The following is a 53,484-nucleotide window of genomic DNA, read 5'->3' on the forward strand; positions in this document are numbered from 1 at the left end:
ATTTTATTAAATCTTAATTAATGGATTGATTCCGATATTCGACCGGAGTCAATCCTTTCTTATTCAATGAAATTCGCTCGTAATTAAACCAAGAAACATAGTCTTGGACGATTTCACGTAATTGGTTGATCGATGAAATCTTTAACCGTTTTAAGCATTCGCGTTTCATTAGGTTAAAAAAGCTTTCTATTGGTGCATTATCTAGGCAATTTCCCTTCCGAGACATACTTTGAGTAAGATTAGCTTTAGCCAACTCATTTCGATAATACTGTAATTGATAATGCCAACCTTGATCGGAATGTATAATTGGCTGACTACCTGCTGGTAGTCGGGAGCTTAATTCTTGCAGTGTTTGTTCAATCAAAATTCGATTAGGACTAGCGGAAACCTGCGTTGCTAAGACTTCATTGCTGGCTTCATCAATAACTGCTGAAATATAGCCAAACTGATTATTGTCCAATTTTAGCTGCGTTATGTCGGTGTGCAGGACTCGGTAAACCTGTCGTTCATTGAACTTTTGCTTAAGAATATTAGGTGCTACACGCCCGAGCTGACCTCGATAAGAAGAATAATGGCTTCTTTTGCTATAAACACAAACCTTTAATCCTATCTGTTTCATCAGTTTACGTACTGTCTCTGGACTAATTGTATAGTTTAATTTCTTTAACTTGTAATAGATTCGACGATAACCGTATGTTTCCCGACTTTGGCGAAAAAGCTGTTTGATGACTTGTTTAATATGGCCGTATTTATCTGTTGCTTGGATTGCCTTTAACCGTTCATAGTATGTCGACCTTGGCATCTTAAAATAAGCCAGTAACTCCTTTAATGGATAGTCTGCCCTAAGCACTTGAATTACTGCTGCTTGTTCTTTTCTTCTTGCTGTCTTAGGGCATGCAATTTTTTTAAGATATCAATCTCCATTTTTTGATATGCAACCTTTGCTTTTAACTTTTCTATTTCCTGTTGATATTGTTTATCTTTAGTTACCCGTTCTTTATTACTCGTCGTATGTCTTTTCATAGCTTTTACAGTCCGGCCTTTTACCTTCGGTTGAAGGCCGGCAATCCCTTCTTTTTGGTATTTACCATACCATAAACTAACGAGTGATTTATTTAAACCAAAATGAGCAGCTACTTTTTCTACGCTTAAGTCATGAGTTTGGCAATAATTCAGGACTTGTAACTTAAATTTAACTGAATACCGTTTCTTGGTATGCTTAATCACTAAAGACTCAAAGCCGTGTTCTCTAACCAAATTAATCCAGTGCTGTGCGACTGTTTTATCCGCCATACCATATTTTTTGCATAGTTTATCTTGGCTTATTCCACCTTGTAAATATTCTTGAACAATTTTAATTTTGAATTGTGTTGAATACTTCGTCATATAAAAAACCACCCTAAAATTGTTAGATTTGTCTAACAATTTTAGGGCAGTTCAGTTTGGTATAAAAGCCGAGCTAGAGGCCTATTTATGTATTGCGTTGTTCGTATTTTAGCTGGGTAATAGTAATTATTTATGTCATAGTCCCATTTATTTTCATTTTCTAACTTGACCATTACCAGTAATTTCGTACTTAATAGTCGTTAATTGACTCAATCCCATTGGTCCACGGGCATGGAGTTTTTGGGTGCTGATACCAATTTCAGCACCGAAGCCAAACATTCCACCATCGGTAAAACGAGTAGAAGCATTAACGTAAACGCAAGCTGAGTCGATCTGTTCTTGGAATTTCTGACCCCTTTCTAGATTATCAGTAACGATCGTTTCAGAGTGGTGGGTACTGTGATCATTAATATGGGTAATTGCTTCGTCAAGACTATCGACAACTTTAACTGCCATGATGAGATCGTTGTATTCCGTGTCCCAGTCCTTTTTTGTAGCGGGGCTAATTTCTGGCATGATTTGACATGTAGTTTCGTCACCACGGAGATGGACACCGTGTTTAATTAATGCCTTTGCAATTACGGGAAGAAAGGTTGGTGCTACTTGACGGTGGATGAGGAGCTTTTCTGCTGCGTTGCAGACAGATGGTCGTTGGACTTTGGCATTCACGGTAATGGCAGTTGCCATATCAAGGTTGGCATCACGATCAACATAAACGTGGCAGTTACCAGCACCGGTTTCGATTACAGGAACAGTAGCAGTCTTAACAACCCGTTGAATTAAGCCACGCCCACCACGAGGGATCAAAACGTCAATATACCCGGTTAAATTCATCATTTCTTGGGCACTTTCATGGCTTGGATCAGAAACCATTTGAACAGCGTCTGCAGGAAGGTCAATTTGGATAAGGGCTTCACGAAGGATCTTAGTAATTGCTAAGTTTGTTTGAAGGGCCTCTTTACCACCACGGAGGATTACGGCATTTCCGCTCTTAAAGGTCAGTCCGGTGGCATCAGCAGTAACATTTGGCCGGGCTTCGAAAATAATTCCGATAACGCCGAGAGGCACTCGTCGTTGGATAATTTGCAGGCCATCAGCATTGAACCAGCCCCGATCAATCTCAGCGGTTGGGTCTGAAAGCTGGGCGATTGAACGAAGACCATTTGCCATATCGGTGATTCGCTGTTCATTTAACATTAAACGGTCAAGAAACTTTTTTGGCATTTCATTAGCGCTGGCTAAGTCTTGCTTGTTTGCTGTAAGGATTACCTGTTGGTTAGCAACTAATGCATCAGCCATAGAAAGCAATCCCTTATTTTTAGTTACGGTATCAAAGGATGCTAATTTGCGGGCGGCTGCTTTAGCTTGTTTACCAATTTGAGTAAGGTTTGTCATAAGTGTTCCTCCTTCATTGCTGTTGGTGATTCTAGGCAACATAGTCAAAACGTGCTCGGTGTGACCGCAATCTCCGCCTAACTATCCCGTCCTTAATTGAAAGCCAATCATCATCCGGGATTACTTAGTGCTCGATTGCTAGTTCGTCATGGCTCGCACTCTATTTTCCGAACCTTGTTCCTATTCTGTGGCCATCGAGGATTTGGAAAATAATTTTGGGATCTTGACCGTTACAAAGGATCATGTTTTGATTAGCTTCCATGATAGTAACAGCGGCGCGGAGTTTGGTGACCATTCCGCCGGTACCGAATTGGGTGCGAGTACCACTAGCGGCTTTTTCAAGTTTGGGTGTTATTTCTTTAACGTGACGGATAGGTTGGGCATCGGAAAATTTGTGAGGATCCCGGTCGTAAAAAGCATCGATATCGGAAAGAACGATTAAAAGGTCTGCCTTAATCTTAGTGGCAACCTGTGCAGAAAGTTCGTCATTATCACTAAATGTCGTGTGATGATCCAGCTCATCAACGGAAACGGGGTCGTTTTCATTAATGATCGGGACAACCGAATCACCAAGTAAGGTTTCAATTGTATTGAGGGTGTGTTGACGACTGACGGGGTATTCCAGTACATCGCGAGTCAATAGGATTTGAGCAACCTTAGTTTGGTAGTCCAAGAAACGTTGGGAATAGATCCGCATGAGTTCAGTCTGGCCAATTGAAGCGAGTGCCTGCTGTTGAGCAATTTCTGCTGGACGTTTTGTCAGGCCAAGACTAGCAAGACCGACACCAATCGCACCGGAAGATACCAGAACCATTTCGTATCCCTGGTGGTTCAACGTTGCGAGGGTATAGGCAAGGCGATCAATTGTCTGCAGGTTAACCTGGCCATTAGGGTAGATAAGACTACTTGTCCCGATTTTAACAACGATTCGCTGATGTTGACTTCCCATATTAACCATCCTTTCTAGACAAAAAGCATGCCTAAGTCGAGGCACCAGTTACGGCGTTACCATCCTCGTTCAAAGACATGCTTTACTCTTTTACAAAATATTATTTACGTGTTGATTAAATAATGATTAGGATTCGGAACTTTGTTGGTGGCTTACAGCCGATGACCACCATTCTCTGGACTGTCCTACTTAGATCATTGGTTGAAGTTTACTTTTTTCACCATTAAAAGTCAACTGTTTTCTTGATCAAACTTTTCCAATTCTTCTGCGGCACTCGTCCATTCTAATTCGACATCCTCAGATTGAGTAGTGAATTTATCTAGTTTTTTTTGTAAATCAGAGAGTTTACCGATATCCGTAGCAATTTCTGGTTGACTCATCTGTTCTTTGATCGCCTCTTGTTTTTCCTCCAAGACGGTCATTTCCTCTTCTAATTTATCAACCCGTCGTTGGAGTTTTCGCCGAGCACGCTGCGTTTCCTTGCTTTGCTGGTAGGATTGTTGTGCACTCGATTTTTTAGGTTTGGTTGTTGTGGTTTGGGATTCGTCCTGATTAGCGTTAGTAGCTTTTTCTTTATTCACGGCTTCAAGGTAATTATCATAGTTTCCTTCATAATGTTTGATCCCGAGAGCATTCATATCGAGGACATCAGTGGCAACTTGATTAATGAAGTACCGGTCGTGGGAAATGAAAAGGACCGTTCCATTAAATTCATTGATCGCGTTCTCCAAGACCTCCCGACTATCAATATCCAGGTGATTTGTTGGTTCATCAAGAATCAAAAAGTTAATCGGCTTGAAGGAAAGCTTGGTTAATTCAAGTCGGGCCTTTTCACCACCAGAAAGATCATGAACTAACTTGTAAACATCGTCACCAACAAAGAGAAAACTTCCCAGGAGGGAACGAATATCTTTTTCTGCAATGTTCGGGTGATCATCCCAAACTTCGTTTAAGACTGACTTTTCAGGATGAAGTTGTTGCTGTTCCTGATCATAGTAACCAATCTGAAGGTTAGCGCCCAACTTGATAGTGCCACTAACTAACGGGATCCGGTCGAGAATTGATTTCAACAAGGTCGACTTTCCAATTCCATTCGGACCAATGATACCAATTCGTTGAGGCTTACGGACCGTGAATGATAATGGACCAGCAAGCTTTTGATCATTATAACCAACGACAGCTTTTTCAACATCAAGGACTTCGTTTCCACTATCTTTTTCACTATAAAAACGGAAGTGGATGGATTTATCGTCAGTTTCAGGTCGTTCTAGCCTTTCCATTTTTTCTAATTGTTTTCGCCGTGCCTGCGCTCGTTTAGTAGTAGAAGCACGGACAATATTCCGGTTAACAAAGTCCTCAAGCTTACTGATCTTCTTTTGCTGTTGTTCGTAATGTTTCCATTCAGCAGTTAACCATTCTTGCTTATGTTCCATAAACTGAGTGTAATTTCCGGTATAGTGACGAAGCGTATGATTATCGAGATCGTAAATATCGGACACCACCCGATCAAGAAAATACCGGTCATGGGAAACGACAAGAAGAGCACCTTGGTAACTTTTAAGGTAATCTTCGAGCCAAGCAAGAACGTTCATATCCAGGTGGTTTGTCGGTTCATCAAGGATTAAAAGATCAGGAGATTGAAGAAGAATCTTGGCCAAAGCCAGCTTAGTTTTTTGACCACCAGAAAGGGAGTTAATGGCGGTTTGGTAGTCATCTTCTTCGAAACCAAAGCCCTTGAGAATTCCTCGCATTCGGGATTCATATTCGTAGCCACCACGCTTTTTAAAGTCAGCCTGAAGCTGTGAGTACTTTTCCGTTGTTAGTTGAAATTTTCTTGTTGAAGGATCAAGTGAGGCCAACTGATCTTCTAACTGGTGAATTTGTTTTTCCATTTTGTGAAGAGGGGCAAAAACTAGATCGAGTTCTGCCCAAATTGTATTTTGACTATCTAGACCTTGATCCTGGGCTAAGTAACCAATGGTAAGATCCTTACTTTTGGCAATTGTTCCTTCGTCCGGACTAGTTATTCCTGCGATCATTTTTAAAAGTGTTGTTTTCCCGGCTCCATTTCGACCAACAAGGGCAGTTCGACCGTGTTCTTGAATTTGTAAGTTGACGTCATGAAAAAGGACATCGGCGCCAAATCGACGCATGACATTATTGGCTTGCAAAAGAATCATTTTGTTTACCTCGTTCTTAAAAGTTATACTCTTCTATTATACGCTGGTTAATCTTGATTTCACCCGAGACGGAGCATAAATAACATTTAGTATCGCTCAAACAAAAAAGTTTTAAAAAGAATTTTGTTTGAGCGTTCACAATTAGAGAGTTTATTGCTAGAATAATAGGGGAATTGAATTTCACAAGCTAACAAAATTGAGCAAAGATCGTAAGCTCACTACTGTTAAATAAAATTAAAATTACAGGAGGAATAGTATAAAATGGCGACTAAGAAAATTCCTAAGGCAACGGCAAAACGATTGCCAATTTATTACCGTTACCTTAGTGTGTTATTGAGTGCGAATAAGCGACGTGTTTCATCGACTGAACTTTCCGAAGCAGTTCAAGTTGACTCTGCTACAATTCGTCGTGATTTTTCATATTTTGGTGAACTAGGGAAGCGGGGTTACGGTTATGATGTTGAAAGTCTGCTGAATTTCTTTAAAGGGATCTTGAATCAGGATACCCTAACGAATGTTGCTCTGGTTGGTGTTGGTTCATTAGGAAGCGCGCTCCTTAATTATAATTTCCACCAAGATACTAACTTACGGATTAGTGCGGCATTTGATACCAAGCCAGAATTAGCTAACACCGTTAAGAGTGGGATTCCAATCTACCCAGCAAGCGAGATGCAAAAGCAAATTAAGGAACAACAAATTGACGCTGTAATTCTTACCGTTCCTAGTTCTACTTCCCAAAAGGTTGCGGATCAATTAGTTGGTGTTGGAGTTAAGGGAATTTTGAACTTTACCCCTGTTCGCCTTTCTGTACCAAAAAATGTTCAGGTTCAAAATATCGATTTAACAAATGAACTCCAAACCCTGATTTACTTTATTAAGAACTACGCTGAAAATAATCAGGATAAAGAGAAAGAGTAATTAAGAAGTCTGTTGACGCGTTTATCAAATAGTAGTCAACGGACTTTTTTGTTTATCTATTTTGCTGCCAAACATATTTGTTGCAATCGGTCACAAAAATGTTATAGTAGAAAGTGTAATTAGCACTTGGAATGCGAGAGTGCTAATTTTAAACTATGAGATTTATCAATTTGGAGGGATTAACGTGTTAAAACCATTAGGAGATCGTGTTCTTCTTAAAGCAGAAACAGAAGAAGAAAAGACTGTCGGTGGCATTGTTCTTGCTTCAAACGTTAAGGAAAAGCCAACAACCGGTAAGGTAATTGCTGTAGGTGCTGGTCGGACTTTAGATAATGGTGAGAAGCTTGCACCAGCTGTTAAGGAAGGCGATCGTGTCCTCTTTGATAAGTATGCTGGAAATGAAGTTGAATATGACGGTGAAAAGTACCTCGTTGTTCATGAAAAGGATCTTGTAGCTATCGTTGAATAGTTAACGGTTCTTTGGTAATGACAGTATTGATATTAAATTTGAGGTGAATAAAATATGGCAAAAGAAATTAAGTTTTCCGAAGATGCACGGAGCGCAATGCTCAGTGGTGTTGATAAGTTAGCTGATACAGTTAAGACCACTATGGGACCGAAGGGACGTAACGTTGTTCTTGAACAAAGCTATGGTAACCCAACTATTACTAACGATGGTGTTACAATCGCTAAGAGCATCGAATTGGAAAACCCATTTGAAAACATGGGTGCTAAGTTAGTTTCAGAAGTTGCTTCTAAGACTAATGATATTGCTGGTGACGGTACTACTACTGCTACTGTTTTAACCCAAGCAATTGTTAACGCTGGAATGAAGAACGTTACTTCTGGTGCTAATCCAGTTGGTATTCGTCGCGGGATTGATAAGGCTACTGAAGCTGCCGTTGAAGCATTGAAGAAGATGTCCCATGAAGTTAAGACTAAGGATGACATTGCACAAATTGCTTCAATTTCAGCTGCTAATCCAGAAGTTGGTAAGTTGATTGCTGACGCAATGGAAAAGGTTGGTAACGATGGGGTTATTACCATCGAAGACTCTCGTGGTGTTGACACCAGTGTTGATGTTGTTGAAGGGATGAGCTTTGATCGGGGTTACATGTCACAATACATGGTAACTGATAACGACAAGATGGAAGCTGATCTTGATAACCCATATATTTTGATTACTGATAAGAAGATTAGTAATATCCAAGACATTTTGCCATTACTTCAATCAGTTGTTCAAGAAGGTCGGGCACTCTTAATCATCGCTGATGACATTACTGGTGAAGCATTGCCAACTCTTGTTTTGAACAAGATTCGTGGTACCTTTAACGTTGTTGCCGTTAAGGCTCCAGGCTTTGGTGATCGTCGTAAGGCTCAATTACAAGATATCGCTGTATTAACCGGTGGTACTGTAATTTCCGATGACTTAGGAATGAGTCTGAAGGATGCTACTGTTGACCAACTTGGTCAAGCTAATAAAGTAACAGTTACTAAGGATAACACTACCATTGTTGATGGTAAGGGCTCCAAGGAAGCTATTGCTGAACGGGTTGATCAAATCAAGCAGGCTATCAACAAGGCAACTTCTGACTTTGATAAGGAAAAACTTCAAGAACGTCTTGCAAAGCTTTCTGGTGGGGTTGCAGTTGTTAAGGTTGGTGCCGCAACTGAAACTGAATTGAAGGAAAAGAAGTACCGGATTGAAGATGCCTTAAACGCTACCCGTGCTGCCGTTCAAGAAGGATTCGTTCCTGGTGGTGGTACTGCCCTTGTAAACGTTCTACCAGCATTGGATGAAATTAAGGCAACTGGTGATGAAGCTACTGGTGTTAACATTGTTAAGAATGCTTTGGAAGCACCTGTTCGTCAAATTGCTGAAAACGCCGGTGTTGAAGGCTCAGTTATTGTTAACCAATTGAAGAGTGAAAAGCCGGGAATTGGTTACAACGCTGCTGATGGTAAGTTTGAAGACATGGTTAAGGCCGGAATTGTTGACCCAACTAAGGTTACCCGTTCTGCCCTTCAAAACGCTGCATCAGTATCAGCATTGTTGTTGACCACTGAAGCAGTCGTAGCCGATAAACCAGATACAAAGGATCAAACCCCAGCTCCTCAACCAGGAGCCGGAATGGGCGGTATGATGTAATTTAATTCCTCTAATATAATATAGCTAATAATGGTAGCACTTAATAATGCAATATGGGCATTGTTGAGTGCTACTTTTTAATTGCTGGAAGCCGACAAAAAGCTGTGATCTTTTCGTATTCAAAAATATTATGACAGAATCATCTTGTTAGGGGATTATCAAAACAAAATAACTTAGAAAACCTTTGGGAGAATTTATCGTTTCGGTAAGCAAAGTGCTAAAGTTAATGTTAAGATTAATTATCTATTTAAAAATATAATTAAACGAAAAATAGAGGGAGAAAGAATGGAGAAGTTAAAACAACATAAAATTACCCTATTTTCCGGTGTGATGTTAGCACTGAACTCACTGATTGGGTCAGGATGGTTGTTCGGAGCTGGAACTGCGGCTAAAGTTGCTGGACCTGCTGCGATTATTTCGTGGATTATTGGAGCAGTCATTATTATCAGTATTGCTCTTACATACGTTGAATTAGGGGCGATGTTTCCCGAAAGTGGGGGAATGAGTAGGTATGCCCAATATAGTCATGGTCCATTATTAGGATTCATAGCGGCATGGGCAAACTGGATCTCTTTAATTACCCTTGTACCAATGGAAGCGGTGGCCTCCGTTCAATACATGAGTTCATGGCCGTGGGCATGGGCAAATTGGACTCATCATTTTATTAGCGGGGGTAACGTTACATCGCTAGGGATGCTCGTTGTCTTTTTATTTATGGTAATTTTCACCCTAATTAATTTTTGGTCAGTGAAATTAATGACTCGGTTTACGAACTTAATTTCGGTCTTTAAGATCCTACTGCCAACATTAACAGTAATAATGCTAATTATTAGTGGCTTTCATGCGACAAACTTCGGGCATAATGTCCAGACATTTATGCCATATGGTAGTCGGTCAATTTTCGAGGCAGCCGCTGTTTCAGGAATTATTATGTCTTATGATGCTTTTCAAACTATCATTAATATGGGAGGCGAAATGGTTAACCCCCACAAAAATATTGTGCGCGGAGTTTTAATTTCAATGCTAATTACGGCAGCAATTTATATTATGCTCCAGGTTGCTTTTATTGGAGCAATTTCTCCTGCTTCATTAGCAAAGAACGGTTGGCATGGGGTTAATTTTGCATCCCCATTTGCTGATATTGCAATTTTACTGAACCTGAATTGGTTAGCAATCTTACTGTACATGGATGCCTTTGTTTCACCATTTGGAACTGGGGTGGCATTTGTTGCAACGGCTTCTCGAGCATTAGCTGCAATGACTCACACGGGGCATTTGCCGAAATGGCTTGGTCGGATTGAACGTCGCTATATGATTCCTCGATTTGCGATGGTTGCTGATTTAATTTTAGCAACGATTTTAGTCAATGTATTTCGAAACTGGAGCTTGTTAGCTACGGTGATTACGGGCTCAACGTTAATTGCCTATTTGACCGGTCCGGTAACGGTAATTTCTTTACGGAAGATGGCACCTAGCCTAGAGCGACCATTCGCCCCTCGCTATATGAGGTGGTTGGCACCGTTTGCCTTTGTCGTTACTGGGTTAGCTATCTACTGGACAATGTGGCCGACAACCGTTCAGGTGATTTTAGTAATTGTTTTGGGGTTACCAATTTACCTTTATTACGAATGGCGTTACCAGAAGACTAATTGGCACCAGCAATTAAAAAATTCTGCTTGGTTAATTTGCTACATGATTTTTATTTCCGTAATTTCTTATATAGGGAGTAAGGGCTTTGGTGGTCAAAACTTGGTTCCATATCCCTTTGACTTTGTTATAATTATTGTTGTTTCATTGCTCTTTTATTGCTGGGCAATCCACAGCCGAATGTCTCAAGTTGACCCAGTAGCTGAAAAAGTTAATAATCGACTTAAAGAAAAGTAAGTGGTGAAATAATGACAGCTTTTTTTGCAATTGAAAACAAACTGGAATAATTGTATTATTGTTCAGTTATCCAAAATCGCTTAAATGATTATATTCCATAAATATTGGGAGGATAGTATGTGGCGTTATATTAAACGGGTTTTAATCGGAAAACCTCTAAAAACTTTGGATGAGGGTCAGACCCACCTAACTAAATTTAAGGCACTTGCGATGCTATCGTCGGATGCAATTTCGTCAGTTGCTTATGGTCCAGAGCAGATTACGACTGTCTTAGTAACCTTATCTGCACTGGCAATGTGGTACTCAATCCCTATTGCAGCGATTGTATTGCTGTTACTGCTAGCAATTACTCTTTCCTACCAACAAATTATTCATGCCTACCCAAGTGGTGGAGGTGCTTATGTTGTGGCTACCCGAAACTGGGGAAGTAATGGTGGTTTGTTTGCTGGGGGATCACTTCTGGTTGACTACATGTTAACTGTAGCAGTTTCGACAACGTCTGGTGTGGAGGCCATCACCTCTGCAATTCCAGCGCTTTACCGGTTCTCCGTCCCCATTGCAATTATTATTGTTTTATTAATTATGTTTATGAACTTGCGGGGAATGAGTGAGAGTGCTAATTTCCTGACGGTTCCAGTTTACTTCTTCGTGATCATGATTACTGTAATGATCCTTTGGGGTGCCTATAATATTGCTACTGGACAGGTTCACTACCAAGCACCAGCTGATTACGGGACCCCAGTTACGGGGATGACATTTGTACTGTTTGTTCGGGCGTTCTCAGCTGGTTCATCTTCATTGACTGGTGTTGAAGCGGTAAGTAATGCTGTGCCAAACTTCAATAAACCAAAGGAAAAGAATGCTTCTGTTACCCTAGCAATCATGAGTACAATTTTGGCAATCTTCTTCATTGCTATTATCTTCTACGGCTTCTACTTTGGAATTGTGCCCGACAAACGGACTACGGTTCTTTCACAAATTGGTCTTGCCGTATTTGGCGGTCATGGGGTTGGCTTTTACCTTCTTCAATTGTCAACGGCTATGATTCTTGCTGTTGCCGCTAATACCGGATTCTCGGCTTTCCCAATCTTAGCTTTTAACATGGCTAAGGATAAGTATATGCCCCATGCATTTATGGATCGTGGGGATCGCCTAGGTTACTCCAACGGAATTATTGCTTTGGCTGTGGGCGCGATCATTTTGATTCTTATCTTCCATGGTCAAACAAATATGTTGATTCCACTTTATGCTGTGGGTGTCTTTGTTCCATTTACTCTTTCTCAATCAGGGATGATTATTCACTGGTTCCGTGAACGAGAGGGCTTCTGGCCAGGGAAGGCATTCATCAATTTTATTGGTGCATTAATTTCTCTTGCGCTGGTAATTGCATTGTTCTGGCAACACTTTGGTAATGTTTGGCCATACTTAATTATCATGCCATTGTTACTTTACATGTTCCATGCAATTCATCGACACTACATTAAAGTAGCTAAGCAATTACGGGTTGCTGAAAAGACAAAGGTACAGTTACATGACTATGATGGAGCAACCGTGATTGTCTTAGTTGGTAATGTTACCCGAGTTACTCGGGGGGCAATTAATTATGCTCGTTCAATCGGTGACTACGTGATTGCTATGCATGTTTCCTTTGATGAAAATCCAGGGAAGGAGCATAAGACAGCTAATGAATTTAAGGCTGAATTCCCCGATGTTCGTTTTGTTGATATTCACTCGTCATACCGGTCAATTGCTAAACCAACATTACGGTTTGTGGATGTGATTGCTAAACGAGCGGCTGCCCGGAACTACTCAACCACTGTTTTAGTCCCTCAATTTATTCCTAAGCACCCATGGCAACTGGCTCTTCATAATCAGACTAGTGTCCGGCTACGGACTGTTCTTAATTCTCGTCAGAATATTGTTGTTGCTAGTTATAATTACCACCTGCATGAATAAAGAAAAGTGGAAATAGTTTTACATCTAGTTATTTCATGTTAGATGTTTGAAATAACCCGGGAAATAACCTTAAAATAGGAGGACAATGTGAAAAAGGGAAACATTGTTTTTGGGCTACTATTTGCCATTAGCTTATTTTTGATTGGTGGTTTTAGTTTAGATCAGTTTGGCTTTCATTCTGATTTAATTGGAATAGTTGGAACACTACTTTTAATTATGGCTTATCTTGGCCTGAATTGGACAAAGTTAAAAAGTGGTGATCACCGAACAAGAGTGACCACCACATGGGTTGTTGCTTTACTGATTATTGTTATTATATTAAACATAATCGAAGTTACTTTAGCTTAATTAGTTGAGTAAGGAATCTCGTGATCGCGCGAGGTTCCTTTTTTGATCGTCAATTGACCATTGAAACGATTGGTTAATTCTTTTATGAAGCTATCGAGTTTTGCTTCATCAACATATATATTAGTTTGGACGGTAGCACTAAATTGCTCACCGGCCAAACTAATTCCCTGCTCGTCTAAGTAGTGGAGGAGGGAATCATGTTGAGAGTAATTGACAGTAATTTCAAGGACAGCCTGCTTAATTCGTTGAACTAATCCTGCCTTGTGGATGGCATTGGTTGCAGAATTGCTGTAAGCCCGAATTAATCCTCCAGCACCAAGTTTAATTCCACCAAAGTAACGGGTCACCACAGCAACAACATTATGGATCTTTGCCAATTTTAGTGATTCTAAAATGGGAACGCCGGCAGTGCCGCTGGGTTCACCATTATCACTCTCTCGCTGGACTTGATCACGATCACCAATCATGTATGCATAACAATTATGAGTGGCTTTTCGATTTTCAGTATTAACTTGTTCAATAAATTGCTGAGCTTCATTTTCTGTGGAGACACGAGCAATTGAACAAATAAAACGTGATTTTTTAATTACCATCTCGTTGCTAGTATTTTTAGAGATAGTAAGAAATGGTTCTGACATTTTATTACTCCTTTAGTGCATTTTTACTTTTCTTCCGTATTGATTAAGTAGGGGGGTGAAAAATGAAAATTAGTGAACTTTACGGACGACGGGTATTATTTCCACAGAGCGATAATTTTTCGATTAGTAATCCGCAAATTCAAGTTTTACCGACAATGAAGATCACTGAAACAAGCGTTACTTGTTTAAGGTGCGGTTCGGTAATGAGTAAGAGGTTTGTAGCCCTTCCTAATCACCACTATTATTGTCCTCAATGCGTTACGTTGGGGCGAGTATCGACTCTTGATAAATTTTACCATGTTCAAGAGCCAAATCAATTTGAAACGCCAGAGCGAGTTTTAACCTGGGAGGGGAAACTATCGGAATTACAAGCAGCAACATCAGCTGTAATCAAAGAACGAATGAATCAGCATTGTCGTCAGTTGCTTTGGGCTGTAACTGGGGCCGGAAAAACAGAAATGATCTTTGCTGGGATTGAAGCTGCATTAAAGCGGGGTGAACGAGTGGCCATTGCTTCGCCACGGGTTGATGTCTGTTTAGAATTGTATCCACGCTTGCAGGCAGCTTTTGCCAATTTTCCGATTGCCTTACTTCACGGAAGGGAACCTCAACGATACCAGTATCGTCAATTGACAATCTGCACAACTCATCAGCTTCTTCGCTTTTATCGGGCTTTTGATAATTTGATTGTCGATGAGGTTGATTCTTTTCCGTATGCGGCTAACCAGGCCCTCTTATATGCAACCGAACAGGCGATTAAAGAGGAGGGGGGATTGTTATTTATGACCGCAACTCCGGGAAAAAAGCTGATTCAACAAATTCATAATAAAAAGCTCATGGTAAGCTATCTTCCGCTTCGTTATCATGGTAATTTACTTCCTCAAATAAAATTGTATTTGGCATTCAATTGGCGTAAAGGACTTGTTAAAAAGCACTTGCCTACTAGTTTACTTCGTGAAATAAGAAATACGTTGAATAATCATTATCGTTGTTTATTATTTGTCCCCCATATTGCGGATCTTCACCCGGTATTTCTAAGTTTGCAGCACACTTTGCCTGATAAAAAATTCACAACGGTTCATGCGGCTGATCCACACCGCTTAGAGAAAGTTCAAGCAATGCGAGACGGAAAATACAATTTTTTGATTACTACTTCGATCTTAGAACGCGGGGTGACATTTCCGGAAATTGATGTATTTGTCTTAGGGGCTGATGATCAGATTTTTTCATCATCTGCGTTAGTACAGATTGCAGGACGCGTTGGTCGTTCGGTAAGCCGACCGACTGGTAAAGTGATGTTTTGGGTTAATTCTTATAGTCGGTGTGTTCGCGAAGCTCAACGACAAATTATGTATATGAACGGGAAAGGGCGAAAATTATTACATGATTAATTGCTTGCTTTGTAATTGTCAATTAACCCAAAAACTGACAATTAGTAATATCATTTTTCCTGGACCACTTAAGCAACCGATTATTTGTTCGGGATGTTTTCAAAAGTTTATTCGGTATTCTTCAGAGGGTAGTTGCCGCGGTTGTGGACGTAAAGAAATGAATGAATTGTGTGACGACTGCCAAAAATGGCGACGACATTATGGGTGGTACTTGGAGCATTACCCACTTTTTTACTATAACCAGGCGATGAAAGATTTTATGCAAAAGTACAAGTTTCAGGGACAGTACCATTTAAGAGGTATTTTTTATGAAACGATCAAAGAGGCCATTGCTCGCATCAAGTATGATATTTTAATTCCGATTCCGGTTACTAAAAATACACTGCTCACCCGTGGCTATAACCAGGTAACTGGGATGTTAGGGGATATTCCGTATACTGAATTAATAATTCATCAAAATCATCAAAAGGTTGCTCAGTCGAAAAAAGATCGTCAGTCGCGTTTACAAACCAAACAACCATTTTTGCTTAAGCAAGGGGTGAGTCTCCAAGGTAAAACAATTCTTTTAGTTGATGATATTTATACAACGGGACGGACATTATACCATGCAGCAACTCTTTGTTATGAACATGGTAGCAAGCGCGTCCAAAGCTTGTCTCTCGCTCGTTAAGAAAATCTAAATTTTCTCCTGATTTGTTTGTTAAATAGTATTAACTACACTATAATATAATTAAGGATATGAGAAGAGTGGTCCTTCTGATACCAGATCAAGCAATTGCTTGAACTGAAAGGAGAAATTACTATGTTAAAGTTCAATATTCGTGGTGAAAACATTGAAGTAACTGACTCAATTCGTGACTATGTAGTAAAGCGGATTAACAAGTTACAAAAGTTCTTCGATGATAATGTAGAAGCAACTGCCCATGTGAACTTAAAAGTTTATCCTAACCGTACTTACAAGGTAGAAGTTACTATTCCATTACCATACCTTACATTACGGGCTGAAGAAACTTCTAACGACATGTACGGTAGTGTTGACCTTGTTACCGATAAGCTTGAACGACAAATCCGGAAGTACAAGACCAAGGTTAACCGTAAGTCACGTGAAAAAGGCTTTAAGAACTTAGAATTTGTTCCAACCGATGATGATACTGAGAGCCAAAATGACTTAAAGATTGTACGAACAAAGCAAATCTCACTCAAACCAATGGATCCTGAAGAAGCGGTTCTTCAAATGGACATGCTTGGACATGACTTTTTCGTTTTCCAAGACGCTGAAACTGATGGAACTAGCATTGTTTACCGTCGTAAAGATGGTCGCTACGGTTTGATCGAAGCTGAATAAATAGAAATCAAAGAGGCAGGAATTAATCCAGCCTCTTTCTTAATTTTAAAACTATTTTCATTTGAGCCGTAACGAATTCGCACTCCAGTCCGAAACGTGGTAAACTATTAAGGTTAGAATACAAATTAAAATTGGCTTGAGTAGTTGCAATTTCTCAAGTCAAAATAAAAAACGTTAATTAGGAAGGACGCTTTTATGGCTAACATTCTAAAAAAATGGATTGAAAGCGATCGTCGTGAATTAAGGCGGATTAATAAGATCGCAAATAAAGTTGAAAAATATGCTAAGCCAATGGCATCGCTGTCAGATGATGAGCTAAAAGCGAAGACCGATGAATTTCGTGCACGTTATAAGAAGGGCGAAGATCTTGACCACATGTTACCAGAAGCATTTGCGGTTGCGCGTGAAGGAGCAAAACGTGTCTTGGGCCTTTACCCGTTCCACGTTCAAATTATGGGGGGAATTGTTCTTCACGAAGGTAATATTGCTGAAATGAAGACTGGTGAAGGTAAAACTTTAACGGCCACAATGCCGGTTTACCTTAATGCAATTAGTGGTAAGGGTGTTCATGTTATCACGGTTAACGAATACCTATCAAAGCGTGATGCTACAGAAATGGGTCAACTTTATAATTGGCTAGGTTGTAGTGTTGGGGTTAATAATTCAGAGATGTCACCAGATCAAAAGCGTGAAGCATATAAGGCTGATATTATGTACTCCACGAACAGTGAGATTGGGTTCGACTACCTTCGTGATAACATGGCCGTTTATAAGGAAGACCAAGTTCAACGAGGACTGAATTATGCCTTGGTTGATGAGGTCGATTCAATTTTGATCGATGAAGCGCGGACCCCATTGATCATTTCTGGTCCAGGTACTGGCACCTCAAAGCTTTATAAGCAAACTGATCGTTTTGTTAAGACTTTGAAAAATGAGGTTGACTACAAGGTTGATCTTGAGTCCAAAACAGTTGCCTTGACTGATGAAGGGATCCAAAAGGCTGAGAAGTACTTCAACTTAAAGAACCTTTATGATCCAGAAAATACCGCATTGACCCATCACTTGGATCAGGCTTTACGGGCTAACTACATTATGATCTTGGATAAGGACTACGTGGTTTCCGATGGTGAAGTCTTGATTGTTGATTCATTTACTGGACGGGTAATGCAAGGACGACGGTTCTCTGATGGCCTTCACCAAGCGATTGAAGCTAAGGAAGGTGTTCAGATTCAAGAAGAAAACAAGACCATGGCTAACATCACCTACCAGAACTTATTCCGGATGTACAATAAACTTGCGGGAATGACTGGGACTGCCAAAACAGAACAGGAAGAATTTCGTGAGATTTACAATATGGAAACCATCACGATTCCAACAAACCGTCCTGTTCAACGGAAAGACGAGCCTGACTTACTTTACCCAACATTAAAGAGCAAGTTCGCGGCCGTTGTTAAGCGGATTAAGAGCCTACACGAAAAAGGTCAACCAATTTTGGTCGGTACCGTTGCCGTTGAAACCTCTGAATATCTTTCTCACTTGTTAGATCAAGAACATATTCCTCATGTTGTCTTGAATGCGAAAAACCATGCTAAGGAAGCTGACATTATAAAAAATGCAGGTCAACGTGGTGCTGTTACAATTGCGACAAACATGGCCGGACGGGGAACAGATATTAAGCTTGGCCCTGGTGTTCGGGAATTAGGTGGTTTAGCCGTTATTGGGACTGAACGCCATGAATCACGCCGGATTGATAACCAGCTTCGGGGACGGTCTGGTCGTCAAGGTGATCCGGGACTTTCACAATTCTACCTTTCCCTTGAAGATGACTTGATGAAACGGTTCGGTGGTGACCGGATCAAGGCTTTCTTGGAACGACTGAAGGTTGACGATGATGATGCGGTGATCAAGAGTCGTTTCTTGACCCACCAAGTTGAGTCAGCACAGAAACGGGTTGAGGGGAATAACTACGATTCCCGGAAGAACGTTCTTCAATATGATGATGTTATGCGTGAACAACGGGAGATCATCTATAAGGAACGACAAGAAATTATTACTGAAGATAAGTCATTAAAGTGGGCTCTTATGCCAATCTTTAGGCGAACTATTCAACGAGAAGTCGAACAACATACCCTGGGGGATCGCAAGGACTGGGATCTTAAAGGAATTGTTGATTTTGCTGAAGAAGTAATTGTTAAGCCAGATACAATTAGTGTTTCTGATTTAGTGAATAAGTCACCACGGGAAATGGTTGATTTCTTAATGGGATACGCTAAGCAGATTTACAAAGATAAACAAAAACAACTTTATGATCCAGCACAAATGCTCGAATTTGAGAAGGTTGTTCTTTTACGGGTAGTTGACTCCCACTGGACTGATCATATCGATGTGATGGATCAATTCCGTCAATCAGTTGGCCTTCGTGGTTATGGTCAATTGAATCCGCTTGTTGAATATCAAACTGCTGGTTACCATATGTTTGAACAAATGGTTGCGGATATCGAATACGAAACTACTCGACTTTTCATGAAGTCACAAATTCGTCAAAACGTTACCCGTTAAATAAAATATTAATAACTATCAAGGTACGGTAGCAGGTGGCCCTAGAGCGGTACCTGTTACCGTTTTGATTTAATAAATGGAGGAATCATTTTGGAACTTAGTGAAGCAAAGAAAAAAGTAGAAGCAATGCAGCAAGAAGTTGCCCGCTTCGGGAGGTCTCTTTGACCTGGATGCGTTAGATGAAAGTATTGCGGAAAATGAACAAAAGATGACCGAACCTGGCTTTTGGGACGATAATGTTGCTGCGCAGAAAGTGATTAATGCTAATAATGAACTCAAGGATAAACGGGATACTTTCGTTAAATTACGGGATAATATCAGTAACTTACAAACGTCGATCGAATTACTTGAACTTGAACCTGATCCCGATCTCCAAAGTGAGCTTGAGAGCTCATTTATAGAAACCCAGAAGGAACTCGAACAATACCGACTTAACCAGTTACTTGATGGTGAATATGACGCTAGCAATGCAATTTTGGAAATTCACCCGGGTGCTGGAGGAACAGAAGCACAAGATTGGGGGGCAATGCTCCTCAGAATGTATATTCGTTGGGGTGAACAACACGGCTTTAAAGTTGAAACTGCTAGTTATGAAGCTGGAGATGAGGCTGGAATTAAGAGCGTTACCTTATTAATTAAGGGGCACAATGCTTTTGGCTACCTTCGAAGTGAAAAAGGAGTTCATCGTCTTGTCCGCATTTCACCATTTGACGCAGCAGGACGCCGACATACTTCTTTTGCTTCGGTTGATGTAATGCCGGAACTCGATGAGAGTGTGAGCATTGATATTGACCCTTCAGATCTCCGGGTTGATACTTTCCGTTCTAGCGGAGCTGGTGGTCAGCATATTAACAAAACTGAATCTGCAGTGCGGATTACTCATATTCCAACTGGAATTGTTACTTCATCTCAGGCAGAACGGTCCCAATTGCAAAATCGGGTTACGGCGATGAATATGTTAAAATCCAAACTGTATGAATTAGAAGAAGAGAAGAAGGCTAAAAAACGGGCAGAAATTGAGGGAGAACAACTTGAAATTGGTTGGGGGTCTCAAATTCGCTCGTATGTGTTTCACCCGTATACTTTGGTGAAGGATAATCGAAGTGGTCATGAAACCCATAATGGACAAGCAGTGATGGACGGTGACTTAGACCCGTTCATTAACGCCTATCTTCAGTGGAAGCTCAGTCAAAAAAATCCTCAGTAAATCTAATTGCAGTTACTGGGAAAACACAGTAAGATTAAGCTATTAGGAGGGATGAAGTATGTCAAAAAAGTTAACCCGATCTTATGATGATCGCTGGCTTGCTGGAGTCTTGAGTGGTTTAGCTAAGTATTTTAATACCAATCCAATTTACTTCCGGATCGCATACATTTTGTTTACCGTAATTACAGGAATTTTTCCTGGAGTCATTGTATACATTGTGTTGTGGGCAATTATTCCGCCAGATCCAGCACATCCCGGAATTGCTGGTTTGTTTAATGCATTCTCTGAATTAACGTCTACGTCACAAAAGACAAGGAATTCACGGGGACGGCGCCAATTAACAGATGTCGAAGAAAAAGATATTAAGAAGAACGGACGGTCATAGATGGAATTTATCAAGCGTGTAATAATAGATACGGTTCTCTTTATTGCATTAGCCGGACTCTTTTCAAATACTGGGATGTTTTATGTCAATAGCGTTGGAGTTGCTTTGCTCGCAAGCCTTGTCTTAGCAGTATTAAATGTTTTAGTAAAGCCAATCCTATTGATACTATCGCTGCCCGTTAATGTGCTTACCTTAGGATTGTTTAGTATTGTGATTAACGCCTTGATGCTACAATTAACGTCATTTTTTGTTGGCTCGTTTTATTTTCACTTCTCATCCTTTGGCTCGGCAATGTTGATTGCAATTATTATGTCAATTTGTAATGTGGTTATTTCTGATCACATTAATAATTAGTGAAGGAGTGAAAAATTTGGCAGATCATGTTACCGTAAAAGAACTTGTTGATAATGTTCGTTTAAAAATTTTGCAAGGAGAGGAATACCTCCAACGCCCAATTACTACTAGTGATATTTCACGACCAGCCCTTGAATTTGCTGGCTACTTTAAGCATTATCCTGCGATGCGGATCCAATTATTAGGAATTACCGAAACATCCTTTGCAAAGGACTTAACCCATGAGAAACGGGAGAAGTACTTAACGAAAATGTGTGCACCGCAAACGCCATGTTTTGTTATCTCAACCAACTTACCGATCCCTGAAGAATTACAGGTCGCTGCAAAGAATGCTAAAATTCCTATTCTGGGTACGCACTTAACTTCTTCCCAGATCTTAAGTAACATGACATCTTATCTCCTAGGACGATTAGCACCCCGTCAATCACTTCACGGAGTTCTCGTGGATATTAACGGAGTTGGAGTATTAATTACTGGTGATTCGGGAGTCGGAAAGAGTGAAACTGCTCTTGAACTAGTACGGCGGGGACACCGCTTAGTTGCTGATGATCGGGTTGAGGTTTATGCCCGAGATGAACAAACCCTTGTTGGGACTGCACCAGCAATTTTGAAGCACTTAATGGAAATTCGGGGAATCGGAATTATTGATGTTTCAACCCTTTATGGTACTGGAGCAATTATGCCGAGTGATGTTATAAACCTAATTGTTCACTTGGAAACTTGGACACCAGACGTTCAGTTTGATCGCTTAGGCGATCGTGGCGATACCCAAACTATCCAAGGGGTAATTATTCCCAAGGTTTCTGTACCGGTTAAGACTGGACGAAATCTTGCAATTATCATTGAATCGGCCGCAATGAACTACCGTGCCGAAACAATGGGTTATGATGCAACCAAGACCTTTGATGATAATCTAAATAGGTTAATCAAGCAAAACTCTGCACGTGATACAAAGGAAAAGCAAGATAATGATTAATTTAGGTTTGACTACTCTGGCACTTAATCCAATCGCTTTTAATTTTGGTCCTATCCAGGTTCACTGGTATGGGATTATCATTGCTACTGGAGTTGTTCTTGCATTGATTTTGTCAGTTCGTGAAGGCCGACGACGGGGAATTGATGAAGACTACTTTTATGATTACCTTTTATGGGCATTACCGGTGGCAATCATTTGTGCACGTTTTTATTATGTTGCCTTTCAATGGCCATACTATTCTCAACATCCAGGAGAAATCATTGCAATCTGGGATGGTGGAATTGCCATCTATGGAGCAATTATTGGTGGAGTCTTAACTCTTTACTTTTTCTGCCGAGCTCGGCAAATTTCAATGTGGACGATGATGGACGTAATTTCCCCAACACTAATTATGGCCCAAGGGATTGGCCGCTGGGGCAACTTTATGAATCAGGAAGCTTTCGGTACAATTACAACTCGAGCCGCTTTGGTTAGTCAACATATTCCAGAATGGATTATTAATCAAATGTACATTGGAAACCACTATCGGGTACCAACATTCTTGTATGAATCCTTATGGGATTTAACCGGGTTTGTATTATTACTTCTGTTACGTCACCGTCGTCACTTGTTTAAACGGGGCGAAGTTTTCTTGACTTATGTGATGTGGTATTCATTTGGTCGATTTTTTATTGAAGGAATGCGGACAGATAGCTTAATGATTGGAAGCGTGATTCGAGTATCACAAGTACTATCATTAATCCTTTTCGTTGTGGCAGTAATTATCTTAATTGCTAGACGGCAACGGACAGGTCTTCCGTGGTATGTAAATTAATAATTTTATTTGTTATAAAGGAGAATGACTATGGCTGAACAAATTGCAGTTTTAGGAGCAGGTTCATGGGGAAGTACGCTAGCGAATATGCTAGTGGAAAATGGCCATAATGTTAAATTGTGGTCCCGTAATCAGGAACAAGTTGATCAATTGAATAATGAACACCTTAATCCCCACTATATGAAGGATTTTGTTTATTCCGATAAGTTAGTGGCAACTTCAGATATGGAGGAAGCTGTTAAGAATGCTGAAATTATTTTAATTGTTATCCCAACAAAGGGAATTCGACAGGTGGCAAGTCAACTTAATACAATTTTAGAAAAGAATCATCAGCGGCCACTAATCGTTCATGCAACTAAAGGACTAGAGCAAAATACATATAAGCGCCCCTCAGAGATGTTAATGGAGGAAATAAATGAAGAGAACCGTCAAGATATTGTAGTTCTCTCTGGGCCAAGCCATGCTGAAGATGTTGCAATTAAGGATATGACTGCTGTCACTGCTGCTTGTACTAACCTAAATGCTGCTTCACGGATTCAGAAAGTTTTCAGTAATAATTACTTCCGTGTTTACACTAACAATGACGTGATTGGTGCAGAATTTGGAGCGGCCTTAAAGAACATCATTGCAATCGGTGCGGGTGCTCTTCAGGGCCTTGGCTACCATGACAATGCCCGAGCTGCTTTGATTACTCGGGGACTAGCTGAAATTCGTCGCCTTGGTGTAGCATTTGGTGCTAACCCAATGACTTTTATTGGCTTGTCAGGGGTTGGTGATCTTGTCGTAACTGCAACTAGTAAGAACTCACGGAATTGGCGGGCTGGTTACCAGTTAGGTCAAGGAAGAAAACTTGATGATGTAATAAAACATATGGGAATGGTGATTGAAGGAGTATATACTGCTAAGGCCGCCCATGAATTAAGCTTAAAACGGCAAGTTAAGATGCCGATCACCGATGCATTATACCGTGTTCTTTATGAGGGAGAGGACATTAAGAATGCAATTTCTCAACTAATGAGTCGAGATCTTACTTCAGAAATTGAATAATTATGGTAAAATGCTTACAGTAGAGATTGGGAATCAAAATTCTCGTGGAAAGGGTTTATTATTATGAAACGCGTACGTAAAGCAATTATTCCTGCTGCTGGTTTGGGGACTCGTTTTCTTCCAGCAACAAAGGCATTAGCAAAGGAAATGCTGCCAATCGTTGATAAGCCAACGATTCAATTTATTGTTGAAGAAGCTCGCAAGTCAGGGATTGAAGACATTGTCGTTGTTGACGGCAAGAATAAGCGGTCAATTGAGGACCATTTCGATTCTAATCCAGAGCTGGAAGATAACTTAAGGGCCAAGCATAAGGATGAAATGTTGAAGTTAGTTGAAGAAACTACTGACATTAACATTTACTTCATTCGGCAATCACATCCACGTGGCCTTGGAGATGCCGTCTTGACTGCTCGGGATTTCATTGGTGATGAACCATTTGTTGTAATGCTTGGTGATGATTTGAATAACATTAATAATGATGGTGAACCATTAACTAAGCAATTAATTGAAAGTTATGAACAAACAGGGGCATCTACCCTTGCAGTTATGCGTGTACCACACGAAGATACCGCTAAGTATGGTGTTATTAACCCAAGTAAGGAAGTTACTCCAGGCCTCTTTAACGTTACAAGCTTTGTTGAAAAGCCTGAACCCAAGAAGGCACCAAGTGACTTGGCAATTATTGGTCGTTACGTCTTTACTCCAGAAATTTTTGATGTTTTAGCCAGGACTAAGCCTGGTAAGGGTGGCGAAATCCAGTTAACAGATGCAATTGATACCCTTAACCAAACTCAACGGGTTTTTGCTCGCCAATACATGGGTGACCGTTACGATGTTGGTAATAAGTTTGGTTGGGTTAAGACTAATATTGAATATGGTCTAAAGCATCCACAAGTTAAGGACGAATTACGTCAATACATTAAAGATCTTGGTACCAAATTTACGGCTGAGGACGAAAAAATAGAAAGTAAACTATGACGAACTAGTCACCGAGTACTTACTAAGGAGGTTCAGACGATGATTGTTTAGTCTGGACAATTTAGACTGAGATGATGCTTTTGGTGAATGGCTTTTGACACGGTTGTATATAAACTCCCGATTAGATGCTTCTAGCATCTAATCGGGAGTTTGCTGTTTCTAGATGATAGACAATAGTGAGGAAACAAGTTATTATGATTAGGAATTAATTGTACTAAGGAGGGTCTTTAAATGGCTAATAAGGACCATTATGATGTAGTAGTAATCGGTGCTGGTCCAGGGGGGATGACAGCTGCTATGTACGCCTCACGGGCTAATTTATCCGTCTTGATGCTTGATCGGGGAATCTATGGTGGTAATTTAAATAACACCGCAACCATCGAAAATTATACTGGTTTTAAGAGTATTAAGGGCCCTGAGCTAGCTCAACAAATGTTTGATGGCTCAACCCAATTTGGAGCTGAATATGCTTACGGAACTGTCACGAAGATTGAGGTTAACGATGACAAGACTAGGACTGTTTTTACCGATATGGACGATCAGTTTATTGCCAAGGCCATCGTAATTGCAACTGGTTCTGAACAGCGTCACTTGGATGTGCCTGGTGAAGATGAATTTAGTGGCCGGGGAGTTTCATACTGTGCTGTTTGTGATGGAGCTTTCTTTAGGGATAGGCCACTTATTGTTGTTGGTGGTGGTGATTCTGCCGTTGAAGAGGGGTTGTATCTTGCTAATCTTGCTTCTCAAGTTACAGTATTAGTTCGGGGAGATAAACTTCGTGCTCAGCCACTCCTTCAGGATGAAGCAATGAAGAACGATAAAATGAAGTTTATCTTTAATACTAGTGTAACGGAAATTGTTGGGGACGATGCTAAGGTTACTGGTGTTAAGACACATAATAATAAGACTGGTGAAGATGGTGAAATGCCAGCTGATGGGATCTTTATTTACGTTGGTAATGTTCCGATGACTAAGCAGTTCGCTTCATTAGGAATCACTAATGGTGATGGCTGGATCAAGACAGATAACACAATGAAGACGAAGATCTCAGGAATTTTTGCTGTTGGAGATGTCCGGGAAACACCGCTACGTCAAATAGCTACTGCTGTTGGTGATGGCTCAATTGCTGGTCAACAGGTTTATCAATATATTCAATCATTATAATAACTATGAGGACGAGGCAGTGTTTGCCTGGTCCTTTTTAATACTTCTAGTAAAACTTTAGTAAAACAACAAAGTAAACGAACACAGCTAGCTTATAATGAGTTATACTGGTAGCAGATTATGAGATACAAAGGAGCAATTTTGATGAGCTGGAAAGATACTTACCAAGTTTGGAAAGAACGGACTGATCTCGAACCAAACTTGAAAAAAGAATTAGATGCAATGCATGATGATAAGGAAATTGAGGATGCATTTTACGCACCAATGTCTTTTGGTACTGCCGGAATGCGGGGACTGATGGGCCCTGGTATTAACCGGATGAACGTTTACACCGTTCGCCAAGCAACTGAAGGTTTAGCAACGTTGATGGATTCCTTAGGTGATGAAATTAAGAACCGTGGTGTTGCAATTAGTTATGATTCACGTCACAATTCACGCCAATTTGCCCATGATTCAGCACGGGTATTAGGGGCTCACGGAATTAAGGTATACATTTACGATAATTTACGGCCAACACCAGAATTGTCATTTGCCGTTCGTCACTTGCATACCTATGCTGGAATTATGATTACAGCTAGTCATAACCCAAAGGAATATAACGGTTACAAGATCTATGGTGAAGATGGTGGACAAATGCCACCAAAGGAATCAGACATGATGACTGGCTATATCCGGAAGATTACCGATATTTTTGACATCAAATTAGCTGACGAACAAGAAATGTTAGACAATGGGATCGAAACGATCATCGGTGAAGATGTTGATGCCGCATACTTAGCTAACGCAAAGAGTGTCACTGTTAACCCTGAACTTGCTAAAGAATACGGTAAGAACATGAAATTTGTCTTCACCCCATTATGTGGTACTGGACGGATGCTTGGTGAACGGGCATTACGTCAAGCTGGCTTCACTAACTTCACTATTGAACCTACAGAAGCCCAACCAAATGGTGATTTTCCCGGTTTGGAACACCCTAACCCAGAATTCCCAGAAGCATTTGTTCGTTCAATTAAGTTAGGAAAAGAAATTGATGCGGATGTTTTAATTGCTACTGACCCAGATGCCGACCGTCTTGGTTGTGCGGTTCGCCAACCAAATGGTGAATACCAATTATTGACTGGTAACCAAATTGCATCAATTATGTTGGCTTACATCCTTGAAGCTCACAAGCAAGCAGGAACCTTACCAAAGAATGCAGCAGCTGTAAAGTCAATTGTTTCAACCAATTTTGCCACTAAAATTGCTGAAAGTTACGGTGTGAAAATGATTAATGTCCTAACTGGTTTCAAGTGGATTGCTGATCAAATCCACCAATATGAAACTGGTAAGGCTGATCACACCTTCATGTTCGGCTTTGAAGAAAGTTATGGTTACCTCATAAAACCGTTTGTTCGTGATAAGGATGCTATTCAATCATTGACACTCCTCGCTGAGGTTGCTACTTACTACAGAAGTCGGAACATGACATTGTATGATGGCCTTCAAGAATTATTCAAGAAGTACGGCTACTTCCGTGAAAAGACGGTTGCTAACATGTACTCAGGCGTTGATGGTCCAGCTAAGATTCAAGCCTTAATGAAGAAGTTCCGTGAAGAAGCACCGACTGAATTCGCTGGTCATAAGGTAATTGTTACTGAAGACTTCTCTAAGGGAACCAAGACTACTGCTGATGGCCAAGTTAGTGAATTGGGAATCCCTGAGTCTAATGTTCTTCGTTACCTCCTTGATGATGAAACCTGGATTGCTATTCGTCCATCTGGTACTGAACCAAAGCTGAAGTTCTACATTGGTACCAGTGCACCATCACTCGATGAAGCCAACACCAAGCTTGCTTCCTTTGAAAAAGCATTAAAGGAATTTGTGGAGGAATAATAAGAGTGTGAGGCAGCAAGTCCCTGACGAACACATTTTGACTGTGTTGCAGTAGAAAAATGCTAACACTAGCAAAAACTAATGAACAAAAAAGACGTCTCAAACATTATCGTTTGGGACGTCTTTTTAGCTTTTATTTTGCTATTTGTTTTAAGAATGAATTCTTTAAAAGATAGTGATGGCCAGCAGTTAAGTCGTATTGAACTAGTTGGTAGTCGTGAAAAAGCTTCTTTTGCTTTGCCGTGAGTTTAACGTGCTTACCTTGAGCATTAACGAAATCAATTCCTCCCTGATGGGCAGAATTATTCTTAGCGGTTCCGTTAGTTGGTAGGGAAGTTGCTGGAACCTTTTCTGCAATTTCTGTCATTAAAGCATAGTATGGAGAAACCTTGACGTCCATCTGAGCAAGGGCCATTGCAGCAAAGTTATTTGGCCCGACTAACTGGTGCTGCCAAGTCAGACGATTATGGTTAAGTTTTCGAGCAGCTGCATTGCTATAGATAAAGTAATCAGTTTCGTGCAGTTGGGTACCGTACTTTCCCATTGGCAGACCGTGATAAATCCCGGGAAGATGGTCACCGTACCAGACGACGGTGGTTGGTTGCTTTAGCTCGTCTAATTGATGGATCCAATCTTTCAATGCCTGATCGGTGTAATGAATCCCTTGAATATAAGTTTCGATTTGTGCCTTCTGTTTAGGAGTATTAAAACCTTTACCAGAAACATGATAATTATTTTTTGCGTAGTATGTTGGCTCATACGGCATGTGATTTTGCATGGTAGCTAATTGAATAAATTTACCGTGAGGGTGTCGTTTAAGGTTTAGGGTTACTTCTTTGTAGGCTGAATCATCACTTACCCGGGGACTATTGTGAATTTTACTGGTATAGGTAAGTTTATCCCCACCGTCGAAATGATAGAACTTATTAAAGCCAAACTTCTTATAAACGGTTTTTCTATTATATAAATTAGCGGTAAAGGGATGAATCCCAATACTATAGTTAAAAAGGTTGTTGATAGTAAAAGTCCGTTTTTGGTACGGAACAAGCTGTGAATATGGGGTCGGTAAGGTTGGCGAAAAGTTAGCCATTGAAAGGCTAGTTAAAGCCTGATACTCCATATTTGCGGTTCCACCACCATACCCGGAACTTAGCATTAATCCACTAGTGGTTTGCTTTTTTAACTGGTGAAGGTATGGGATCGGATTCCCACTAATTTTCATTCCAGGAATTTTAGCCGGGTCAGCGTAACTTTCGCTAAGGACAAATACAAGGTTTTGGTTACCCACACTATTATGGGTCCGATTCTGATTAATTTCCGCTCCAACCTTCATATAATGATTTTCTAAACGAGCCATGGTTGTTGGTGAATACCCCGTTGGCTTACTCATTACATGAACATCGATATTATTAGCAAATTGCAAAAGAGTACCATTCATTTTGGCCCCCCGTAATTGAGAATAGAAATATGGGGTGTCGTCAATATTTTGTAATTGCTTGTAAATAATTGAGTTACTATGATTAGCAAAATTAAAACTAAAAAGGTAAGCACAGGAGAGAGCAGCAATTATGATACGCGTTGCTGGATTAAATCGACAATTCTTCCCATAGCACTTTTCTGCTTGCCAACTAGCAGCGAGGGCAATAGCGACGGTAACTAATGTAAAAGCGATTATCCACTTGTTAACCATTCCGAGCATTTCACCAGGAGCCATTAATGTTGAAATGTCAGTTGGAATGATCGGCTCATTTCGTGCAGCAATTTTTAGGACAGAGGCACTAAGCCAAGCAAGATAAAGGATTACTGTAAGTCCAGAACTGAGCCACCAACGGTTAGTAATTGACATCAAAATTAAGGCAATCGCAAAACCGATTAAGACGTTTACCGTGATGATTTTTGGTCGTTCGGTAAGCATCCACTCTATCATCGTAAACTCACCGTTCCAAAGAATTGCAAACGAGGCTAGTGTAATTCCCCACAGAATAAGATAAGTCAAAAGAACGGGCCAGTAATGTTTGCTAAAGTGCTTCAGCTTTTGCAGGAGATCCCAATAGTTTAACTGCCAGTTAATTTTATTCCCCAGGAAATTAATGAGAATCATAATAGCGCTGAAAATAACTGTAATTGTGATTCCCAAGATAATTATTGTTTGCCAACTTGTTTGAGGTAATAGTAAAGGTGTAAAAAGCATCGGCAACCCAAGAAGATTCAAGAGAAGAATTCCCATAATAGAAAAAAGTTGATCCCCATGATTCCCTTCTTGTCCCCTTAATAACCATGCTGTCATGATAAGACAAGTGAAAAGTAAGAATGGCTGATACGGATTAATCCCTAATAGATAATGAGTATTAGGAGTTAGATCGTTGTGGGGACTATAGTTAACATGGTTCATATTGAGCCAAGTAATAAGGGCAGCAAATAGTAAGCTAATAACTGTTAAAAAGAAATAGCGAATATTTGACCACTTTTTAAGCCATTGGCGATCGTTTGCTAACCAATCCCCAAGTGCAAAGAGATAGATAAACCAAATTAAACTTGTTCCCCGGTGAAAACCAAAGGCATCATAACCACTAATAAGGTTAATCAGCAAGAAAATAAAAGAAAAACCAATTAGCCAGTGCCGGCGGGTAACGGTTGACCAACGGTGACAAATTTTTTGGAGTGGATACGCGAAGAGATAAAAGCCACTGCAAATGAACCAAGTGATGAATACTTGCTGAACGACGTAGAGTTCGGGGGATGGCTGAGCTGTGGTAGTTACCGGTTGGGTTGTAAATTTTGCCCAGGTAAAAGTAATTGCCCCGACGATCCACAGGGCTAAGACCGTAATTTGGCGATTAAATTGTTTTTGGTGTTGGTTAGCACCAATAGCGATTGGGACCCATAATACGGTCGTACTAACAAAGGTTTTTAAAATCCACCATAATATAAAGGGGAACGTTGCCTCTTGAAGGTGGGTAAGCAACTGACTTGCAGTTCCTAAAAAGCAAATGATGGTGAGAACAACAAATAGACTTCCCAATTGAAGTTCCTGTTTTTGCTTCAAACTACTAAACATTGATCTCCAACTTTCTCTTTTGCGAAATTTAAACATTACTATTATAGGGAGAGGAAAATTATGATTCAACCATGACTAATCAGGATTAAGATAAAGTTAATTTCTGTTGATTTGTTGTTTTATAAGCAGCCAAATTGAACGTTTCATATAGATAGACGAATGCATGTTCTGGTGATAAACTTAAAGATGATAATTACAACCATTGGGACGGAAGGTAGCAGGAATAAGATTGTTACCTTCCATTTTCAGGTACTGAGGAGGATTACTCGTGATATATCGTCAACCTCATAAAAATTTTGAATTAGTTTCCGAATACCAACCTACTGGTGATCAACCAGAGGCAATTAAAGAATTAACTACTGGAATTGAAAGTGGAGAAAAGTCGCAAATCTTGTTAGGGGCAACTGGGACTGGAAAGACTTTTACGATCTCTAACGTAATTGCAAACACAAACAAGCCAACGTTAATTTTGTCTCACAATAAGACTTTGGCAGGTCAACTATACAGTGAAATGAAGAAGTTCTTTCCCCATAATGCGGTTGAATACTTTGTTTCCTATTATGATTACTATCAACCAGAAGCCTATGTGCCTTCAAGTGATACATATATTGAAAAAGATGCTTCAATTAATGATGAAATTGATGAGCTCCGGCACTCTGCAACTAGTTCGCTAATGGAACGTGATGATGTGATTGTCGTTGCTTCGGTTTCTAGTATCTTTGGACTGGGGGACCCAAGTGAATACCATAACCACGTTGTTTCATTACGGGTTGGTCAAGAGATTGAAAGGGATCGGTTACTTAGAGAATTAGTTAACATTCAGTTTGAACGAAATGATATTGACTTTCAGCGGGGGCGTTTCCGAGTTCACGGGGATGTTGTAGAAGTCTTTCCAGCATCACGAGAAGATAAGGCGTTACGGATTGAATTCTTTGGGGATGAAATTGACCGTATTCGTGAAGTTGATGCCCTTACTGGTGAAGTAATTGGGGATCGGGAACACATTTCGATCTTTCCGGCAACCCACTTTTTAACTAGTGAAGAAATTATGGATCGGGCGCTTCCCCAGATCCAAAACGACATGAAAAAGCAGATTAAGAAGTTTACCGATGAAGGAAAATTGCTTGAAGCAGAACGAATTCAGCAGCGGACAACCTATGATATTGAGATGCTTCGTGAAATGGGGTATTGTAACGGAATTGAAAACTATTCACGGTATATGGATGGACGCAAACCTGGTGAACCCCCCTATACGTTATTAGACTTCTTCCCGAAGGACTTTTTATTGATAGTCGATGAATCTCACCAAACAATGCCTCAGGTTCGTGGAATGTACAACGGAGATCGGGCACGAAAGCAGATGTTAATTGATTATGGCTTTCGTTTGCCAAGTGCGCTTGATAACCGGCCATTAAAGCTAGCAGAATTTGAAAAGCACGTTAATCAGGTTATCTACATGTCTGCTACACCTGGTCCATATGAAATGGAACAAACAGATCATGTTGTCCAACAAATTATTCGGCCAACTGGCTTGCTTGATCCGACAATTGAAGTTCGACCAGTAATGGGACAGATTGATGATTTGGTTGGTGAAATTAATAAGCGGATTGAAAAACATGAGCGGGTCTTTGTAACTACCTTAACCAAGAAAATGTCAGAAGATTTAACGGACTACCTTAAGGATTTGGGATTAAAGGTAAAGTATCTTCATAGCGATATTAAAACTCTAGAGCGGACCCAGATTATCCGTGATCTTCGTCTGGGTAAGTTTGATGTTTTGGTAGGAATTAATCTTTTACGGGAAGGACTCGATGTTCCAGAAGTATCTCTGGTAGCAATTCTTGATGCTGATAAGGAAGGATTTTTACGGAATGAACGTTCCTTGATCCAAACGATTGGTCGGGCGGCTCGAAACGCTAATGGTTCAGTAATTATGTATGCTGATACGGTTACAGATTCAATGCAAAAGGCAATTGATGAAACAAGACGACGTCGGGAAATTCAGATGGCTTATAATAAGAAGCATGGGATTACACCGAAGACTATTATTAAGCCAATTCAAGAAGCTATTTCATCAACTACTAAAACCGAGGATAGTGGTGAGAAGGCCGATGGTACTGAATTTACAAGTAAGGACTTTGCAAAACTATCACGTGATGACCAAACAAAGATGATTGAAGAACTAACCGAACAAATGCGGGTAGCTGCAAAACATCTTGACTTTGAGCAGGCGGCAACGCTTCGTGATACAGTAATGGAATTAAAGGCACAGATGACAGGAAAGAAAACTAAAAAAGCAAAGCATAGTAGTAAATAAAGGGGAGTGAGCTATTCGTGGCAAACGATAAGATTATTGTTCATGGTGCGCGGGCACATAATTTGAAAAATATTGATGTAAAGATTCCCAAAAATAAGCTTGTTGTTATTACTGGTTTATCTGGTTCGGGAAAGAGTTCCTTGGCCTTTGATACTTTATATGCTGAAGGTCAACGACGGTATGTTGAGAGTTTGTCTGCCTATGCCCGGCAGTTTTTAGGACAAATGGACAAACCAGATGTTGACTCGATTGATGGGCTTTCACCAGCAATCTCAATTGATCAAAAAACCACTTCACATAATCCGCGTTCAACGGTAGGAACGGTTACAGAAATCAACGACTTTCTTCGGCTACTTTGGGCCCGGGTTGGGACGCCAATTTGTCCAAACGACCATATCCCGATTAGTAGCCAATCACCTGACCAAATGGTTGATCGAGTATTGGAGCTTCCTAAACGGACCCGTCTGCAAATTCTTTCACCAGTTGTCCGGGATAAACGGGGGACCCAGAAGAAGGTCTTTGAGAAGATCAAAAAAGAAGGTTTTGTCCGAGTTCAAGTTGATGGTGAAACTTATGAACTAGATGGAGTTCCAGAGCTTGATAAGAATAAGAAGCACACGGTTAACGTGGTCATTGATCGGATTATTATTAAGGACGGAATTCGTTCTCGATTATTTGACTCGTTTGAAGCAGCTCTTCGCTTAAGCGATGGCTATGCAATTGCAGATGTAATTGGTGGGGAACCCATTCCGTTTTCTGAAAAGTATGCTTGTCCCATCTGTGGTTTCACTGTTGGTGAACTAGAACCCCGTCTTTTTTCATTTAACGCGCCAATTGGAGCTTGTCCAGAATGTGAAGGACTTGGTTCAAAACTAGAAGTTGATGTTGATTTAGTTGTTCCTGATCGAACAAAGACTCTTCGAGAAGGGGCGATGATCCCGTGGAATCCGATTTCTTCACAGTATTATCCGCAATTACTTGAACAATTCTGTAAGTCAGTCGGGATCGATATGGATACACCATTTAATAAGTTATCAAAGAAACAACAAGAGCAAGTCTTATACGGTAATGGAGACAAAACATTCCACTTCCATTACGAAAATGATTTTGGCGGTGTCCGTGATGTAGATGTTCCCTTTGAGGGTGTGATCAATAATGTTAAGAGGCGCTATAAGGAAACTAATTCCGACTTCACTCGAGAGCAAATGCGAAAGTATATGACAGAACTCCCCTGTCCAGTTTGTCATGGGTATCGGCTTAATCAACGGGCATTAGCCGTAAAAATTGCTAGTCAAAATATCGGTGAAGTTTCTGAGTTACCAATTAGTGAGGCAATTCCGTTTTTTGAAGGGATTAAACTTTCTGAGCAAAAAGAAAAGATTGCTCAGCCGATTCTCAAGGAAATTTTGGATCGCTTAACCTTTATGAAAAATGTTGGTGTTGAGTACCTAACCCTTAGTCGTTCGGCACGGACGCTTTCAGGAGGAGAAGCGCAACGAATCCGTTTGGCCACTCAGATCGGTTCAAACCTTTCTGGCGTAATGTACGTTCTTGATGAACCATCGATTGGGCTACATCAGCGAGATAACGATCGGCTGATTTCCTCATTGAAAGCGATGCGTGATCTGGGGAATACCCTTATCGTTGTTGAACACGATGAGGATACTATGCGAGCAGCCGATTACATTGTTGACATTGGACCTGGTGCGGGTGCTAATGGTGGAAAAGTAATGGCTGCTGGAACTCCTAAGCAAATTATGCGTTCACGAAAATCGTTAACGGGTCAGTATCTTTCTGGAAAAAAGATGATTGAAGTTCCTAAAGAACGCCGTGAAGGTAATGGAAAACATATAATTCTTAAAGGAGCTGCTGAAAATAACCTAAAGAACATTGATGTTGATTTTCCACTTGGTAAATTTATTTGTGTTACTGGGGTTTCCGGTTCAGGGAAATCGACTCTGGTTAATATGATTCTAAAACGGATCTTAGCGCAAAAGTTGAATAATAATTCCGCCAAGCCAGGAAAGTATAAGTCAATTAGTGGGATAAAAAATATTGAAAAGATTATTGATATTGACCAGTCTCCAATCGGCCGAACACCACGGAGTAATCCTGCCACCTATACTGGCGTTTTTGATGATATTCGCGAACTCTTTGCCCAGACTAATCAGGCAAAAATGCGAGGCTACAATAAGGGACGTTTTAGTTTTAACGTGAAGGGAGGACGTTGTGAAGCGTGTCATGGTGACGGGATCATTAAGATTGAAATGAACTTCTTGCCGGATGTTTATGTTCCGTGCGAGGTTTGTCACGGTACCCGTTATAACTCTGAAACCCTTGAAGTGGAGTACAAGGGGAAAAATATTTCACAAGTTCTGAACATGACCGTTTCTGAAGCCTTGAAGTTTTTCAGTGCAATTCCCAAGATTAAGCGGAAACTTCAAACAATTGAAGATGTCGGCTTGGGTTATGTTACTCTTGGTCAACCAGCAACCACACTTTCAGGGGGTGAAGCACAGCGAATGAAGTTGGCTGCTGAACTTCACCGGCAATCACGAGGAAAGAGCTTCTATATCCTTGATGAACCAACAACGGGACTACATATGGATGATATCAAACGGTTATTGGCAGTTTTGCAGCGACTCGTCGATGCAGGAAATACTGTTTTGGTAATTGAGCATGATCTTGACGTTGTTAAGTCTGCTGACTGGTTGATTGATCTTGGACCTGAGGGAGGAGAGGCAGGTGGTTATGTTGTAGCTACCGGGACTCCCGAAGAAATTGCTGAAGTTAAGGAAAGTTATACCGGACAATATTTGAAAAAGATGCTAGAACGGGATAAAGAACTTGAAGAGAAGAAAAAGCAACATTAGAACAATTTAAGATTAGTTCAGAATGATTTTCAATCGTCCTGAACTTTTTCTTTAGGTATAAGTTTCCTTCTTTCTAGGTGCAAGACGCTGTTATCAGGAAAGATAGTTCTATTGTTCCTAAAGCTAAGGAACTCACTGTGGCCTACCTCTTCCTTCCTTGATTAGGAGCTAATCATCGTTCGGGATTCTTTAGCACTCAATTGCTAACCCGGCATAGCTTGCACCATTTTTGAAAGACACGCCCGGGGTGTTGTGATACAATGAATAGGTATAAGTGTAGAAAAGAGGGGGAGAAAAAGATGCGAGTGGTTATTATTACTGGGATGAGTGGGGCTGGTAAAACAGTTGCGGTTCATAGTCTGGAAGATTTAGGTTATTTCGTGTTTGATAACATGTTACCTAACTTAGCAGAAAAGTTTGTCGATATAATGGAGAAGGCTAGTCAGTTTAATAAGGTTGCAATGGTAATGGATTCTCGTTCTCAGGGATTTTATGATCAGGTGTTACCTGCAATTAAAGAACTAAAGAAGCGTGATGATCTTAAGGTAAGCGTCCTTTTCCTTGATGCAGATGATAATAAACTTATTTCTCGTTATAAAGAGACACGGCGTTCCCACCCGTTATCACCACATGGAAGACTATTGGATGGGGTAACCGCTGAACGCAAGCTCCTTAATAATTTAAAGAGCGAGTCAGATATTCGGATTGACACTACAACTTTGACACCCCGAAACCTTAAACTGAGGATCAATAAAATTTTTGGTCACGGCGAAGGAAGTAATTTCTATATTGAAGTGATGTCATTCGGTTTTAAATATGGGATTCCATTAGATGCTGATATTGTCCTTGACGTTCGTTTTCTCCCTAACCCATTTTATGTTCCAGAGCTCAAACATCTGACTGGAAATGACGTTCCGGTTCAAGAATATGTAATGAAGAGTCCATTGGCGAAGGAATTTTATAGTCATTTGAAGGCACTGTTAGAAACGGCAATGCCCGGGTATATCCATGAAGGAAAGAGTAACCTTACGATTGCGATTGGTTGTACGGGGGGACAACACCGTTCCGTTACAATTGCTAACAAGGTTGCAGAAGATCTAAAAAACGATGGTTATCAAGTAAATGTTCATCATCGAGATTTGGATAAAGCAAAATAAACAGTAGAGGAAGGATTATATGTTTCACAAGCCAAAGATCGTTGTGATCGGGGGAGGGACTGGATTGCCAGTTGTTCTCCGTGGGTTACGCGATCAAAATGCTGACATCACAGCAGTGGTTACCGTTGCTGATGATGGTGGTTCATCAGGTATTTTACGGAATTATATTAATGTGGTTCCCCCTGGTGATATTCGAAATGTTTTGGTTGCTCTTTCCGAGTTACCAAAGCTCCAACGAGAGATTTTTCAGTACCGCTTTAAGACCACTGATCAATTTTTAGCTGGTCACGCGATCGGTAATCTTATTATTTCCGCGCTTTCAGAAATGCAAGGTGATATTTTTGATGCTGTCCAGGAACTTTCAGCAATGATGGAAATTCGGGGACATGTTTTTCCTGTTTCTGACGAACCATTAACGTTAAACGCTGAATTTACTGATGGTTCAACGTTGAGCGGTGAATCGGAAATTACTCATGCTCACAAGCAAATTAAACGAGTATGGGTAACACCCTCAAATGATCAGGATGGTCATGAAGCAAAAGCAGTTCCTGAGGTGATTAAGGCAATTGAAAATGCGGATCAAATTGTTTTGGGACCAGGAAGCTTGTTTACTAGTATTCTCCCTAATTTGATGATTCATGATGTTGCCAAGGCTGTTTGTGAAAGTAAAGCTGAAGTTGTCTATATCTGTAATATCATGACGCAAAAGGGTGAAACTGACCACTTCACTGATGCTGATCATGTTCGTGTTTTGAACCAACACCTTGGTAAAAATTTTATTGATACTGTTTTTGTTAATATTGAACCAGTTCCTGATAATTATATTAATTTTAAAGAATGGAACGAAATTTCCCAACCAGTTGGTCATGATTTTCAAGGCTTACGTAAGCAGGGATGTCGGGTGATTAGTTCTAATTTCTTGCAACTAAAAGATAATGGAGCATTTCATGACCGTGATAAGGTGGTCAATGAATTAATGAATCGCCTCCATGAAGTTCACGATTAGGAGGTGAGAACCTTGTCTTATGCTAGTGATGTTAAAAAAGAGCTAACAGCGATTAAGGTTCACCGGGATAATGCTAAGGCTGAGTTAATGGCTCTCATCAGGATGAATGGTTCAATCGGAATTAGTAACCATCACCTTGTATTAAATATTCAGACTGAAAATCCAGCAATTGCTCGTCGAATTTATTCTTTGCTGAAAGATTTTTACCATGTTGAAAGTGAGATTGTTGTTCGCCGTAAAATGAAGCTGAAAAAGAACAACCAATATATTGTTCGTTTGCGTTATTCCGCAGAACGAGTTCTGGATGACTTACAGATTTTACAGGGGATGCAGATAAAAGAGCAAGTTCCTGTAGAATTATTAAAGAATGAGTGGATGGTCCGATCATACTTACGTGGTGCTTTTTTAGCTGGTGGATCAGTGAATAATCCTGAAACCTCCCGTTATCATCTTGAAATTTATTCTTTATATGAAGAACATAATGAGATTATTGCCCAGATGATGAATCAATTTGGCCTAAATGCACAAACAACTGCTCGCCGAAGCGGCTATATTGTTTACCTTAAGGAAGCTGAAAAGATTGCTAACTTTATGTCGTTAATTGGTGCGACAAATTCGATGCTACAGTTTGAAAATATTCGGATTGTTCGTGACATGCGTAATTCTGTAAATCGGTTGGTCAATTGTGAAAATGCCAATATGAATAAGATTGCCAATGCTTCAACTAGGCAAATTGAGAATATTAAATTAATTGAAGCCCGCGTTGGTTTGGAGAGCTTACCAAATAAATTACGGGAAATAGCGGAAACCAGATTAGCACACCAAGAAGTGAGTTTAAAAGAACTTGGCGAATTAGTTCCCGGTGGTCCAATTTCTAAGTCTGGAGTAAATCATCGCTTGCGGAAATTAAATGCTTATGCCGATGAGTTGCGGGGGTAAATTATAACTAAATAAAAAGAGACTAGAGAAATTTCTCTAGTCTCTTTTTATTTAGTTATAATTACTTCAACTTAGAATTGTTTTCCATGATTCCATCAAGCAGACCATAATCAACAGCTTCTTGAGCGGTTAAGTAGTGGTCACGTTCGGTATCACGGTTGATCTTTTCTATTGGTTGTCCTGAATTCTTAGCCAGAATTTCATTAATCATCTTCCGGGTCTTCAAGATTTCAGTAGCAGCAATTTCAATTTCAGTTTGTTGCCCTTGAGCACCACCAGATGGTTGGTGAATCAAGACTTGTGAGTGTGGTAAACCAAAACGCTTACCCTTAGCACCAGATGATACCAAGACGCTGGCCATTGAAGCAGCCATCCCAATAACAATAGTTTGGACATCAGACTTGATAAAGTTCATGGTATCGTAAATTGCCATTCCAGAGGTAACTACCCCACCTGGAGAATTAATGTACAGGTAAATATCCTTAGTAGAATCTTGCGCATCCAAGAAAAGCAATTGCGCAACAATTGAATTAGCCATTTCGTCTTCGATTGGACCAGATAACATAATGATCCGATCCTTTAGAAGCCGTGAGTAAATGTCATATGCACGTTCACCACGAGATGATTGTTCAATGACAGTTGGAACTAAATTCATAGTAAATTGGCCTCCTTTATTTTTAGCACTTGTTAGTCTTATTTGCTAACTTATGTGAATACTATACTCGTTTGGTCAAAAAAGGTCAAATGTTTTGCTACGAAATAATTGACCTTTTTGCGGTAAAATTACTGTGATCTTACATATTAAATCAAAAGAGGTTACTAACTAGGCACTTAAAGTATTAGCTAGTTAGTAACCTCACTATTCTCAATGGAGGATAAATAGTTAACCATAATTATTGCTGATTATTAATGAGGGTCTTTAGCGATTAAAGCCAATTCAGTAGCAGCTGATTCTTTATCAAGAACTGTCCAGTCAGTATTATTGAATTTAACAATTGCTTCGAACATATTTTTAGTCATAACAAATTACCTCTTTTTTAGTATTGGTGAGCTCTTTAATTACTTTCATCTTGATTGCAACTATATAGTACCTTATATTGGTATTACTTTCAATTCATTTGTATCACAATTCTTTTAAAGGGGTTATTTTAAAATGGTCTAGGTAAATTGGAGAGAAAAATTTAGCTACTAATTATTGCTGCAATAGGATCGAACGATTAGGGATTCTTTAGAAGGGTTGCTTTTTAATACCATGACCGGTATAATTGGAGCGTTAATTATTTTACGTTTAATATATTAAGGAGGCATTTGCTATGCGTAAAGCACACCCATACGGCGTTCAAGGTCGTCGGCCAATTGCTCCTAAGTACAAGCGAGCATTAAAGGAAAAAAAGATTGAAGCTATTCGTAAGTGGGCTAAGGAAAAGCCAGCTGAAGAAAAGTAATTTAGCTTTATAAAGCATAAAAAGGTTGACTGGAGTGATTTTAGTCAACCTTTTTATTTTAATCTATAAAACTGGATAAAAAAACCATCGCTTACAAAGCGATGGTTTTTTAGGTGAAATATGTAATCAAAATCAAACACCATAAAAAAATGCGCCCCCCGAGAGTCGAACTCGGATCTCGAGAACCGGAATCTCACGTGCGATCCATTACACTAAGGGCGCGTCAACAAATACTATACTATCCTACTTCAAATATAATTGCAATAACAAATTTAAAATTTTTGAAGTGATAACGCTTCCACAAGAAAAATCAAACTTTTCGGTCTAATTAGATAGACAAGTTAGTGAATTGTGAGTATTATTAATACCGTAAGGTTGTAATTGCTAAGTCATGACTTGAGATAGATACTTGATATTGCTTAATTACAGTCAATATTAAGTAAATGTGATTGAGTTAGCAAAGACACTAATTATGTTTTCCTAAAGGAGGAAATTGCAGTATGACTGTAAAGATTGGTATTAATGGTTTCGGCCGTATTGGTCGTTTGGCATTCCGTCGTATTCACGAACTTAACACTGATGATATCGAAGTTGTTGCTATTAACGACTTGACTTCACCAGAAATGTTAGCTTACTTACTTAAGTACGACTCAACTCAAGGTCGTTTTGATGGTGAAGTTTCATCAAATGACAAGGGTATCGTTGTTGATGGTAAGGAATACCCTGTATACGCAGAACGTGACGCACGTAACATTCCTTGGGTAAAGAACGACGGTGTTGACTTTGTCCTTGAATGTACTGGTTTCTACACTTCTGCAGAAAAGTCACAAGCTCACTTGGATGCCGGCGCAAAGCGTGTCCTTATTTCTGCACCTGCTGGTAACATTCCAACTGTTGTTCCTGGTGTTAACTTGGATACTTTGAAGGCTGACGATAAGATTGTTTCAGCTGGTTCATGTACCACTAGTTGTCTTGCACCAATGGCATACTGGTTGAACAAGAACTTCGGTATCAAGGTTGGTACTATGACCACTGTTCATGCTTACACTGGTAGCCAAGCTGTTCTTGACCAACCACGTGGTAAGAAGTTCCGCAACAACCGTGCCGCTGCTGTTAACACTATTCCTCACTCAAGTGGTGCTGCTAAGGCTATCGGTCTTGTTATTCCTGAATTGAATGGTAAGCTTTCAGGTCACGCACAACGTGTTGCAGTTCCTGATGGCTCATTAACTGAACTTGTTACTATCATGGACAAGAAGGTTTCTGTTGATGATGTTAACAACGCTATGAAGGAAGCATCTAAGGATAACCCAGCATTCGGTTACACTGATGACCCAATTGTTTCAAGTGATATTATTGGTTCTACTTTTGGTTCTGTATTTGATCCATCACAAACCGAAATTATGGAAGGCGAAGATGGTACTCAATTAGTTAAGACTGTTGCATGGTACGACAACGAAAATGGTTTCACTTGCAACATGATCCGGACTTTGCTTCACTTCGCAAGTCTTTAATCTAATTGCTTAAATAAGCTAAATGAAAGGTGGGAGGAGGAAACTCCAACCACCTTTTTCTTCACAGAGAAGGAGGAAACATAATTCATGGCAAAATTAACTGTTGAAGATTTACCTCTCGAAGGTAAGAAGGTTTTAATGCGGGTCGACTTTAATGTCCCAATTAGTGACGATGGTAGTAAGGTTGAAGATGATAACCGGATCGTTGCTGCATTACCAACTATTAAGTATGTTATTGATCACAATGGTAAGGCAATCTTGTTCTCACACCTTGGCCGAATCAAGAAGGAAGAAGACAAGCCTGCTAAGTCACTAAAGGCTGTTGCAGAACGTCTTTCTGAATTACTTGATAAGCCAGTTAAGTTTGTTCCAGTTACTGAAGGTAAGGAACTGGAAGATGCTATTGACGAACTTAAAGACGGTGATGTATTACTTGTTCAAAATACTCGTTATGAAGATGTTAAGGATGGCGAATACGTAAAGCGTGAATCAGGTAATGATCCTGAATTAGGTAAGTACTGGGCATCCCTTGGTGACGTTTTCGTTAACGATGCCTTTGGTACTGCTCACCGGAAGCATGCGTCAAACGTTGGAATTGCCACTAACATGCCAGGAAAAGCTGCTGCTGGTTACTTAATGCAAAAAGAAATCAAGTTCTTGGGTGATGCTGTTGATAACCCTGAACGCCCATTTGTTGCTATTCTTGGTGGTGCTAAGGTATCTGACAAGATTGGTGTTATTGATAACCTCCTTGAAAAGGCTGACAAGATCATCATTGGTGGTGGAATGGCATATACATTCTATGCTGCTAAGGGGATTAAGACTGGTGACTCACTTGTTGAAAAAGACAAGATTGATGTTGCTAAGAAGATCCTTGAAAAGGCTGGTGACAAGTTGGTTCTTCCAATTGATAACGTTGTAGCTGACAAGTTCGATAATGATGCTAATACCAAGGTTGTTGAAGGCGACATTGATGATGGCTGGATGGCCCTTGATATTGGCCCAAAGTCCATTAAGGAATTTGAAGATGTATTGAAGAATGCTAAGACTGTTGTTTGGAACGGTCCTATGGGTGTCTTTGAAAAACCTAACTTTGCTAAGGGAACCCTTGAAATTGGTAAGTTCCTTGGTACTTTAAGTGACGCTACTACTATCGTTGGTGGTGGTGACTCAACTGCCGCCGTTAAACAATTGGGTGTTGCTGACAAACTTACCCACATTTCCACTGGTGGTGGTGCTTCATTAACCTACCTTGAAGGTAAGGCTTTGCCAGGAATTGCTGCAATTTCTGAAAAGTAATATATAATAAGGGGAGAAAGTTTACGGGTTCGTTTATTGCCGCACTACTAACTTTCTGTAAGTCCCGTGATATAGGGTCCAAGTACTCGGAAGGTTCCGGGTGGTTGGACCTATTTGTGTATTGTGGATGATTTATACTACAGTACCGCTATAGTGAAAAGGAGTGATTTTATGAGGGTGCCAATTATTGCTGGTAATTGGAAAATGAACAAAACGGTGGCTGAATCAGTTGAGTTTGTTAAAAAGATAAGGGAACAGTTACCACCGGCAAATCAGTTGGAAACAGCACTTGCAGGACCAACCCTCTCCTTAGTTTCAATGAGAGAAGCTGCTGACGGTTCCCCGCTAAAAATCGCTGCCGAAAACTGCTATTATAAAAATGAAGGTGCCTATACTGGGGAGACAAGTCCCTATGCTTTATATCAAGCAGGCATTCATCATGTAATCCTTGGACACTCTGAGCGGCGAAAATACTTTCATGAAACCGATGAAATTATAAATAAGAAGATCAAAGCAGCTTTGACTGACCATCTTTGCCCCATTGTCTGCTGTGATGATACAATGGGGCGCCGAACAGCCGGTAAGAAGGTTCATTGGGTGGTTAACCAGATCTTATCTGACGCTAAGGGGCTTTCGAGTGATGAAATTAGGCACGTAACCATCGCCTATGAACCAAGTTGGGCAATTGGTACTGGTCAAAGTGCCGATCCAGATGAAGCAGAGGAAGGATGCTACTTAATTCGGCAAACGATTGCCTACATGTATGGGAAAGAAGTTGCTGGTGATGTTCGGGTCCTTTATGGTGGTAGTGTCACGACTTCAAATATCAATGCGCTAATGGCTAGTCGAGACATTGATGGGGTCTTAGTAGGCGGTGCAAGTTTAGATCCTGAAACATTTTTACGGTTAGTTAACCACTAAATGCTTGTTTTTGGATGCACAAAATAATACAATATTAATGAAATAGCGCGACTGCTATCGAATTTAAGACAGAGGAGAGATTCATCAAATGTCACTTATTACAGATATTTATGCACGTGAAGTTCTTGATTCACGTGGTAACCCTACAGTTGAAGCTGAAGTTTATACTGAAGCTGGTGGTGTTGGCCGTGGAATCGTACCTTCAGGTGCCTCAACTGGTGAACACGAAGCCGTTGAATTGCGTGACGGTGATAAGAACCGTTTTGGCGGCAAGGGAGTATTAAAGGCCGTTGCTAACGTTAACGACGTTATTGCTAAGGAAATTGTTGGTATGGAAGTTACCGACCAAATCGCAATTGATAAGGCAATGATTAAGTTAGACGGTACTCCAAACAAGGGTAAGTTAGGTGCTAACGCCATCTTGGCTGTTTCCCTTGCTACTGCTCGTGCTGCTGCCGACGAATTACAAGTTCCTCTTTACAATTACCTTGGTGGTTTTAATGCTCACGTATTACCAACACCAATGATGAACGTTATCAACGGTGGTGCCCACTCTGATAACAAGGTTGATTTCCAAGAATTCATGATCATGCCAGTTGGTGCACCAACTGTTCGTGAAGCAATTCGTTGGGGATCAGAAACTTTCCACGCTTTGAAGAAGGAATTGGAAGCAGCTGGTAAGGTAACTTCTGTTGGTGACGAAGGTGGATTTGCTCCTGACTTTGCTAACAACGAAGAACCATTCGAATACTTGATTAAGGCTATCAAGGATGCCGGCTACAAGCCAGGTAAGGACATTGCTATTGCCTTTGACGTTGCCGCTTCAGAATTGTGGAATGACGAAGACAAGAAGTACAAGCTTCGCTGGTCAACTGGTGAAGAATACACTACTGAAGAATGGATTAACTACTTGTCAGGTATTATTGAAAAGTACCCAGTAGTATCTGTTGAAGACCCAATTGACGAAAATAACTGGGATGACTGGGTAACTATTACCAACAAGCTTGGTAAGAAGGTTCAACTTGTTGGTGACGACTTCTTCGTAACTAACACTGATTACCTTAAGAAGGGTATTAAGATGGGGGCTGCTAACTCAATCTTAATTAAGCTTAACCAAATTGGTACTTTGACTGAAACTGTTGAAGCTATCGAAATGGCTAAGGAAGCTGGTTACACTGCCATCGTTTCGCACCGTTCTGGTGAAACTGAAGACACTACCATTGCTGACTTGGTTGTTGCTACTAATGCCGGCCAAATCAAGACTGGTTCAATGAGCCGGACTGACCGTCTTGCTAAGTACAACCAATTAATGCGGATTGAAGATCAACTTGGTGATGTTGCTCAATACAAGGGTATCCACTCCTTCTATAACTTGAGTGAACAAGCACGTCAAGACATCGAAAACCGTTAATTTAATTAGCACTAAAATGTAAATAGGTTCCTTGCATCTGGGCAAATCTGGATGTAAGGAACCTATTTTTTGCTTTTTAAGTTGAACGATTACTCTTTTGACTATCCTAATTAATGATGAGAAAACGATGAGAAGGATCTTGGCAATTGATAATTCATATAATATAATTTGAAAAGTTATAGTTTGAGAAAAGGATTTGATACTAGTGAAAGATTCTGCGCCAAAATTACGGCGATCAATGACTGCTAACCAGATGGAAATGATTTCCTTGGGAGGCGCTATCGGTGTTGGGTTATTTATGGGATCAACTTCAACGATTAAGTGGACGGGACCTTCAGTTCTTTTAGCGTACGCATTCGTTGGCTTAATTCTTTATATCGTTATGCGGGCCCTAGGGGAAATGATTTATATTAATCCAGGAACTGGTTCCTTTGCAGATTATGCTACCGAATATGTTCATCCTCTTGCTGGATATCTTGCTAAGTGGGCAAATGTTTTTGAGTACATTGTAGTGGGAATGTCAGAAGTGGTTGCTGCGACGGAATACCTGAAATTTTGGTGGCCACATATGCATACATGGATTGCCGGAGTGATAATCATTGTCTTTTTGGTATTAGCTAATCTTGCTAGTGCTAAGGCGTACGGTTCACTTGAATTTTGGTTTGCGATGATTAAGGTCGTCACCATTATTTTCATGATTTTTCTTGGGTTTATGGTGATCCTTTTTGGCTTTGGTAATGGTGGCCATCCGACAGGCTTTAGTAATTTATGGGCACATGGTGGTTTCTTTACCGGTGGGGTTAGTGGTTTCTTCTTCTCAATGTCAATCGTCGTTGGTTCATATGAAGGGATTGAACTATTAGGAATTTCTGCTGGTGAGGTTGCCAATCCGCAAAAAGCAATTATCAAATCGGTTAAGTCCGTTCTTTTCCGGATTTTAATCTTTTATGTTGGTGCTATTTTTGTAATTGTTACGATCTATCCGTGGGATAAGTTAAGTAGTGTTGGCTCACCGTTTGTTTCGACTTTCGCTAAGGTTGGAATTACTGCCGCAGCCTCTATTATTAACTTTGTTGTTTTAACGGCTGCTCTTTCTGGGGCTAACTCTGGGATCTATAGTTCAAGCCGAATGTTATTCAAGCTTTCGCATGAAGGGGATGCACCAAAGGTTTTTGGTCGACTTTCTAAACGAATTGTTCCAAATGCGGCGATCTTAGGAATCTCTGGTGGAATCTTAATTGGATTCATTATTGATATGATTTCATCTGCTTATAGCCATTCAACCTCTGATATGTTTGTGGTTGTCTTTAGTTCATCCGTTTTGCCGGGAATGATTCCGTGGTTTGTAATTTTACTTGCTGAATTACGTTTCCGGAAGAATAATCCTGACTTAATGACAGAGCACCCATTTAAGTTACCCCTTTACCCGTTCTCTAATTACTTTGCGTTTATAATGCTAATTGTAATCGTGATCTTTATGTTTATTAATCCTGATACACGAATTTCTGTTATTGTGGGGGCGATTGTTCTGGTTGTTGCAACGACCGTTTACCTGATTCGTCATGGCTTGAGTAAACCAACAGTTAAATGATTTAAACTAGGTGAGGCCGGAAAAACATTTTTTCTGGCCTCATCCTGTTATTAAGAGTCTCCAAGCTTATAGAGTCTAATCGCAGAAATTAACCAGCTCCTTAGAGCCTAACGACGAATGATTCTGATGATTTCATCATCATTCGTCGTTTTCGGTTAGCCAATCAAGCTCTTGAAAAGGTTAATTATCAGCTTCTATTTTTTTATCTTAATTGATGTAGTACAATACTTTGTTGTATCTTTTGAGGAAAGTTGTGAGATAGAATGGATAAAAAAGTAATTACCAATCAAAATAGCCAAGTTAAGCAATTGATTCGTGCAATCATTATTGGATTATTAACAGGATTAGTGGTTAGTACATTTCGGTTAATTATTCAACATTTTTTGCAATTTGTTCAGATTAGCTTTAACTATTTTCACCAGCAGCCAACTGGTCTAATTTACTGGGCAGTTGGTTCTGTTATTTTAGCGCTAATATTGGGCCATTTTGCACAGCGATACCCCAATATTAAGGGATCTGGAATTCCTCAAGTTGAAGGGCAATTAAAGTGTCAGTTTGAGGAAAAATGGTGGCCAGTTCTTTGGCGAAAATACCTTGGTGGAATCTTTGCAATTGGGTCAGGACTATTTCTTGGTCGGGAAGGACCTTCTATTCAATTAGGGGCGACAATTGGTCAAGGAGTCGCTGAAACAGCACATGTGGATTCACTAAACCGGCGAGTAGGGATTGCGAGTGGGGCAGCTGCAGGACTAGCAGCGGCCTTTAATGCGCCGATTGCCAGTACTATTTTTATTCTTGAAGAAGTTTACCATAACTTTTCACCGTTAATTTGGCTAGCAACCTTCATTAGTTCACTTTGTTCCAACATGGTTTCAATGACTATTTTTGGGCTTAAACCAGTCCTAAACGTTCCTTATCACTATGAACTACCAGTTGGCTTATATTGGCACTTGATTATTTTAGGGGTTATTCTGGGAATCCTCGGTCGTCTTTATCAGGTCGTGATTTTGCACCTTGATTATTGGTCCGGAAAGCTCACTTGGCTCAAGCCTACAGCTTATCCAATTATTCCGTTCCTCCTAGTAATTCCGGTTGCCTGGTACCTTCCTTATACTCTTGGCGGTGGTAATCAGTTGATCGCAGAATTACGTCTTTTGCCATTTTCCCTCTCTCTTTTCGTGGGCCTCTTTATTCTACGTTTTATTTTTTCGATGATTAGTTACGGGAGTCAGTTGCCAGGGGGGATTTTTCTTCCGATTTTGACCTTAGGAGCTGTTCTTGGTGCAGCTTATTGTGCCTTAATGAATAATTGGGGGATCCTGCCAATTCAGTACTTGCCAAACTTTATTATTTATGCGATGGCTGGCTACTTTGCTTGCATCAGTAAGGCACCGTTTACTGCAATCCTCCTTATTACTGAAATGGTTGGCTCACTAGCCCACTTAATGCCTTTAGCAATGGTTTCTATTATTGCTTACTTAGTTGTCGATGTTCTTCATGGTAAGCCGGTTTATACCGAGATGTTTGAAAACTTTATCGGGTTACGGACCGAGAAGAAGCCACTTCACCAAGAAACACTTTCCATATCAGTTTACCCCGGTTCTGAGCTAGATGGTTGCAAGATTGCAGATTATAATTGGCCAGCAGACTGCATTGTTTCCTTAATTTACCGGGGAGAAGATAAGATTATTCCGAACGGAAGAACAGTTTTGTTAGCAGGAGATACCCTTGTAATTCAGGCGAATATTTCTGATAAGAACAAGCTACAAGAAATATTGGAGCAAGCATCTCATGCACCAAAAATGTAGAAATTAGGTAAATAGTATGTTATTATTTATCTGATATAGTGGGTAATTATTAGGAGGAAAAATCCTTGTATAACACATTAATGACTTTATTTTTAATAGACTGTGTAGTCTTGATTGCATGCGTTATGATGCAACCAGCTAAAAACGATAATGATGCAATGTCTGCTTTAAGCGGTGGTGCTGGAGACCTATTCTCACGGCGTAAAGCTCGTGGCTTTGAAGCGGTAATGCAAGTTGTCACTACAATTTGTGGGGCAATTTTCTTTATCCTTGCTTTAGCCTTGGTTTTCGTTTCATCACATTAGAGTAGCGATGCCTCCTGTATCATGTATTCAGGAGGCCTTTTTTTATTTTTAAGGAGTAAGAAATAATGGAAGTTAGCTCGGGCAAGCCTTTTTTATTTCCGCATGGGAGCTTTGGGGTTGTTTTACTTCATTCATATACAAGTAGCAGTGCGGACATGCGAATGCTTGCACGACACTTAGAAAGACAAAATTATACGATTTATGCTCCAGTATTTACGGGACATGGTAGGGATCCCCTTACTGTTTTAAAAAAAGGTAATCCAGATGATTGGTGGGTGGATACGCAATTTGCAATTCGCAAGTTAAAAGACCTTCGAATGGAAAAAATAGCGGTTCTTGGTCTATCATTAGGAGGGTTACTGGCAACAAAAGCGTTAGAAAATGATCCAAGCTTAGCTGGAGGAGGCGTTTTTGCTTCGCCCGTGACTACTTGGGGTAAATCTAACGTTCCCCAGTTTTTTCCTCGGTTAGCTGCTACTTATTACCAAAATGCTGGATTAAGCTTGCGGCAGATTACGGAGCGGATTGCTGAAATTAATCAGTTGTTACCTAGGCAACTAACCGAAATTAGTCAAATGACTCGAGAAATCGATCACCACCTTGATCGGATCCACCAACCATTTTTTATTGGTCAAGGAGGAAAAGACGAGATGATTGATCCGCACTCTGGAGAAAAATTAAAAAATAAATTATTAGCGCAGGGGACACCAGTTGATTACCATTATTACCCACAAGCGGGGCACGTGCTTACCGTTAATGATGCCCACCGGCAATTATTTACTGATGTTACTAACTTCCTACAAAAAATATTTGAGGTGTAATATGACAACAAAAACAAAACTAAAAGATCAGATATTAGACTATCTAAAGGATAATGCAAACGTTAGCTTTTCTGCAGAAAAGTTAGGTCGGGCATTAAAGATGGATGATGCCGAAGCCTTTACGCCAATCATTCAGACACTTGCCGAACTCGAACGAGAGAAGCAGGTTGAGGTAACGGATCAGGGAGAATTTAAAGCAATAATTAAGCCCCAAGCGATTGTTGGTACCTTCCATGCTAATGGTAAAGGGTTTGGCTTTGTTGATTATGACCCCGATCTACCGGATATGTATATTAACCCCGATCATACGATGCACGCTTTGAATGGTGATCAGGTTGAAGTTAAAATTTTGCGTCCCGCTAAGTCGGGAAGCGATCAGGGTCCGGAAGGCCAAGTTGTTAAGATCGTTGAACACAATTATGATCAGATCGTTGGTGAATTTAAGCAGGAAACTGTTGGAAAGTATGTTGGTGAAATCCTCCTTAAGGATAAAAAGCTTTCTAATTATCGGTTCTTCGTCAATGATCAGGGTCTCAAACCAATGGATGGTCAAGTGGCAACGGCAACTGTTGCTACCTACCCTGATGATGAGACTCCCGAAATCATGACTGGGGCAGTTAACGAAGTAATCGGAGATAAAGATGAGCCAGGAATTGATATTCTTTCGGTAATCTATGCTCATGATGTTCCTCATGAATTTCCCAAGGAAGTAATGGATGAGGCGAATAAGATTCCTTTAAAGGTTCTGCCTGAAGAGAAGAAGGGGCGGGAAGACATCACTAATCAACCACTTGTGACAATTGATGCCATTGAGTCAAAAGACTTGGATGACGCAGTTGTTGCTTGGAAGATGGATAACGGTCACTACCATCTTGGGGTTCACATTGCTGATGTTAGTCACTATGTAAAGCCTGGTTCTGCCCTTGATAAGGAAGCATTTAAACGGGGAACTTCCGTTTACTTAACTGATCGGGTGGTTCCCATGCTCCCTAAACGCCTCTCTAACGGTATCTGTTCGTTAAATCCAGGAGAAGAGCGACTTTCAATGAGTTGTGAAATGGAAATTGATGAACAAGGCCGGATTGTTAAACACCGGATTTTCCCAAGTGTTATGCGGTCACATGCCCGGATGACTTATAAGGCTGTTAACCGGATCTTGGAATCTCACGATGCCAAAACAATGGCCCAATATAAAGAACTAGTCCCAATGTTTGAAACTATGCGGGATATCCACAAAATCCTTCTAAATGCTCGGAAACGGCGCGGTGCAATTGATTTTGAAGCTCCGGAAGCAAAGATCGTTGTTGATGACAAGGGACACCCAACCGACATTCAACTCCGAGAACGAGGGTTGGCCGAACGGATGATCGAATCATTCATGTTGGCTGCCAATGAAACTGTTGCCGAGCATTATTACAAAGAACACGTGCCATTTCTTTACCGGATCCACGAACAACCTGATAACGAGAAGGTTAAGTCTTTCTTCGAGTTTTTGAGTGTCTTCGGAATTAATGCTCATGGTGATGTTAATAATATCAAGCCCAAGATGCTTCAAAATGTTTTGAAGCAGGTTGCTGGAAAGCCAGAAGAACAGATGGTCCAGGTAATGATGCTACGAAGTATGCAACAGGCAAAGTATGACGATGAAGAAGTCGGTCACTTTGGCTTAGGCGCAAACTACTACACACACTTTACTTCACCAATTCGCCGTTATCCTGATGACACTGTTCACCGTTTAATTAAGTGGTACGAGAAGCATGGTAAGGATGAAAAAGCCAAGGCTGCTTGGCGTGATCGCTTGCCTGAGATTGCGGAACACACATCATTTACTGAACGACGGGGAATCGATACTGAACGAGACGTTGACAGCATGAAGAAGGCTGAATACATGGAAGACCATGTTGGGGAAACTTTTGATGCTGTCGTTAGTTCAGTGATGAAGTTCGGCTTATTTGTTGAACTAGAAAATACCGTGGAAGGGCTAATTCATATTAGTGTAATGAATGATGACTACTATGAATATTCTGAAAAGCATATGGCTTTAATTGGACGTAGTCACCACCGAATCTTCCAAATTGGTCAGCCAATTAAGGTTAAGTTGGTTCGGGTTGATAAGGATCTGCGTGAAGTTGATTTTGAGTTGGTTAACCCTAAAGAAGCCCCAACAACCAAGATCCGGGTTCCTCATAATGATGATCGACGTCGTGGTGGCCGAGGAGGTCGTCATAATAATCACCGTCATGGTCATAATAAGGAACGCTTCCGGAATACTCAAGGAAAGTGGAAGCATAACGATCATGAGAATGGTCACCTGAATAATCGGCAAATTAACCGTGGTCAGACCCGTCATCATAACAACTCTCGTGATTTTGAAGGTCATCATCAGCGTCGTCACTAATATTTTGACCTAATGGAGGGATACCATGGCCAAAAGGAAACAAAGTAATGATAATTTAATTGCTCAAAATAAAAAGGCTCGCCATGATTATTTTGTGACGGATACTTATGAAGCAGGACTAGTTTTGACCGGAACTGAGATTAAATCTGTTCGTGCCCATCGGGTAAATTTAAAAGATGGTTTTGCTCAAATTCGGAATGGTGAAGCTTGGTTAATGAATGTTCATATTAGTGAGTATGATAATGGGACTTACTTTAACCAGGACCCACTCCGCAACCGGAAACTTCTTCTCCATAAGAAGGAGATTCATAAAATTGCCGGTGCTCTCCAAGACAAGGGGGTTACCCTAGTACCATTAAAAATGTATATCAAGCATGGATATGCTAAGGTTCTTCTTGGCCTCGCTAAAGGGAAACATGAGTACGACAAGCGTGAATCCATTAAACGTCGCGAAGCCAACCGGGAGATGGAAAGGGTAATGAAGCATTATTAAAAAGAGTGTGTGAGCCAGCGAAGCCTAGAAATAATTGTGAGCTCAACATTTTCAAACGAATGATAAAAAAGCCATCCAGAGGTGATCACTTCTGGATGGCTTTTGTCATTTAATCGGGTATACACTATCTGGTATTGATGAAAAATCAATACCAGTTTTTTGTACACAAAAAAGGACAACTGTTGCCCTCGTATTGTACAATCAATTCACCACAAAAATCATGTAAAGAAGGT

General features: G+C 40.4%; 43 protein-coding genes and 1 tRNA gene. 35 read left to right on the forward strand and 9 right to left on the reverse strand.

The features are described 5' to 3' along the window. Positions 1 to 13: 13 nt before the first annotated feature. From H5R64_RS05485 to H5R64_RS05505, 5 genes are all read right to left on the reverse strand, one after another. Positions 14 to 850 carry an IS3 family transposase gene (locus tag H5R64_RS05485; protein ID WP_231797899.1) on the reverse strand — a complete coding sequence of 279 codons (837 nt, stop codon included), beginning with the start codon at positions 848 to 850 and terminating at the stop codon, positions 14 to 16. 5 nt (positions 851 to 855) lie between these two features. After that, positions 856 to 1,386, reverse strand: a complete 531-nt coding sequence (locus tag H5R64_RS05490; RefSeq protein WP_182581023.1) for a helix-turn-helix domain-containing protein — start codon at positions 1,384 to 1,386, stop codon at positions 856 to 858. A 153-nt stretch (positions 1,387 to 1,539) separates the two neighbouring features. After that, positions 1,540 to 2,781, reverse strand: a complete 1,242-nt coding sequence (locus tag H5R64_RS05495) for a glutamate-5-semialdehyde dehydrogenase (protein ID WP_182581022.1) — start codon at positions 2,779 to 2,781, stop codon at positions 1,540 to 1,542. Positions 2,782 to 2,941: 160 nt separating this feature from the next. After that, positions 2,942 to 3,739: a glutamate 5-kinase gene (gene proB / locus H5R64_RS05500; RefSeq protein ID WP_372456615.1), complete on the reverse strand. Its 798-nt coding sequence runs from the start codon at positions 3,737 to 3,739 to the stop codon at positions 2,942 to 2,944. Positions 3,740 to 3,960: 221 nt separating this feature from the next. Next, positions 3,961 to 5,910 carry an ABC-F family ATP-binding cassette domain-containing protein gene (locus H5R64_RS05505; RefSeq protein WP_182581020.1) on the reverse strand — a complete coding sequence of 650 codons (1,950 nt, stop codon included), beginning with the start codon at positions 5,908 to 5,910 and terminating at the stop codon, positions 3,961 to 3,963. A gap of 261 nt (positions 5,911 to 6,171) precedes the next feature. On the opposite strand from H5R64_RS05505, the gene H5R64_RS05510 reads away from it, so the two are divergent. From H5R64_RS05510 to H5R64_RS05535, 6 genes are all read left to right on the forward strand, one after another. After that, complete coding sequence (locus H5R64_RS05510) at positions 6,172 to 6,828, forward strand: redox-sensing transcriptional repressor Rex (RefSeq protein ID WP_182581019.1); 657 nt, start codon at positions 6,172 to 6,174, stop codon at positions 6,826 to 6,828. Between the two features lie 184 nt (positions 6,829 to 7,012). Then, positions 7,013 to 7,297: a co-chaperone GroES gene (gene groES, locus H5R64_RS05515; protein ID WP_182581018.1), complete on the forward strand. Its 285-nt coding sequence runs from the start codon at positions 7,013 to 7,015 to the stop codon at positions 7,295 to 7,297. 54 nt (positions 7,298 to 7,351) lie between these two features. Then, positions 7,352 to 8,977: a chaperonin GroEL gene (groL, locus tag H5R64_RS05520; protein ID WP_182581017.1), complete on the forward strand. Its 1,626-nt coding sequence runs from the start codon at positions 7,352 to 7,354 to the stop codon at positions 8,975 to 8,977. A gap of 285 nt (positions 8,978 to 9,262) precedes the next feature. Further along, positions 9,263 to 10,861, forward strand: a complete 1,599-nt coding sequence (locus tag H5R64_RS05525) for an APC family permease (protein WP_182581016.1) — start codon at positions 9,263 to 9,265, stop codon at positions 10,859 to 10,861. Positions 10,862 to 10,978: 117 nt separating this feature from the next. Then, a complete protein-coding gene (locus H5R64_RS05530; protein WP_182583017.1) occupies positions 10,979 to 12,817 on the forward strand; it encodes an APC family permease in 1,839 nt (612 codons plus the stop codon). Positions 12,818 to 12,904: 87 nt separating this feature from the next. Beyond that, positions 12,905 to 13,165 (forward strand): hypothetical protein, encoded by a 261-nt coding sequence (locus H5R64_RS05535; protein ID WP_182581014.1) that lies wholly within the window; start codon positions 12,905 to 12,907, stop codon positions 13,163 to 13,165. Here H5R64_RS05535 and H5R64_RS05540 read toward each other — a convergent pair. Beyond that, a complete protein-coding gene (locus H5R64_RS05540; protein ID WP_182581013.1) occupies positions 13,162 to 13,803 on the reverse strand; it encodes a YigZ family protein in 642 nt (213 codons plus the stop codon). The genes H5R64_RS05535 and H5R64_RS05540 overlap by 4 nt on opposite strands. A 62-nt stretch (positions 13,804 to 13,865) precedes the next feature. Between H5R64_RS05540 and H5R64_RS05545 the strand changes: the two genes are divergently transcribed. The 13 genes from H5R64_RS05545 to H5R64_RS05605 all read left to right on the forward strand — a co-directional run bounded on the left by H5R64_RS05545 (position 13,866) and on the right by H5R64_RS05605 (position 27,895). Next, a complete protein-coding gene (locus tag H5R64_RS05545) occupies positions 13,866 to 15,194 on the forward strand; it encodes a DEAD/DEAH box helicase (RefSeq protein ID WP_182581012.1) in 1,329 nt (442 codons plus the stop codon). A gap of 157 nt (positions 15,195 to 15,351) precedes the next feature. Beyond that, complete coding sequence (locus H5R64_RS05550; RefSeq protein WP_231797922.1) at positions 15,352 to 15,864, forward strand: ComF family protein; 513 nt, start codon at positions 15,352 to 15,354, stop codon at positions 15,862 to 15,864. A 132-nt stretch (positions 15,865 to 15,996) separates the two neighbouring features. Next, positions 15,997 to 16,539, forward strand: a complete 543-nt coding sequence (gene hpf, locus H5R64_RS05555) for a ribosome hibernation-promoting factor, HPF/YfiA family (RefSeq protein ID WP_182581010.1) — start codon at positions 15,997 to 15,999, stop codon at positions 16,537 to 16,539. Between the two features lie 195 nt (positions 16,540 to 16,734). Next, entirely contained in the window at positions 16,735 to 19,098 is a 2,364-nt protein-coding gene (gene secA / locus H5R64_RS05560; protein WP_182581009.1) for a preprotein translocase subunit SecA, read from the forward strand. 90 nt (positions 19,099 to 19,188) lie between these two features. Further along, positions 19,189 to 20,305 (forward strand): peptide chain release factor 2 gene (gene prfB / locus H5R64_RS05565; RefSeq protein ID WP_407657580.1). Its coding sequence is split into 2 segments (ribosomal slippage): positions 19,189 to 19,260 and positions 19,262 to 20,305, totalling 1,116 coding nucleotides; the frame shifts between segments, so codons are not numbered across the junction. Between the two features lie 58 nt (positions 20,306 to 20,363). Next, positions 20,364 to 20,690, forward strand: a complete 327-nt coding sequence (locus H5R64_RS05570) for a PspC domain-containing protein (RefSeq protein WP_182581007.1) — start codon at positions 20,364 to 20,366, stop codon at positions 20,688 to 20,690. Beyond that, on the forward strand, positions 20,691 to 21,044 hold the full coding sequence (locus H5R64_RS05575; protein WP_182581006.1) for a phage holin family protein: 354 nt from the start codon (positions 20,691 to 20,693) through the stop codon (positions 21,042 to 21,044). Between the two features lie 16 nt (positions 21,045 to 21,060). After that, the gene (hprK, locus tag H5R64_RS05580) at positions 21,061 to 22,020 is read left to right on the forward strand and encodes an HPr(Ser) kinase/phosphatase (RefSeq protein ID WP_182581005.1); all 960 of its coding nucleotides are present in this window, start codon (positions 21,061 to 21,063) and stop codon (positions 22,018 to 22,020) included. Beyond that, positions 22,013 to 22,834 (forward strand): prolipoprotein diacylglyceryl transferase, encoded by an 822-nt coding sequence (lgt, locus tag H5R64_RS05585; protein WP_182581004.1) that lies wholly within the window; start codon positions 22,013 to 22,015, stop codon positions 22,832 to 22,834. Before hprK ends, lgt begins: the two co-directional genes overlap by 8 nt. 30 nt (positions 22,835 to 22,864) lie before the next feature. After that, positions 22,865 to 23,881 (forward strand): NAD(P)H-dependent glycerol-3-phosphate dehydrogenase, encoded by a 1,017-nt coding sequence (locus H5R64_RS05590; RefSeq protein ID WP_182581003.1) that lies wholly within the window; start codon positions 22,865 to 22,867, stop codon positions 23,879 to 23,881. A 63-nt stretch (positions 23,882 to 23,944) separates the two neighbouring features. Next, complete coding sequence (gene galU / locus H5R64_RS05595) at positions 23,945 to 24,859, forward strand: UTP--glucose-1-phosphate uridylyltransferase GalU (protein ID WP_182583021.1); 915 nt, start codon at positions 23,945 to 23,947, stop codon at positions 24,857 to 24,859. A gap of 231 nt (positions 24,860 to 25,090) precedes the next feature. After that, positions 25,091 to 26,023, forward strand: coding sequence for a thioredoxin-disulfide reductase (gene trxB / locus H5R64_RS05600; RefSeq protein WP_182581001.1), 933 nt, complete (start codon positions 25,091 to 25,093; stop codon positions 26,021 to 26,023). A 144-nt stretch (positions 26,024 to 26,167) separates the two neighbouring features. Beyond that, positions 26,168 to 27,895, forward strand: a complete 1,728-nt coding sequence (locus tag H5R64_RS05605; protein WP_182583023.1) for a phospho-sugar mutase — start codon at positions 26,168 to 26,170, stop codon at positions 27,893 to 27,895. Positions 27,896 to 28,028: 133 nt separating this feature from the next. Here the strand turns inward: H5R64_RS05605 and H5R64_RS05610 are convergent, their stop codons facing one another. Beyond that, complete coding sequence (locus tag H5R64_RS05610) at positions 28,029 to 30,953, reverse strand: LTA synthase family protein (protein WP_182583025.1); 2,925 nt, start codon at positions 30,951 to 30,953, stop codon at positions 28,029 to 28,031. Positions 30,954 to 31,221: 268 nt separating this feature from the next. Here H5R64_RS05610 and uvrB point away from each other — a divergent pair, with 268 nt between their 5' ends. The 5 genes from uvrB to whiA all read left to right on the forward strand — a co-directional run bounded on the left by uvrB (position 31,222) and on the right by whiA (position 39,245). After that, positions 31,222 to 33,270 (forward strand): excinuclease ABC subunit UvrB, encoded by a 2,049-nt coding sequence (gene uvrB / locus H5R64_RS05615; RefSeq protein WP_182580998.1) that lies wholly within the window; start codon positions 31,222 to 31,224, stop codon positions 33,268 to 33,270. 17 nt (positions 33,271 to 33,287) lie between these two features. Then, a complete protein-coding gene (gene uvrA, locus H5R64_RS05620) occupies positions 33,288 to 36,143 on the forward strand; it encodes an excinuclease ABC subunit UvrA (protein ID WP_182580997.1) in 2,856 nt (951 codons plus the stop codon). A gap of 299 nt (positions 36,144 to 36,442) precedes the next feature. After that, positions 36,443 to 37,300, forward strand: a complete 858-nt coding sequence (rapZ, locus tag H5R64_RS05625) for an RNase adapter RapZ (RefSeq protein ID WP_231797923.1) — start codon at positions 36,443 to 36,445, stop codon at positions 37,298 to 37,300. A 19-nt stretch (positions 37,301 to 37,319) separates the two neighbouring features. After that, positions 37,320 to 38,306 carry a gluconeogenesis factor YvcK family protein gene (locus H5R64_RS05630; RefSeq protein ID WP_182580995.1) on the forward strand — a complete coding sequence of 329 codons (987 nt, stop codon included), beginning with the start codon at positions 37,320 to 37,322 and terminating at the stop codon, positions 38,304 to 38,306. A gap of 12 nt (positions 38,307 to 38,318) precedes the next feature. Further along, positions 38,319 to 39,245, forward strand: coding sequence for a DNA-binding protein WhiA (gene whiA / locus H5R64_RS05635; RefSeq protein WP_182580994.1), 927 nt, complete (start codon positions 38,319 to 38,321; stop codon positions 39,243 to 39,245). Between the two features lie 61 nt (positions 39,246 to 39,306). On the opposite strand, the gene clpP is transcribed toward whiA, so the two are convergent. Next, positions 39,307 to 39,900 (reverse strand): ATP-dependent Clp endopeptidase proteolytic subunit ClpP, encoded by a 594-nt coding sequence (clpP, locus tag H5R64_RS05640; RefSeq protein ID WP_182580993.1) that lies wholly within the window; start codon positions 39,898 to 39,900, stop codon positions 39,307 to 39,309. A gap of 658 nt (positions 39,901 to 40,558) precedes the next feature. On the opposite strand from clpP, the gene H5R64_RS08655 reads away from it, so the two are divergent. Then, positions 40,559 to 40,690 carry a hypothetical protein gene (locus H5R64_RS08655; RefSeq protein WP_255372237.1) on the forward strand — a complete coding sequence of 44 codons (132 nt, stop codon included), beginning with the start codon at positions 40,559 to 40,561 and terminating at the stop codon, positions 40,688 to 40,690. Positions 40,691 to 40,840: 150 nt separating this feature from the next. Here the strand turns inward: H5R64_RS08655 and H5R64_RS05645 are convergent. After that, positions 40,841 to 40,912: transfer RNA gene (locus H5R64_RS05645), tRNA-Arg, on the reverse strand. A 278-nt stretch (positions 40,913 to 41,190) separates the two neighbouring features. Between H5R64_RS05645 and gap the strand changes: the two genes are divergently transcribed. The 10 genes from gap to smpB all read left to right on the forward strand — a co-directional run bounded on the left by gap (position 41,191) and on the right by smpB (position 53,251). Continuing rightward, complete coding sequence (gene gap / locus H5R64_RS05650; RefSeq protein WP_182580992.1) at positions 41,191 to 42,204, forward strand: type I glyceraldehyde-3-phosphate dehydrogenase; 1,014 nt, start codon at positions 41,191 to 41,193, stop codon at positions 42,202 to 42,204. Between the two features lie 87 nt (positions 42,205 to 42,291). Beyond that, positions 42,292 to 43,503, forward strand: a complete 1,212-nt coding sequence (locus H5R64_RS05655) for a phosphoglycerate kinase (RefSeq protein ID WP_182580991.1) — start codon at positions 42,292 to 42,294, stop codon at positions 43,501 to 43,503. Between the two features lie 171 nt (positions 43,504 to 43,674). Continuing rightward, complete coding sequence (gene tpiA / locus H5R64_RS05660) at positions 43,675 to 44,424, forward strand: triose-phosphate isomerase (RefSeq protein ID WP_182580990.1); 750 nt, start codon at positions 43,675 to 43,677, stop codon at positions 44,422 to 44,424. Positions 44,425 to 44,512: 88 nt separating this feature from the next. Then, the gene (eno, locus tag H5R64_RS05665; protein ID WP_182580989.1) at positions 44,513 to 45,835 is read left to right on the forward strand and encodes a phosphopyruvate hydratase; all 1,323 of its coding nucleotides are present in this window, start codon (positions 44,513 to 44,515) and stop codon (positions 45,833 to 45,835) included. 205 nt (positions 45,836 to 46,040) lie between these two features. After that, on the forward strand, positions 46,041 to 47,426 hold the full coding sequence (locus H5R64_RS05670) for an amino acid permease (RefSeq protein WP_414843074.1): 1,386 nt from the start codon (positions 46,041 to 46,043) through the stop codon (positions 47,424 to 47,426). 263 nt (positions 47,427 to 47,689) lie between these two features. Then, positions 47,690 to 49,234 carry a ClC family H(+)/Cl(-) exchange transporter gene (locus H5R64_RS05675; RefSeq protein ID WP_182583027.1) on the forward strand — a complete coding sequence of 515 codons (1,545 nt, stop codon included), beginning with the start codon at positions 47,690 to 47,692 and terminating at the stop codon, positions 49,232 to 49,234. Between the two features lie 65 nt (positions 49,235 to 49,299). Continuing rightward, complete coding sequence (secG, locus tag H5R64_RS05680) at positions 49,300 to 49,539, forward strand: preprotein translocase subunit SecG (RefSeq protein WP_182580987.1); 240 nt, start codon at positions 49,300 to 49,302, stop codon at positions 49,537 to 49,539. 65 nt (positions 49,540 to 49,604) lie between these two features. After that, on the forward strand, positions 49,605 to 50,360 hold the full coding sequence (locus H5R64_RS05685; protein ID WP_182580986.1) for an alpha/beta hydrolase: 756 nt from the start codon (positions 49,605 to 49,607) through the stop codon (positions 50,358 to 50,360). A gap of 1 nt (position 50,361) precedes the next feature. Beyond that, positions 50,362 to 52,758: a ribonuclease R gene (gene rnr, locus H5R64_RS05690; RefSeq protein WP_182580985.1), complete on the forward strand. Its 2,397-nt coding sequence runs from the start codon at positions 50,362 to 50,364 to the stop codon at positions 52,756 to 52,758. Between the two features lie 25 nt (positions 52,759 to 52,783). Further along, the gene (gene smpB / locus H5R64_RS05695; protein ID WP_182580984.1) at positions 52,784 to 53,251 is read left to right on the forward strand and encodes an SsrA-binding protein SmpB; all 468 of its coding nucleotides are present in this window, start codon (positions 52,784 to 52,786) and stop codon (positions 53,249 to 53,251) included. Positions 53,252 to 53,484 lie beyond the last annotated feature (233 nt).

This window comes from Limosilactobacillus fastidiosus (assembly GCF_014145505.1).
Classification (GTDB): domain Bacteria; phylum Bacillota; class Bacilli; order Lactobacillales; family Lactobacillaceae; genus Limosilactobacillus; species Limosilactobacillus fastidiosus.

Coding starts and splice junctions, on each gene's coding strand:
- H5R64_RS05490 (WP_182581023.1), bottom strand. CDS start 1,386: ATGACGAAGTATTCAACACAATTCAAAATTAAAATTGTTCAAGAATAT.
- H5R64_RS05495 (WP_182581022.1), bottom strand. CDS start 2,781: ATGACAAACCTTACTCAAATTGGTAAACAAGCTAAAGCAGCCGCCCGC.
- proB (WP_372456615.1), bottom strand. CDS start 3,739: ATGGTTAATATGGGAAGTCAACATCAGCGAATCGTTGTTAAAATCGGG.
- H5R64_RS05505 (WP_182581020.1), bottom strand. CDS start 5,910: ATGATTCTTTTGCAAGCCAATAATGTCATGCGTCGATTTGGCGCCGAT.
- H5R64_RS05510 (WP_182581019.1), top strand. CDS start 6,172: ATGGCGACTAAGAAAATTCCTAAGGCAACGGCAAAACGATTGCCAATT.
- groL (WP_182581017.1), top strand. CDS start 7,352: ATGGCAAAAGAAATTAAGTTTTCCGAAGATGCACGGAGCGCAATGCTC.
- H5R64_RS05525 (WP_182581016.1), top strand. CDS start 9,263: ATGGAGAAGTTAAAACAACATAAAATTACCCTATTTTCCGGTGTGATG.
- H5R64_RS05530 (WP_182583017.1), top strand. CDS start 10,979: ATGTGGCGTTATATTAAACGGGTTTTAATCGGAAAACCTCTAAAAACT.
- H5R64_RS05540 (WP_182581013.1), bottom strand. CDS start 13,803: ATGTCAGAACCATTTCTTACTATCTCTAAAAATACTAGCAACGAGATG.
- H5R64_RS05545 (WP_182581012.1), top strand. CDS start 13,866: ATGAAAATTAGTGAACTTTACGGACGACGGGTATTATTTCCACAGAGC.
- H5R64_RS05550 (WP_231797922.1), top strand. CDS start 15,352: ATGAATGAATTGTGTGACGACTGCCAAAAATGGCGACGACATTATGGG.
- hpf (WP_182581010.1), top strand. CDS start 15,997: ATGTTAAAGTTCAATATTCGTGGTGAAAACATTGAAGTAACTGACTCA.
- secA (WP_182581009.1), top strand. CDS start 16,735: ATGGCTAACATTCTAAAAAAATGGATTGAAAGCGATCGTCGTGAATTA.
- H5R64_RS05570 (WP_182581007.1), top strand. CDS start 20,364: ATGTCAAAAAAGTTAACCCGATCTTATGATGATCGCTGGCTTGCTGGA.
- H5R64_RS05575 (WP_182581006.1), top strand. CDS start 20,691: ATGGAATTTATCAAGCGTGTAATAATAGATACGGTTCTCTTTATTGCA.
- lgt (WP_182581004.1), top strand. CDS start 22,013: ATGATTAATTTAGGTTTGACTACTCTGGCACTTAATCCAATCGCTTTT.
- H5R64_RS05590 (WP_182581003.1), top strand. CDS start 22,865: ATGGCTGAACAAATTGCAGTTTTAGGAGCAGGTTCATGGGGAAGTACG.
- galU (WP_182583021.1), top strand. CDS start 23,945: ATGAAACGCGTACGTAAAGCAATTATTCCTGCTGCTGGTTTGGGGACT.
- trxB (WP_182581001.1), top strand. CDS start 25,091: ATGGCTAATAAGGACCATTATGATGTAGTAGTAATCGGTGCTGGTCCA.
- H5R64_RS05605 (WP_182583023.1), top strand. CDS start 26,168: ATGAGCTGGAAAGATACTTACCAAGTTTGGAAAGAACGGACTGATCTC.
- H5R64_RS05610 (WP_182583025.1), bottom strand. CDS start 30,953: ATGTTTAGTAGTTTGAAGCAAAAACAGGAACTTCAATTGGGAAGTCTA.
- rapZ (WP_231797923.1), top strand. CDS start 36,443: ATGCGAGTGGTTATTATTACTGGGATGAGTGGGGCTGGTAAAACAGTT.
- H5R64_RS05630 (WP_182580995.1), top strand. CDS start 37,320: ATGTTTCACAAGCCAAAGATCGTTGTGATCGGGGGAGGGACTGGATTG.
- clpP (WP_182580993.1), bottom strand. CDS start 39,900: ATGAATTTAGTTCCAACTGTCATTGAACAATCATCTCGTGGTGAACGT.
- H5R64_RS08655 (WP_255372237.1), top strand. CDS start 40,559: ATGCGTAAAGCACACCCATACGGCGTTCAAGGTCGTCGGCCAATTGCT.
- gap (WP_182580992.1), top strand. CDS start 41,191: ATGACTGTAAAGATTGGTATTAATGGTTTCGGCCGTATTGGTCGTTTG.
- H5R64_RS05655 (WP_182580991.1), top strand. CDS start 42,292: ATGGCAAAATTAACTGTTGAAGATTTACCTCTCGAAGGTAAGAAGGTT.
- tpiA (WP_182580990.1), top strand. CDS start 43,675: ATGAGGGTGCCAATTATTGCTGGTAATTGGAAAATGAACAAAACGGTG.
- eno (WP_182580989.1), top strand. CDS start 44,513: ATGTCACTTATTACAGATATTTATGCACGTGAAGTTCTTGATTCACGT.
- H5R64_RS05675 (WP_182583027.1), top strand. CDS start 47,690: ATGGATAAAAAAGTAATTACCAATCAAAATAGCCAAGTTAAGCAATTG.
- H5R64_RS05685 (WP_182580986.1), top strand. CDS start 49,605: ATGGAAGTTAGCTCGGGCAAGCCTTTTTTATTTCCGCATGGGAGCTTT.
- rnr (WP_182580985.1), top strand. CDS start 50,362: ATGACAACAAAAACAAAACTAAAAGATCAGATATTAGACTATCTAAAG.
- smpB (WP_182580984.1), top strand. CDS start 52,784: ATGGCCAAAAGGAAACAAAGTAATGATAATTTAATTGCTCAAAATAAA.